This is a genomic window from Zhengella mangrovi, from assembly GCF_002727065.1.
Taxonomy (GTDB): domain Bacteria; phylum Pseudomonadota; class Alphaproteobacteria; order Rhizobiales; family Rhizobiaceae; genus Zhengella; species Zhengella mangrovi.
Map to the genome: position 1 here is coordinate 112,825 of NZ_PDVP01000008.1, position 55,815 is coordinate 168,639.

General features: G+C 64.8%; 58 protein-coding genes (2 of these 58 cut by a window edge). 48 read left to right on the top strand and 10 right to left on the bottom strand.

Annotated features, from left to right (window positions below):
* From CSC94_RS14175 to CSC94_RS14215, 9 genes are all read left to right on the top strand, one after another.
* Positions 1-499 carry the 3' end of a putative bifunctional diguanylate cyclase/phosphodiesterase gene (locus CSC94_RS14175; protein ID WP_099307008.1) on the top strand. The gene continues 1,823 nt to the left of window position 1, outside the view, so only the last 499 of its 2,322 coding nucleotides appear in the window; the start codon falls outside the window, past its left edge; it ends in the stop codon at positions 497-499.
* Positions 500-654: 155 nt separating this feature from the next.
* On the top strand, positions 655-1,431 hold the full coding sequence (locus CSC94_RS14180) for an N-acyl amino acid synthase FeeM domain-containing protein (RefSeq protein ID WP_133122902.1): 777 nt from the start codon (positions 655-657) through the stop codon (positions 1,429-1,431).
* Between the two features lie 109 nt (positions 1,432-1,540).
* Complete coding sequence (locus CSC94_RS14185) at positions 1,541-2,215, top strand: Crp/Fnr family transcriptional regulator (RefSeq protein WP_099307010.1); 675 nt, start codon at positions 1,541-1,543, stop codon at positions 2,213-2,215.
* A gap of 255 nt (positions 2,216-2,470) precedes the next feature.
* Positions 2,471-4,450 carry an AMP-binding protein gene (locus tag CSC94_RS14190; protein ID WP_099307087.1) on the top strand — a complete coding sequence of 660 codons (1,980 nt, stop codon included), beginning with the start codon at positions 2,471-2,473 and terminating at the stop codon, positions 4,448-4,450.
* 47 nt (positions 4,451-4,497) lie between these two features.
* Positions 4,498-5,298 (top strand): ABC transporter ATP-binding protein, encoded by an 801-nt coding sequence (locus tag CSC94_RS14195; protein ID WP_099307088.1) that lies wholly within the window; start codon positions 4,498-4,500, stop codon positions 5,296-5,298.
* An 18-nt stretch (positions 5,299-5,316) separates the two neighbouring features.
* Entirely contained in the window at positions 5,317-6,318 is a 1,002-nt protein-coding gene (locus tag CSC94_RS14200; RefSeq protein ID WP_099307011.1) for a branched-chain amino acid ABC transporter permease, read from the top strand.
* 6 nt (positions 6,319-6,324) lie between these two features.
* Positions 6,325-7,419 carry a branched-chain amino acid ABC transporter permease gene (locus CSC94_RS14205; RefSeq protein ID WP_099307012.1) on the top strand — a complete coding sequence of 365 codons (1,095 nt, stop codon included), beginning with the start codon at positions 6,325-6,327 and terminating at the stop codon, positions 7,417-7,419.
* A gap of 84 nt (positions 7,420-7,503) precedes the next feature.
* Positions 7,504-8,796, top strand: a complete 1,293-nt coding sequence (locus CSC94_RS14210) for an ABC transporter substrate-binding protein (protein WP_205853313.1) — start codon at positions 7,504-7,506, stop codon at positions 8,794-8,796.
* An 84-nt stretch (positions 8,797-8,880) separates the two neighbouring features.
* Positions 8,881-9,714, top strand: a complete 834-nt coding sequence (locus tag CSC94_RS14215; protein ID WP_099307013.1) for an ABC transporter ATP-binding protein — start codon at positions 8,881-8,883, stop codon at positions 9,712-9,714.
* Positions 9,715-9,772: 58 nt separating this feature from the next.
* On the opposite strand, the gene CSC94_RS14220 is transcribed toward CSC94_RS14215, so the two are convergent.
* Entirely contained in the window at positions 9,773-10,486 is a 714-nt protein-coding gene (locus CSC94_RS14220) for an HAD family hydrolase (RefSeq protein ID WP_099307014.1), read from the bottom strand.
* Between the two features lie 124 nt (positions 10,487-10,610).
* Between CSC94_RS14220 and CSC94_RS14225 the strand changes: the two genes are divergently transcribed.
* From CSC94_RS14225 to CSC94_RS14240, 4 genes are all read left to right on the top strand, one after another.
* Positions 10,611-10,838: an aa3-type cytochrome c oxidase subunit IV gene (locus CSC94_RS14225; protein ID WP_099307015.1), complete on the top strand. Its 228-nt coding sequence runs from the start codon at positions 10,611-10,613 to the stop codon at positions 10,836-10,838.
* Positions 10,839-10,938: 100 nt separating this feature from the next.
* Positions 10,939-12,132: a Re/Si-specific NAD(P)(+) transhydrogenase subunit alpha gene (locus CSC94_RS14230; RefSeq protein WP_099307016.1), complete on the top strand. Its 1,194-nt coding sequence runs from the start codon at positions 10,939-10,941 to the stop codon at positions 12,130-12,132.
* Positions 12,132-12,560, top strand: coding sequence for a proton-translocating transhydrogenase family protein (locus tag CSC94_RS14235; protein WP_099307017.1), 429 nt, complete (start codon positions 12,132-12,134; stop codon positions 12,558-12,560). Before CSC94_RS14230 ends, CSC94_RS14235 begins: the two co-directional genes overlap by 1 nt.
* Positions 12,561-12,571: 11 nt before the next feature.
* Positions 12,572-13,972 carry an NAD(P)(+) transhydrogenase (Re/Si-specific) subunit beta gene (locus tag CSC94_RS14240; RefSeq protein WP_099307018.1) on the top strand — a complete coding sequence of 467 codons (1,401 nt, stop codon included), beginning with the start codon at positions 12,572-12,574 and terminating at the stop codon, positions 13,970-13,972.
* Positions 13,973-14,071: 99 nt separating this feature from the next.
* Here CSC94_RS14240 and CSC94_RS14245 read toward each other — a convergent pair whose 3' ends face one another.
* Complete coding sequence (locus tag CSC94_RS14245) at positions 14,072-14,560, bottom strand: DUF992 domain-containing protein (RefSeq protein ID WP_099307019.1); 489 nt, start codon at positions 14,558-14,560, stop codon at positions 14,072-14,074.
* A 267-nt stretch (positions 14,561-14,827) separates the two neighbouring features.
* On the opposite strand from CSC94_RS14245, the gene CSC94_RS14250 reads away from it, so the two are divergent.
* A complete protein-coding gene (locus tag CSC94_RS14250; protein WP_133122903.1) occupies positions 14,828-15,637 on the top strand; it encodes an alpha/beta hydrolase in 810 nt (269 codons plus the stop codon).
* Here CSC94_RS14250 and CSC94_RS14255 read toward each other — a convergent pair whose 3' ends face one another.
* Positions 15,638-16,507 (bottom strand): tetratricopeptide repeat protein, encoded by an 870-nt coding sequence (locus tag CSC94_RS14255; protein ID WP_425356522.1) that lies wholly within the window; start codon positions 16,505-16,507, stop codon positions 15,638-15,640.
* Positions 16,508-16,653: 146 nt separating this feature from the next.
* Positions 16,654-16,878: a 30S ribosomal protein S21 gene (gene rpsU, locus CSC94_RS14260; protein ID WP_099307021.1), complete on the bottom strand. Its 225-nt coding sequence runs from the start codon at positions 16,876-16,878 to the stop codon at positions 16,654-16,656.
* Between the two features lie 310 nt (positions 16,879-17,188).
* Between rpsU and CSC94_RS14265 the strand changes: the two genes are divergently transcribed.
* The 7 genes from CSC94_RS14265 to CSC94_RS14295 all read left to right on the top strand — a co-directional run bounded on the left by CSC94_RS14265 (position 17,189) and on the right by CSC94_RS14295 (position 23,342).
* Positions 17,189-18,442 carry a sarcosine oxidase subunit beta family protein gene (locus tag CSC94_RS14265; protein WP_099307022.1) on the top strand — a complete coding sequence of 418 codons (1,254 nt, stop codon included), beginning with the start codon at positions 17,189-17,191 and terminating at the stop codon, positions 18,440-18,442.
* Positions 18,443-18,457: 15 nt separating this feature from the next.
* Positions 18,458-18,880, top strand: a complete 423-nt coding sequence (locus CSC94_RS14270) for a hypothetical protein (protein ID WP_099307023.1) — start codon at positions 18,458-18,460, stop codon at positions 18,878-18,880.
* A 15-nt stretch (positions 18,881-18,895) separates the two neighbouring features.
* Entirely contained in the window at positions 18,896-19,198 is a 303-nt protein-coding gene (locus tag CSC94_RS14275; protein ID WP_099307024.1) for a sarcosine oxidase subunit delta, read from the top strand.
* Complete coding sequence (locus CSC94_RS14280) at positions 19,195-22,173, top strand: sarcosine oxidase subunit alpha (protein ID WP_099307025.1); 2,979 nt, start codon at positions 19,195-19,197, stop codon at positions 22,171-22,173. The genes CSC94_RS14275 and CSC94_RS14280 overlap by 4 nt, the downstream gene beginning before the upstream one ends.
* Positions 22,166-22,729 (top strand): sarcosine oxidase subunit gamma, encoded by a 564-nt coding sequence (locus CSC94_RS14285; protein WP_099307026.1) that lies wholly within the window; start codon positions 22,166-22,168, stop codon positions 22,727-22,729. The genes CSC94_RS14280 and CSC94_RS14285 overlap by 8 nt, the downstream gene beginning before the upstream one ends.
* A gap of 63 nt (positions 22,730-22,792) precedes the next feature.
* The gene (locus CSC94_RS14290; RefSeq protein WP_245408352.1) at positions 22,793-23,056 is read left to right on the top strand and encodes a hypothetical protein; all 264 of its coding nucleotides are present in this window, start codon (positions 22,793-22,795) and stop codon (positions 23,054-23,056) included.
* Between the two features lie 103 nt (positions 23,057-23,159).
* Complete coding sequence (locus tag CSC94_RS14295) at positions 23,160-23,342, top strand: hypothetical protein (protein ID WP_099307027.1); 183 nt, start codon at positions 23,160-23,162, stop codon at positions 23,340-23,342.
* Here CSC94_RS14295 and CSC94_RS14300 read toward each other — a convergent pair whose 3' ends face one another.
* The 4 genes from CSC94_RS14300 to CSC94_RS14315 are packed head-to-tail and all read right to left on the bottom strand — an operon-like array spanning position 23,343 to position 26,496.
* Positions 23,343-24,119 (bottom strand): SDR family NAD(P)-dependent oxidoreductase, encoded by a 777-nt coding sequence (locus tag CSC94_RS14300; protein WP_099307028.1) that lies wholly within the window; start codon positions 24,117-24,119, stop codon positions 23,343-23,345.
* A 4-nt stretch (positions 24,120-24,123) separates the two neighbouring features.
* Positions 24,124-25,164 (bottom strand): phosphotransferase family protein, encoded by a 1,041-nt coding sequence (locus CSC94_RS14305; protein ID WP_099307029.1) that lies wholly within the window; start codon positions 25,162-25,164, stop codon positions 24,124-24,126.
* Positions 25,161-25,673, bottom strand: a complete 513-nt coding sequence (locus tag CSC94_RS14310) for a MaoC family dehydratase (protein WP_245408353.1) — start codon at positions 25,671-25,673, stop codon at positions 25,161-25,163. Before CSC94_RS14310 ends, CSC94_RS14305 begins: the two co-directional genes overlap by 4 nt.
* 7 nt (positions 25,674-25,680) lie before the next feature.
* Positions 25,681-26,496, bottom strand: coding sequence for an SDR family oxidoreductase (locus tag CSC94_RS14315; protein ID WP_099307030.1), 816 nt, complete (start codon positions 26,494-26,496; stop codon positions 25,681-25,683).
* A 171-nt stretch (positions 26,497-26,667) separates the two neighbouring features.
* On the opposite strand from CSC94_RS14315, the gene CSC94_RS14320 reads away from it, so the two are divergent.
* The 10 genes from CSC94_RS14320 (at position 26,668) to CSC94_RS14365 (ending at position 37,338) form a co-directional block, all read left to right on the top strand.
* Positions 26,668-27,309: a TetR/AcrR family transcriptional regulator gene (locus CSC94_RS14320; RefSeq protein ID WP_245408362.1), complete on the top strand. Its 642-nt coding sequence runs from the start codon at positions 26,668-26,670 to the stop codon at positions 27,307-27,309.
* A complete protein-coding gene (locus CSC94_RS14325; protein ID WP_099307032.1) occupies positions 27,306-28,544 on the top strand; it encodes an acyl-CoA dehydrogenase family protein in 1,239 nt (412 codons plus the stop codon). Before CSC94_RS14320 ends, CSC94_RS14325 begins: the two co-directional genes overlap by 4 nt.
* A 6-nt stretch (positions 28,545-28,550) precedes the next feature.
* Positions 28,551-29,519, top strand: coding sequence for an NADPH:quinone oxidoreductase family protein (locus tag CSC94_RS14330; RefSeq protein WP_099307033.1), 969 nt, complete (start codon positions 28,551-28,553; stop codon positions 29,517-29,519).
* Positions 29,520-29,526: 7 nt separating this feature from the next.
* Entirely contained in the window at positions 29,527-30,558 is a 1,032-nt protein-coding gene (locus CSC94_RS14335; RefSeq protein WP_205853314.1) for a zinc-binding dehydrogenase, read from the top strand.
* Positions 30,559-30,656: 98 nt separating this feature from the next.
* The gene (locus CSC94_RS14340) at positions 30,657-31,532 is read left to right on the top strand and encodes a branched-chain amino acid ABC transporter permease (RefSeq protein ID WP_099307034.1); all 876 of its coding nucleotides are present in this window, start codon (positions 30,657-30,659) and stop codon (positions 31,530-31,532) included.
* A 7-nt stretch (positions 31,533-31,539) separates the two neighbouring features.
* Positions 31,540-32,640: a branched-chain amino acid ABC transporter permease gene (locus tag CSC94_RS14345; RefSeq protein ID WP_099307035.1), complete on the top strand. Its 1,101-nt coding sequence runs from the start codon at positions 31,540-31,542 to the stop codon at positions 32,638-32,640.
* On the top strand, positions 32,637-33,422 hold the full coding sequence (locus CSC94_RS14350) for an ABC transporter ATP-binding protein (RefSeq protein WP_099307036.1): 786 nt from the start codon (positions 32,637-32,639) through the stop codon (positions 33,420-33,422). Before CSC94_RS14345 ends, CSC94_RS14350 begins: the two co-directional genes overlap by 4 nt.
* Positions 33,419-34,225, top strand: coding sequence for an ABC transporter ATP-binding protein (locus CSC94_RS14355; protein ID WP_205853315.1), 807 nt, complete (start codon positions 33,419-33,421; stop codon positions 34,223-34,225). The genes CSC94_RS14350 and CSC94_RS14355 overlap by 4 nt, the downstream gene beginning before the upstream one ends.
* A 24-nt stretch (positions 34,226-34,249) precedes the next feature.
* Entirely contained in the window at positions 34,250-36,148 is a 1,899-nt protein-coding gene (locus CSC94_RS14360; RefSeq protein ID WP_099307037.1) for an AMP-dependent synthetase/ligase, read from the top strand.
* A 29-nt stretch (positions 36,149-36,177) separates the two neighbouring features.
* Entirely contained in the window at positions 36,178-37,338 is a 1,161-nt protein-coding gene (locus tag CSC94_RS14365; RefSeq protein WP_099307038.1) for an ABC transporter substrate-binding protein, read from the top strand.
* 101 nt (positions 37,339-37,439) lie between these two features.
* Here the strand turns inward: CSC94_RS14365 and hemN are convergent, their stop codons facing one another.
* The gene (gene hemN, locus CSC94_RS14370; RefSeq protein WP_099307095.1) at positions 37,440-38,789 is read right to left on the bottom strand and encodes an oxygen-independent coproporphyrinogen III oxidase; all 1,350 of its coding nucleotides are present in this window, start codon (positions 38,787-38,789) and stop codon (positions 37,440-37,442) included.
* 197 nt (positions 38,790-38,986) lie between these two features.
* Between hemN and CSC94_RS14375 the strand changes: the two genes are divergently transcribed.
* Positions 38,987-39,721, top strand: coding sequence for a Crp/Fnr family transcriptional regulator (locus tag CSC94_RS14375; protein WP_099307039.1), 735 nt, complete (start codon positions 38,987-38,989; stop codon positions 39,719-39,721).
* Between the two features lie 18 nt (positions 39,722-39,739).
* Here the strand turns inward: CSC94_RS14375 and CSC94_RS14380 are convergent, their stop codons facing one another.
* Complete coding sequence (locus CSC94_RS14380; protein ID WP_099307040.1) at positions 39,740-40,261, bottom strand: hemerythrin domain-containing protein; 522 nt, start codon at positions 40,259-40,261, stop codon at positions 39,740-39,742.
* Positions 40,262-40,443: 182 nt separating this feature from the next.
* Here CSC94_RS14380 and ccoN point away from each other — a divergent pair, with 182 nt between their 5' ends.
* The 16 genes from ccoN to CSC94_RS14460 form a co-directional block, all read left to right on the top strand.
* Positions 40,444-42,048 carry a cytochrome-c oxidase, cbb3-type subunit I gene (ccoN, locus tag CSC94_RS14385; RefSeq protein WP_099307041.1) on the top strand — a complete coding sequence of 535 codons (1,605 nt, stop codon included), beginning with the start codon at positions 40,444-40,446 and terminating at the stop codon, positions 42,046-42,048.
* Between the two features lie 15 nt (positions 42,049-42,063).
* Positions 42,064-42,813: a cytochrome-c oxidase, cbb3-type subunit II gene (ccoO, locus tag CSC94_RS14390; protein WP_099307042.1), complete on the top strand. Its 750-nt coding sequence runs from the start codon at positions 42,064-42,066 to the stop codon at positions 42,811-42,813.
* A 19-nt stretch (positions 42,814-42,832) separates the two neighbouring features.
* A complete protein-coding gene (locus CSC94_RS14395; RefSeq protein WP_099307096.1) occupies positions 42,833-42,985 on the top strand; it encodes a cbb3-type cytochrome c oxidase subunit 3 in 153 nt (50 codons plus the stop codon).
* Between the two features lie 3 nt (positions 42,986-42,988).
* Positions 42,989-43,852 carry a cytochrome-c oxidase, cbb3-type subunit III gene (ccoP, locus tag CSC94_RS14400; protein ID WP_099307043.1) on the top strand — a complete coding sequence of 288 codons (864 nt, stop codon included), beginning with the start codon at positions 42,989-42,991 and terminating at the stop codon, positions 43,850-43,852.
* Positions 43,853-44,164: 312 nt separating this feature from the next.
* On the top strand, positions 44,165-45,742 hold the full coding sequence (gene ccoG / locus CSC94_RS14405; RefSeq protein ID WP_099307097.1) for a cytochrome c oxidase accessory protein CcoG: 1,578 nt from the start codon (positions 44,165-44,167) through the stop codon (positions 45,740-45,742).
* 14 nt (positions 45,743-45,756) lie between these two features.
* Positions 45,757-46,239, top strand: coding sequence for a FixH family protein (locus tag CSC94_RS14410; protein ID WP_245408354.1), 483 nt, complete (start codon positions 45,757-45,759; stop codon positions 46,237-46,239).
* Between the two features lies 1 nt (position 46,240).
* Positions 46,241-48,508, top strand: coding sequence for a cation-translocating P-type ATPase (locus CSC94_RS14415; protein WP_099307045.1), 2,268 nt, complete (start codon positions 46,241-46,243; stop codon positions 48,506-48,508).
* Between the two features lie 10 nt (positions 48,509-48,518).
* Positions 48,519-48,713: a cbb3-type cytochrome oxidase assembly protein CcoS gene (ccoS, locus tag CSC94_RS14420; protein WP_099307046.1), complete on the top strand. Its 195-nt coding sequence runs from the start codon at positions 48,519-48,521 to the stop codon at positions 48,711-48,713.
* 195 nt (positions 48,714-48,908) lie between these two features.
* The gene (locus CSC94_RS14425; RefSeq protein WP_165784440.1) at positions 48,909-49,574 is read left to right on the top strand and encodes a CerR family C-terminal domain-containing protein; all 666 of its coding nucleotides are present in this window, start codon (positions 48,909-48,911) and stop codon (positions 49,572-49,574) included.
* Entirely contained in the window at positions 49,574-50,527 is a 954-nt protein-coding gene (locus tag CSC94_RS14430) for an HlyD family secretion protein (RefSeq protein WP_099307098.1), read from the top strand. The genes CSC94_RS14425 and CSC94_RS14430 overlap by 1 nt, the downstream gene beginning before the upstream one ends.
* Positions 50,524-51,441 (top strand): ABC transporter ATP-binding protein, encoded by a 918-nt coding sequence (locus CSC94_RS14435; RefSeq protein ID WP_099307048.1) that lies wholly within the window; start codon positions 50,524-50,526, stop codon positions 51,439-51,441. The genes CSC94_RS14430 and CSC94_RS14435 overlap by 4 nt, the downstream gene beginning before the upstream one ends.
* On the top strand, positions 51,438-52,574 hold the full coding sequence (locus CSC94_RS14440) for an ABC transporter permease (protein WP_099307049.1): 1,137 nt from the start codon (positions 51,438-51,440) through the stop codon (positions 52,572-52,574). The genes CSC94_RS14435 and CSC94_RS14440 overlap by 4 nt, the downstream gene beginning before the upstream one ends.
* A gap of 78 nt (positions 52,575-52,652) precedes the next feature.
* Positions 52,653-53,855 (top strand): 3-oxoadipyl-CoA thiolase, encoded by a 1,203-nt coding sequence (pcaF, locus tag CSC94_RS14445; protein ID WP_099307050.1) that lies wholly within the window; start codon positions 52,653-52,655, stop codon positions 53,853-53,855.
* 181 nt (positions 53,856-54,036) lie between these two features.
* A complete protein-coding gene (locus tag CSC94_RS24260; protein ID WP_133122904.1) occupies positions 54,037-54,537 on the top strand; it encodes a hypothetical protein in 501 nt (166 codons plus the stop codon).
* Between the two features lie 264 nt (positions 54,538-54,801).
* Positions 54,802-55,548: a response regulator transcription factor gene (locus CSC94_RS14455; RefSeq protein WP_099307052.1), complete on the top strand. Its 747-nt coding sequence runs from the start codon at positions 54,802-54,804 to the stop codon at positions 55,546-55,548.
* Positions 55,548-55,815 carry the beginning of a hypothetical protein gene (locus CSC94_RS14460; RefSeq protein ID WP_099307053.1) on the top strand. Its footprint extends 392 nt past the window's final position, so only the first 268 of its 660 coding nucleotides appear in the window; the start codon lies at positions 55,548-55,550; the stop codon falls past the right edge of the window. The genes CSC94_RS14455 and CSC94_RS14460 overlap by 1 nt, the downstream gene beginning before the upstream one ends.

Sequence of the window (55,815 nt, forward strand, 5' to 3'; positions counted from 1 at the left end):
GATCGTCTCGGTTGTCGACCGGGCCCTCAAGGTGGCGGGCCTCGACCCGTCTCGCCTCGAGATCGAGGTGACCGAGACGGCACTGGTGGACGACAAGGCCAAGACCTGGGCCTATCTCCAGGATCTCAAGGGTCTGGGCGTGACGATCGCACTGGACGATTTCGGCACCGGCTACTCCAACCTCGGCTACCTCAACGCGCTGCCGCTGGACAAGCTGAAGGTGGACCGGTCGTTCCTGTCGGAAATGGAAACCAATCCGAAGTCGCTCGAACTGCTCAAGGGCGTCGTCGAACTGTCGCGGCGCCTGCGCCTCGACGTGACTATCGAGGGCGTGGAGACGGAGCAGCAGTTCCGCCTGCTCGCCGAATCGGTGAAACCGGATTATATTCAGGGCTTCCTGTTCGGCGCGCCGCTCTCCAAGCGCGGCATCGCCGCGATGATCCAGGCCATCATGCCCCTCCAGGAGGAGCGGGTTGCGAGGCGGCCGTCTTCCCGCTGATGCCGGCACATGCTGGTTAAAAATATCTCACTAAAACATTGTTAACTAATTATTAAGGTTAACCACAGGTAAACAAATCCCGACGAATTGCGGGCTTTCTCTCGCGCTGTTCCCGGCCTATCTTTCCATGGCAAGTCTTTTGCGAGGGGACGGCCATGAACTTTATGGATCGAGACGAGGCTCCGGCGGGAGTGACACGGACGGCATCGGCCCAGGGGCCCATGCTCAAGCGCTTTCTGTCGTTTCTCGACAGGGTCGAGTACCGGCGCATCGAATGCGGCGACGACCTGGAAGACATCTACCGGTTGCGGTACAAGTCCTACCTTCGCAACGGGCTGACGACCGAGAAGGCGTCGGGCATGCTCTACGACGATCTCGACGAAGCCCCGAACTGCTTCAAGTTCGGCGTCTACCTGGACGGGGACCTGGTATCGACGCTGCGCGTGCACCACGTGACCAAGGAACACCCCTATTCGCCGGCCATGGACGTCTATTCCGACCTCCTCCTGCCGCGCCTGGAAAGGGGCGAGCGGTTCATCGACCCGTCGCGCCTGGCGGTGGACACGGAGATCGCCACGGGGTCCATGATCCTGCCGACGATCACCATGCGCATCGGCTACATCGGCTGCACCTATCTCAAGGCGCCCTATTACATGACCATGGTGCGGGCCGATCACGAGGTCTTCTACAACCGCATCTTCTCCTTCAAGCGGATCGCCGAGGCCCGCGACTACAAGGGCGCGGTCAACTGCGAAGTGCCGCTCTACGAGTGCGACAATGCCATCGCCGGGCCGAAGACGGTGGCGCGGCTACCGTTCTTCCGCTTTACCGAGGCGGAAGGGCGGATGCTGTTCGAGCGGCCGGGGATCGGCGAGAACGCGCCGATTTCCATCCTGCCCTCGGCGAAGTACCTGGTGGGCGAAGCGGCCTGACGACCTCGCTGCTTGCCGTGGCGCCGGTCCGGGGCCTATAAGCGGGACCGGCCCGCCCGCGTTCCGCGGAACGGGCGGAAACGGGGCATCGCACGATGACGGCCGGGGCATGAACGGCAAGGTGGATTTTGTTCGCGGCTTCATCTGGGCCGGCGACCTGACCGAGAGCGAGTTGCAGCGCGCCGCCCTCGGCGTGACCGAACGCACCTACGAGAAGGGCGCCTACATCTGCCATCGCGGTGACCGCCTCGGTCACTGGGGCGGCATCGTCGAGGGCCTGATCAAGATGAGCACCATCGGGCGATCGGGCAAGGCGGTGACCTTTGCCGGTCTCGGCAACGGCGCCTGGTTCGGAGAGGGCTCCGTCATCAAGGACGAGGCGCGCAAGTACGACCTCGTGGCGCTGCGCGAGACCCGCCTGGCGCTGATGAACCGGGCCACCTTCATGTGGCTCTACGAGAACTCTATCGGGTTCAACCACTATCTCCTGCGCCAGATCAACGAGCGGCTGAGCCAGTTCATCGCGACCGTCGAGCACGACCGGATCCTCGATTCCAAGGCGCGCGTGGCACGCAACCTGTCCTGGCTGTTCAACCCGGTTCTCTATCCCGGCGTGGTCGAGACGATCGAGATCACGCAGGACGAACTGGCGCTTCTGACCGGCGTGTCGCGGGCTGTGACAAATCGAAGCCTTGGCGAATTGCAGGACGAAGGGCTTCTGCGGGTCGAGCACGGACGAATCACGGTGCTGGACGTGCAAGGCCTGATGTTCTACGGCGACTGACGCCGAAAAGCCCGGAATTTCAAAAGCTTCCGCAGAAATAAAAATGGCCGTCCCCGGAAGGGAGCGGCCGAACACCTCTTGCGACCCTAAAGCAGCACTACGACCTTTGTCTGTCAACCGGGAAGTTGCCAACCGGCTGCATTCGTGAAATTTTTAGGTCCATAAGGAAAAGCCTGTCCCCAGAATGGGCCGGCACCAATGGGAAGAAACACTGCCGTTCGCGACGAACGGCGGACCGGCAAGGAGGAGGCCGCCTTGACGCAGAATCACGCGTCTCTGGACACGTTTCCCAAGTACCTGCTTCTGAACGCGAAGCGGTTCGCAACGCGTCCGGCCATGCGCCACAAGGACCTGGGCATCTGGCAGAGCTGGACCTGGGCCGAACAGCTTGACGAAGTGCGGGCGCTTGCGCTCGGGCTCCAGGCGATGGGGGTCAGGGCGGGGGACAAGATTGCCATTGTCGGCTCCAACCGGCCGCGGCTCTACTGGTCCTTCGCGGCGGCGCAATCGCTGCAGGCCGTTCCTGTGCCCGTCTATGCGGACGCGGTGGCCGAGGAAATGGCCTACGTGCTCGATCATGCCGGCGTACGGTTCGCCATCGTCCAGGACCAGGAGCAGGTCGACAAGATCCTCTCGTTCCGGGAGAAGATCCCGGCTCTGGAGCAGGTCATCTACGACGAGCCGCGCGGCCTTCGCGACTACGACCACGAGCACATGCACGCCTTCGAGGCGGTCCAGGGGCTGGGCCGGGCGCGGCTGAAGGAAGACCCGGCGCTGGGCCAGGCCTGGGAGGCCGGGATCAACGGCGCCTCCGGCGACGACATCTCGATCATTCTCTACACGTCCGGCACGACCGGACGGTCGAAGGGCGTGATGCTGAAGGCGGTTTCGGCGGTCAGGGCCGCGCAGGACACGGTCGCCTTCGACCGGCTGTCGGAGCGCGACGAAGTGCTGGCCTACCTGCCTCTCGCATGGGTCGGCGATCACTACCTGAACTATGCGCAAGGCTATGTTTCCGGCTTCTGCATGTCGTGCCCGGAAAGCCCGGAGACGGTGTCGCAGGATCTCAAGGAGATCGGACCGAGCTTCTATTTCGCACCGCCGCGCGTCTTCGAGGGCCTGCTGACCTCGGTGATGATTCGCATGGAGGACGCCGGCGCGCTGAAGAAGCGGCTGTTCCACCATTTCATCGACGTGGCGAAGCAGCACGGCGAGGCCCTGCTGGAAGGCCGCAACGTACCGTTCTCGGGCCGGCTGAACTACTGGCTGGGAAACCTCTTCGTCTACGGGCCGCTGAAAAACACGCTGGGCTTTTCCAACATCCGCGTGGCTTACACGGCCGGCGAAGCGATCGGGCCTGACCTGTTTTCCTTCTTCCGGTCGCTCGGCATCAACCTGAAGCAGCTCTACGGGCAGACCGAAGCCTTCCTCTATGTCACCTGCCAGGAAGACAAGGACGTGCGGGCCGATGCCGTCGGGCCGGCGGCGCCGAACGTCGACATCCGCATCGCGGACGACGGCGAGGTGCAGTTCCGCTCGCCGGGCATGTTCTCCGGCTATTTCAAGGAAGAGGAAAAGACGACCGAGACGATGACGCCGGACGGCTACGTGAAGACCGGCGACGCCGGGTTCTTCGACAAGGACGGCCAGCTGAAGATCATCGACCGCGCCAAGGACGTCGGGCGGCTGACGACCGGCGCGCTGTTCGCGCCGAAGTTCATCGAGAACTCGCTGAAGTTCTTCCCCAACATCAAGGAAGCGGTGGCTTTCGGCGACGGGCGCGACAAGGTCGGCGTGTTCCTGAACATCGACCTGACGGCTGTGGGCAACTGGGCCGAGCGCAACAACATTTCCTACGCGTCCTACCAGGAACTCGCCGGGCATCCGAAGGTCTACGAGATGATGGCCGAGCACGTGGCCGAGACCAATCGCAAGCTTTCGGAAGTGGAGATGATGGCCGGTGCGCAGATCAGCCGCTTCCTGGTGCTGCACAAGGAACTGGACGCGGATGACGGCGAACTGACCCGGACGCAGAAGGTCCGCCGGTCGTTCATCGCCGAGCGTTACGCCGACCTGATCGAGGCACTCTACGACGGCTCGAGCGAGAAATACGTGGAGACGGAAGTCACCTACGAGGATGGCCGCAAGGGCAGTATCCGCGCGACGGTCCAGATCCGCGATGCCCGGACGTTCCCCGTGCCGGCGGGCGCCATGCACAAGGAGGCCGCGGAATGAACGCGCCGCTGAAGACCGCCGACCTGAGGGCTTCCGAACGGTTCCAGATGACCGCGCACCAGGACGGGATCGCCAAGGGCGAAACCCTTCTGGCGGTGGAGAACGTCTCGCTGTCGTTCGGAGGCGTGAAGGCGATCACCAATATCTCCTTCGATATCCGCAAGGGCGAGATCCGCGCGATCATCGGGCCGAACGGCGCCGGCAAGACGTCGATGCTCAACGTCATCAACGGCTTCTACCACCCGCAGGAAGGCACGATCACCTATCGCGGCGAGAAGCGCTCGCAGATGCGTTCCACCGACGCGGCGCGCCAGGGAATCGCACGCACCTTCCAGAACATCGCGCTGTTCAAGGGCATGTCGACGCTCGACAACATCATGACCGGTCGCATCACCCTGCAGAAGCGCAACATCTTCTGGCAGGCGCTGTGGCACGGACCGGCGATGAAGGAAGACCTGGAGCACCGGGAGGCGGTCGAGCACATCATCGACTTCCTCGAGATCCAGCACATCCGCAAGACACCGGTGGGGCGGCTGCCGTACGGCCTGCAGAAGCGCGTGGAACTCGGTCGGGCGCTTGCCGCCGAACCGGCGCTGCTGCTGCTCGACGAGCCGATGGCGGGCATGAACCTGGAGGAGAAGGAGGACATGAGCCGCTTCATCCTCGACGTGAACGACCAGTTCGGCACGACCATTGCCCTGATCGAGCACGACATGGGCGTGGTGATGGATATTTCCGACCGGGTCGTGGTGCTCGATTACGGGCGCAAGATCGGCGACGGTCCGCCGGACGAGGTCTCACAGAACCAGGATGTCATCGACGCCTATCTCGGCGTTTCGCACGACTGAGGCCGACTGGGGGGAACCATGTCACCAGAATTTCTCTACTTTATCGAAACGGTGATCAACGGCCTGATGTCGGGCGTGATGTATTCGCTCGTGGCGCTCGGCTTCGTGCTGATCTTCAAGGCCTCGGGCATCTTCAACTTCGCGCAGGGCGTCATGGCGCTGTTCGCGGCGCTGACGCTGGTCGGGCTGCAGACGGGGCAGGTACCGTTCGCGCATCTCATCAACGCCATTTTCGGAACCGAGATCCATCATTTCGGCTGGGAGCTGCCGGCGGCCGTCGCCATTGCCGGTACGCTGGTGGTCATGGTCGCCTTCGCCTGGATCTTCGAGAAACTGGTGTTGAAACACCTGGTCAACCAGGAGCCGATCATCCTGTTCATGGCCACCATCGGACTCGCCTATTTCCTGGAAGGGTTCGGCGACCTGATGTGGGGCTCCGACGTGAAGACGCTGAACGTCGGCATTCCCTCGGGCGGTTCCTTCTGGTGGGAGGACGTGACCAAGACCTGGGCGGCGGAAGGCTCGGACTACTTCGGCATGTACATCGACGTGCTCGACGTCTATGCCGCGGTCATCGCCGTCATCCTCGTCATCGCGCTGACCGCCTTCTCGCAATACACCCGCACGGGGCGGGCGTTGCGGGCGGTGGCGGACGACCACCAGGCAGCCCAGTCGGTCGGTATTTCGCTGCGCAGCATCTGGGTCATCGTCTGGTCGATCGCGGGTTTCGTGGCGCTGGTCGCCGGCATCATGTGGGGGTCGAAGTCCGGCGTGCAGTTCTCGCTGTCGCTGATCGCGCTGAAGGCGCTGCCGGTGCTGATCCTTGGCGGATTCACCTCGATCCCGGGCGCCATCATCGGCGGTCTGATCATCGGGGTCGGCGAGAAGCTGGCTGAACTCTACATCGGCCCGCTCGTCGGCGGCGCCATCGAAAACTGGTTCGCCTACGTGGTGGCGCTGGTGTTCCTGCTGTTCCGGCCGCAGGGCCTGTTCGGCGAAAAGATCATCGAGAGGGTGTGACGTACCATGCTTTACCGTGAAGCCGGCGATTTCAAGTCGACTTATGCCGCCGACCAGCAGACCTTCCCGATCCGTTCGGAACGCATGCTCTTCTGGATGGCCATGGCCGTTGCGTTCATCGCCATGCCACTGCTGCTCGGCGCCTATCCCGAAGGCTCGACCTACTGGGTCAAGGCCATCCTGCTGCCGTTCCTCGTCTGGTCCATGATCGCGCTGGGCCTGAACATCCTGACCGGCTATTGCGGCCAGGTTTCGCTGGGAACCGGCGGTTTCATGGCCGTGGGCGCCTTTGCCTGCTACAAGCTGATGACGGCCTTTCCGGATCTCAACATCGTCATCTGCATCGTGCTCTCGGGTGCGGTGACGGCCGGGGTGGGCGTCCTGTTCGGCCTTCCTTCCCTGCGGATCAAGGGCTTCTACCTGGCCGTGGCGACGCTGGCGGCGCAGTTCTTCCTGGTCTGGATGTTCAACAAGTTCGCGTGGTTCTACAACTACTCCGCCTCCGGCCAGATCACCGCGCCGGAACGCACGATCCTGGGCATCGCGGTGACGGGCCCGAACTCGGCGCCCTGGGCGACCTACCTGCTGGCGCTCACGCTGCTGTTCGCCTTCGCCTGGGTGGCGCGCAACCTGACGCGCGGCCGCATCGGCCGGTCCTGGATGGCCATGCGCGACATGGATATCGCCGCCGAGATCATGGGCGTATCGCCGCTTCAGGCCAAGCTTTCGGCCTTTGCCGTCTCGTCCTTCTACATCGGCATGGGCGGGGCCATGTTCTTTTCCATCTATCTCGGCGCTGCCGAGGTGACGGAGGCATTCGGCATCGACAAATCGTTCGACGCGCTGTTCATGGTCATCATCGGCGGGCTGGGTTCCATTCTCGGGGCCTTCCTGGGCGCCGGTTTCATCGTGCTGTTCCCGATCTTCCTGACCGTGGTGATGCGCGACGGGCTGGGCTGGCCGACGGCGACGGTCGAGCACTTCCAGATCATGATCGTCGGCGGGCTGATCATCTTCCTGCTGATCGTGGAGCCGCACGGACTGGCGCAGCTCTGGCGCTTAACCAAGGAGAAACTCCGGCTCTGGCCATTCCCCTACTAGGGGATAGACTGGACGCAGCCGGCCGCCTGACGCGGCCGGGTGCATTACATCCAAACCACCGTCTCACAAATGGGAGGAACATTCATGAGACTGAAGACACTGATCGCGACGGCCGCCCTTGCTGCCGTCATGGGGACCGCGCCGGCCATGGCCGAACTGGTCTTCCCTGCATTGTCCTACCGAACCGGCCCCTATGCGCCGAACGGCATTCCCTTTGCTGACGGCTATGCCGACTACCTGACGCTCATCAACGAGCGCGATGGCGGCGTCGAGGGCGAAAAGGTCCGCATGGTCGAGTGCGAGACCGGCTACAACACCGAAAAGGGTGTGGAGTGCTACGAGTCGACGAAGGGCGAGGGCGCCCTGGTCTACCAGCCGCTTTCGACCGGCATCACCTACCAGCTCATCCCCAAGGCCACGGCCGACAAGATCCCGGTCCACTCCATGGGCTACGGGCGCACCTCGGCCGCCAACGGCGCGATCTTCCCCTATATCTTCAACTATCCGGCCACCTACTGGGATGGCGCCTCGATCATCATCAACTACCTGCTGAACGAGAACGGCGGTGACCTGAAGGGCAAGAAGATCGCCCTCGTCTACCACAACTCCGCCTACGGCAAGGAGCCGATCCGCACGCTGGAAGAACTGGCCAAGAAGCACGGCTACACGCTGTCGCTCTACCCGGTCGACCATCCGGGCCAGGAGCAGAAGGCAACCTGGCTGCAGATCCGCCGCGACCGTCCGGACTACACGCTGATGTGGGGCTGGGGCGTCATGAACCAGGTGGCGATCCAGGAAGCGGTCAACATCCGCTACCCGATGGACCATTTCATCGGCGTGTGGTGGTCCGGTTCTGAAAACGACGTGATCCCGGCCGGTGAAGCCGCCGATGGCTACAAGGCCGTGACGTTCCACGGCGTTGGTGACAACTACCCGGTGTTCGCCGACATCAAGAAGTATGTCGTCGACGCGGGCAAGGCTGCCGGTGACGGCAACAACGTCGGTACGGCGCTCTACAACCGTGGCCTCTATGCCGCGATGCTGGCCGTCGAAGCCGCACGCACGGCGATGAAGATCCACAACACCAAGCAGATCAACGGCGAGATGATGCGGGACGGCATGGAAGGCCTGAACATCGACCAGGCACGCATGACCGAACTCGGCCTGCCCGGCTTCGGCCCGGAAATCCACGTGACCTGCGCGAACCACGGCGGACCGGGCCTCGGCGCGATCGCCCAGTGGGACGCCAAGGGCAAGCAGTGGAAGCTGGTCACCGACTTCATGGAAGCCGACCGCGAAGTGGTGGATGCGCTGATCAAGGAAGACTCCGAGGCCTATGCCAAGGAGAACAACATCGAGCCGCGCAGCTGCAACTAATCGACGTTTGACACCATTCCGGCGCGGGGTTCTCCCGCGCCGGGACCAGCTTCGGCGGCACGCCGGTGATCGGGAGGAATAGGCATGGCGGACGCGGCAAAGGCCCTGGATACGGCCGAAACGCTTTTGCAGGTCAATAATATCGAGGTGATCTACAATCACGTGATCCTCGTTCTGAAGGGCGTTTCGCTGTCGGTGCCGAAAGGCGGCATCACGGCCCTGCTCGGTGCCAACGGCGCCGGCAAGACCACGACGCTGAAGGCCATTTCCAACCTCCTGCACGGCGAGCGCGGCGAAGTGACGAAGGGGTCGATCGTCTTCAACAACGAGACGGTCCACAACCTGTCGCCCAACGACCTGGTGCGCCGCGGCTGCATCCAGGTGATGGAGGGCCGCCACTGTTTCGGTCACCTGACCATCGAGGAAAACCTGCTGACCGGCGCCTTCACCCGCCGCGACGGCAATGCCAGCGTGAAGCGCGACCTGGACATGGTCTATGACTATTTCCCGCGGCTTCGCGAACGGCGCAACAGCCAGGCCGGCTACACGTCGGGCGGCGAGCAGCAGATGTGCGCCATCGGCCGGGCGCTGATGAGCCGGCCGTCCATGATCCTGCTTGACGAGCCCTCCATGGGGCTGGCGCCGCAGCTGGTGGAGGAAATCTTCGAGATCGTGAAGAAGCTCAACGAGGAGGAGGGCGTGTCCTTCCTGCTGGCCGAGCAGAACACCAATATCGCGCTGCGCTACGCCAAGTATGGCTACATCCTGGAATCGGGCCGGATCGTGCTCGACGGCGAAGCCTCGGCGCTGCGCGAAAATGCCGACGTGAAGGAATTCTACCTCGGCGTCGGCGGCGAGGGCCGCCGGTCATTCCGCGAGGTCAAGCATTACAAGCGGCGCAAGCGCTGGCTGGCCTGAGCGGGTCCCCGGATCCGTTCGCGTGACCGTCGAAGGCCGCCCACGGGGCGGCCTTTTTTTACTGCTGGGCCTGGCCCGCGATGGCCTCGATCAGGCCGGGCAGGTCGCCGAGGTGCTCGATCTCGCGAAACCGCGGGGCGTCGACCGGCGCCGGCGCGTGCTCCAGTTCCCAGGTCAGTTCATGGGGAACGTGGACGCCCCAGCTTCCGGCCTTCAGTGCCGGCAGTACGTCGGATTTCAGCGAGTTGCCGACCATCATCGCCTGCTCCGGGCCGCTGCCATGGCGCGAGAACACCTCCTGATAGGTGTTGGCGGTCTTTTCCGAAACGATCTCGACGGCGTGGAAAAAGTCGCCCATGCCGGAGGCGGCCAGCTTGCGTTCCTGGTCGAAGAGGTCGCCCTTGGTGATCAGGACCAGCCGGAACCGGCTGGACAGGCGGGACAGGGTGTCGTGGACATGCGGCAAGGGTTCGACCGGGTGGTCGTGCATGTCGCGGGCGGCATCGAGGATCCTGCGGATCTTGGTCCCGGAAACGGCATCGCCGGTCACGTCGAGCGCCGTCTCGATCATGGACAGGGTGAAGCCCTTGATGCCGTAGCCATAGCGTCTGAGGTTGCGGCGCTCGGCTTCGAGCAGGCGTTCGGCAAGATGATCCGGCGAAGCGTCGCCGGCGAGGATGGCGGCAAAGCGCTCCTGCGTCATGCGAAAGAAGCGCTCGTTGTGCCAGAGCGTGTCGTCGGCATCGAAACCTATGAGGGCCAAAGGCGCCATTCTCACGATTTTCCCTTCGTCCTGCGGCAATCTGCTGGGGTCTTGAGCCCATGTGGCCATTGCCCTTGATAGCAGGATTCGCTAAGGGCAATGAAAACCAAATTTCCGGGAAGGGGTTGATAGCATGGCAGACAATACGCCGACGGGTCCGGTCGAGATGGGCGCGGAGATGGATTACGCGGAACACGAGAAGACCTACTCGCTGTTCCTCGGCCTAGCGAAATACGGTTCGATCGCCTGCGTGGCGCTGCTGGTGGCCATGGCGTTCGGCTTTTTCACGACCGCCGGCTTCATCTCGTCGGTGATTCTCTACGTGATCGTCTTCGCACTCGGCGTCTTCCTGCTGAAGTGACATCTGCCTGGCGGTACGACCGCCCGATCCGCGCCCGTGACCTTGGGGGACATGGCGCGGGAGCGATTGGTTTGAATTGTCCCCCGGGGAGGAGCTGAGCGTGGCTCACACAGTCTTCATTCCGGTGGAAGCCGACGGCGCGGAAACCCGCGTCGCGGCGTCTCCCGACACGGTCAAGCGGCTCAAGGGGCTTGGCCTCGAAGTGGTGGTCGAAAAGGGCGCAGGCCTGAAATCGCGCATCACGGACGGCGAATACGAGAAGGCGGGGGCGACGATCGGCTCGGCGGACGATGCCGGGAAGGCCGACGTGGTCCTCAAGGTGCGCCGTCCCCAGGCCGCGGAACAGAAGGCCTACAAGTCCGGCGCGCTCGTCATTGCGACCATGGACCCCTTCGGTCACGAGGATGACGTGAAGTCCATGGCCGAGGCCGGCCTGTCGGCCTTCGCGATGGAATTCATGCCGCGCATCACGCGGGCGCAGGTGATGGACGTGCTGTCGTCGCAGGCCAACCTCGCCGGCTACCAGGCGGTGATCGATGCGGCGGCCGAGTTCGACCGCGCCATGCCGATGATGATGACTGCTGCCGGTACGGTTCCTGCCGCCAAGGTCTTCGTGATGGGCGCCGGCGTGGCCGGCCTGCAGGCCATCGCGACGGCCAAGCGGCTGGGTGCGGCCGTGACGGCGACCGACGTGCGTCCGGCCGCCAAGGAACAGGTCGCATCGCTGGGCGGCAAGTTCATCGCCGTCGAGGACGACGAGTTCAAGGCCGCCGAAACGGCCGGCGGCTATGCCAAGGAAATGTCGAAGGAATACCAGGCCAAGCAGGCGGCGCTGGTGGCCGACCACATTGCCAAGCAGGACATCGTGATCACCACAGCGCTGATCCCGGGGCGCCCGGCGCCGCGGCTGATCTCGGCCGATATGGTGAAATCGATGAAACCGGGGTCCGTCATCGTCGATCTCGCGGTCGAGCGCGGCGGCAATGTCGAGGGTGCGAAGGCGGGTGAAGTGGTCGATGTCGACGGCGTCAGGATCGTCGGCCATCTCAACATGCCGGGGCGCATCTCCGCCTCGGCCTCGCTGCTCTACGCGAAGAACCTCTATGCCTTCCTCGAGACCATGGTGAACAAGGAAACCGGCGAAGTGTCGGTCAATCCGGAGGACGAGCTGGTCAAGGCGACGCTGCTCACCCACGGCGGAAGCGTGGTGCATCCCGCTTTCGCGCCGAAGGAAGAGCCGAAGGAAATCCTGATCGCCGAAAAGGGCTCCGATGACACGAAGGGAGACGCATGATGGCCGCCGACAAACTCAATGACAGCCTCGACGCGCTTGAGCAGGCCGTCTCGGCGGTGCGCCAGGCGGTCACCTCCTACCAGGTCGACGTGAAGAACGGCGTCGCGGACGCGGCGGCCGCCGCCCATGGCGCGGCCAGCGGCATCGATCCGTTCATCTTCCAGTTCTCGATCTTCGTGCTGGCGATCTTCGTCGGCTATTACGTGGTGTGGTCGGTGACGCCGGCGCTCCACACGCCGCTGATGGCCGTGACCAACGCCATTTCCTCGGTCATCGTGGTGGGCGCGCTGCTGGCCGTCGGCATCTCGGCTTCCGGGCTTGCCACCGGCTTCGGCTTCATCGCCCTGGTCCTGGCCTCGGTCAACATCTTCGGCGGGTTCCTCGTCACCCAGCGCATGCTGGCCATGTACAAGAAAAAAGAGAAGTGAGGACCTGATCCATGAGTGTCAATCTGGCAGCATTCCTCTATCTCGTTTCCGGGGTCCTGTTCATCCTTGCCCTGCGCGGGCTGTCGCATCCGACGACGAGCCGCAAGGGCAACATGTACGGCATGACCGGCATGGCCATCGCCATCCTGACGACCCTGGCGCTGGCAACGCCGTCGGCCGCCGGCCTCGGGCTGATCATCCTCGGCCTCGCCATCGGCGGCGGCGTGGGTGCCTACATCGCGCAGCGCATCCCGATGACGGCCATGCCGCAGCTCGTCGCGGCCTTCCACAGCCTCGTCGGCCTGGCCGCGGTCATGGTGGCCGCCGCCGCGCTCTACGCGCCGGAAAGCTTCGGCATCGGCGTGGTGGGTGACATCCACGGCCAGGCGCTGGTGGAAATGAGCCTCGGTGTCGCCATCGGTGCGATCACCTTCACCGGCTCGCTCATCGCCTTTGCCAAACTGGACGGGCGCATGTCGGGCAAGCCGATCATGCTGCCGATGCGCCATGCCATCAACCTGGCGATCTTCATCGGGCTCGTCGCGCTGATCGCGATCCTCGTCGTGAGCGAAAGCCACGCGGTGTTCTGGCTGATCGTGGTGCTGTCCCTGGCGCTGGGCATCCTGATCATCATCCCGATCGGCGGCGCGGACATGCCGGTGGTGGTGTCGATGCTCAACTCCTACTCGGGCTGGGCAGCCGCGGGCATCGGCTTCACGCTGGGCAACATGGCGCTGATCATCACCGGTGCGCTGGTCGGCTCGTCGGGTGCGATCCTGTCCTACATCATGTGCAAGGGCATGAACCGCTCCTTCATCTCGGTCATTCTCGGCGGCTTCGGCGGCGAGACGGCCGCGGCGGGTGGTGATGACGGCATCGACCGGACCGTGAAGCAGGGTTCGGCCGATGACGCGGCCTTCCTGATGATGAACGCGTCCAAGGTCATCATCGTGCCGGGCTACGGCATGGCGGTGGCCCAGGCGCAGCACGCGCTGCGCGAGATGGCCGACAAGCTCAAGGAAGCCGGGGTGGAAGTCAAATACGCCATTCACCCGGTTGCCGGCCGCATGCCCGGGCACATGAACGTGCTGCTGGCGGAAGCCAACGTGCCCTACGACGAGGTCTTCGAACTGGAGGACATCAACTCCGAGTTCGCGCAGGCCGACGTGGCCTATGTCATCGGCGCCAACGACGTGACCAACCCGTCGGCGCGCGACGACAAGTCCTCGCCGATCTATGGCATGCCGATCCTCGACGTGGACAAGGCCAAGACCTGTCTCTTCGTCAAGCGCTCGCTCGGTTCGGGCTATGCCGGCATCGACAACACGCTGTTCTACAAGGACGGCACGATGATGCTTCTCGGCGACGCCAAGAAGATGACCGAGGAAATCGTCAAGGCGATGGAAGAATAACGCCCGCGACCGCGCGCGTTTCCAGAGATGAAAAAGCCCCCGGCGCCGATGCTCCGGGGGCTTTCCTGTTTCGGGCCGGTCGTGCCGGCTTGCCCGGTATCAGCGCGCGACCGGTTCGATCTCGAGCCTGGCGATGCCGGCGGCGACGTTCACGCCTTCCTGCACCTGGATGGCGACGGGCTGCAGGTTGATCGACTTGTCGAAACCGCCGACCAGCACGGAGGCGCCGGCACCGGCTGCGGCCGAAGCCTCGGCAGACGCGCCGACATATTCACCGGCGAGCGCGCCGGGTTCCAGCGGGTCGGCAGAGGTGGGGGCGAGGACCGTCCATTTCATCAGCGTGGTGCCGGTCACGCCGATATCGACGCCGAACTTGCTGATGGTGCCCGCGTAGGTCTCGACGGGGCCTTCCAGCGGCTTGTAGTCGCAGACCAGATCCTTGGTCGAGCCGAAGACAAAACCGGCTCCGCCTGCAACCTGGCAATCGAGCGTTCCGATTTCCACGGTGTCAGCCGATGCCGGGGCGACGGCGGCCAGCGGAAGGGCCGATGCGAGGGCCATGGCGGCGATGGTAGCGCTGAAACGCATGATGCTTCTCCTTTGTCATTGGACATCGGAGAGACAAACCCGTGACCGGCTTCCATGTTCCAGACAAGGATGGTCACGTGATGTTTCAGCGGCGTGGCAGCCGATCATAGCCTGCCACGGTTCCTGCCGGACAGACCGGCGGCAAGGCCCCGGGATCGCGCGACACCGGCAGGGCCTCAATTCCCATCCCGACCGTTCGCCTTGGCATGATCCAGCTGAAAGCTGTAATTCTTGCCGAATGATGATTTCCGATTGCAAGGTGCCGGCATGCGCCTCGTGACAGTCGCCCAATCCGCCGCGGTCTGCCTCCTCGCCTGGTATGTCGGGACGGTCGGATATCTCGCCTACAACCAGGACCGGATGCTGTTTCCCGCGCCCGCGGGCCGGGTTTCCGCCATCCCGGACGGGATCGAGCCGGTCGTGTTGACGACGGCGGACGGAATTCGCACGCGAGCCTATTTCAGCGATGCGGGCGGGCAGGCGCCGGCCATCCTGTTTTTCCACGGCAACGGCGTCAATGCGGATCATGGGTTTCAACGCGCCGCGCAGTACCGCACTGCGGGCTACTCGGTGCTGCTGGCAGAATACAGGGGCTACGGCGGATCGGCCGGCAAGCCCTCTGCCAAGGCGCTGAAGGCGGACGGGCTGGCGGCCCATGACTGGCTTGCCGCACGCACAGGGGCGCCGGTGTTCGTCGCCGGTCATTCCCTGGGAACCGGAATCGCGGTCCACGTCGCGGCCAAGCGACCGGTTCGCGCCGTGTTCCTGGAAGCGCCCTATTCCTCCATCGCGGACGTGGCGCAGGCGCGCTTTCCGTTTGTTCCGGTCCGGCTGCTGCTGGCCAATTCCATCGCTCCCGTCGACGAGATCGGCGATCTCACCATGCCGATCATGATCATTCATGGCGTGGAGGACGAAACGATCCCGATCCGGTTCGGGCGCGCCCTTTTCGACGCGGCGCCACGGGATCGAACGATCGCGCGGGAGATCCGCAGAGCAGGGCACAACGATCTTGCCGCCTTCGGCGGCTACGAAATGGCGCTGGAGTTCTTTGACGGCGTCAGGGGCGGCGGCTGATCAACTGCCGCGGGTCCGCTCCAGGCCGGCGCGGGCGGGCGCATAGTTCGGATCGAGCGCCGCGGCGCGGGCATAGGACGCGCGCGCCTTCTTGTTGTCGCCGCGCTTCTCGTAGACCAGCGCCTGGTTGGCCCAGCTTTCCGCCTTCTTGTCGTCCAGCTTGATGGCGAGGTTGAAATCCGCGAAGGCATTCTCGTCGTCGCCGAGCGCCATGTAGGAAATGCCGCGGCCGTTGTAGGGCTCGGGCGCGTCGCCGGACAGGGAAATCGCCGTCGAGAAATCCTCGATGGCATAGGCGTGCTGGCCACGCGACTGGTAGATCAGGCCGCGATTGTGATAGGCGCGGGGGTCGGTCGTGTCGAGCTGGATGGCGCGTTCGAAATCCTTGAAGGCGTCGAGATCGCGTCCCATCTTGCGGTACATGTTGCCGCGACCGATGTAGGCGACGTCATAGTTCGGATTGATCTGAAGGGCGCGGGAATAATCGGACTGGGAATGGGAGAAATCCCCCATCAGGCGATAGATCAGGCCCCGGTTGGCATAGGCCTGGAAGAAGTTCGGGTTGAGCTGGATCGCGGTGTCGAAATCCTTGAGCGCTTCCTGGTACTGGCCGGCCCGGCCATAGGCCGACCCGCGGACGTTGTAGGCTTCCGGATCGCGCGAATTGCGCTGGATCACTGCGGTCAGCGAGGCGATATTCTCTTCCGAACCCTGCGCCTTGTCGAAGTTTGTCGCCTCGATCGGGGCGTTCGTCGTGGTGCACGCGGAGAGGGCAGGCATGGCGACGGCAAGGAGGACCGCCGCGACAAGGCGGGCCGGGCGCAGGACGCGCGTTTCGGTCGAGGCCGGCTTCAAGGTCATGATCACGATTGAACTATCCCCTCCGGGTTTGCCGCCCGGTCATGGCGACCCCCATCCAAAGCGGTCCGGTTCGCCCCATCAAACAAAAAAGGTGGAGGCGAAAAAATCGCCGCCACCTGCGGTACGTCCTGAAATGGACAAAAAAACGGCGGGATTCAGCGACCCGTGCGGCCGCTCAGCAGGCCTTCGCGCTGGGCGCGCTTGCGAGCCAGCTTGCGGGCGCGGCGTACGGCCTCGGCCTTTTCACGGGCGCGCTTCTCGGACGGCTTTTCATAGTGACCGCGCATCTTCATCTCGCGGAAGATGCCTTCGCGCTGCATTTTCTTCTTCAAGGCGCGCAGCGCCTGGTCAACGTTGTTGTCGCGTACGAGTACCTGCACGTGTCGATCCTGTCTCTGGCCGTTGTCTGGAAGCCGGTCTTCTGGAATGCAGAGACCTGCTCGTGGAGAGAACACTCTCCGCGATTTGCGCGCGATATATCAAACGCGGTGTCCATTGTCGAGGGGAGGGTTCAAAAAAGAGTGCGGCCGCCGGCTTTCGGGCCGTCTGCCGCGCGTTCCGGATTGCCGGAACGGTTCGCGGCACGCATCACGCCATACCCCGTCGCAAACAGAGCATCGGCTTGCGGGCGGCAACGATAGTGATACGGTCCAGAGTGTCATGACAAGCAAAAGGTGACAGGGCCGCACCATGCGCAAATATTCCGCATTCGCGATCGCGCGCGAGGCGCTGCGCAGCCACAAGGGCTGGGAAAAGCAGTGGGATTCGCCGGAACCGCGCGCCGCCTACGACGTGGTGATCGTCGGTGCCGGGGGGCACGGGCTGGCGACGGCCTATTACCTGGCCAAGGAACACGGCGTCACCAATATTGCCGTACTCGACAAGGGATGGCTGGGCGGCGGCAATACCGGCCGCAACACCACGATCATACGCTCCAACTATCTCTACGACGAATCGGCGGCGCTCTACGATCACGCGGTCAAGCTGTGGGACGGGCTGTCGCAGGACCTGAACTACAATGTCATGTATTCGGCGCGCGGCGTGATGATGCTGGCGCACAACGTGCACGACGAGCAGGTCTTCAAGCGGCATATCCATGCCAACCGTCTCAACGGCGTGGACAACGAATGGCTGAGCCCGGCCGAGGCCAAGGCCTACTGTCCGCCGCTCAACATCGCGTCGTCGGCGCGCTACCCGGTGGTGGGGGCGGCGCTGCAGCGGCGCGGCGGAACGGCCCGTCATGACGCCGTTGCCTGGGGCTATGCCCGCGCGGCGGCAGCCCGCGGCGTTCACATCATCCAGAACTGTGCCGTGACGGGGATCCGCCGTTCCGCCGACGGTGCGGTCGAAGGCGTGGAAACGACGCGCGGCTTCATCGGCGCCAAAAAGGTGGGTGTCGTCGCCGCCGGCAATACGACGCCGATCATGGAGATGGCCGGACTGCGCATGCCGCTGGAGAGTTTCCCGCTGCAGGCGCTTGTCTCCGAGCCGGTCAAGCCGGTCTTTCCCTGCGTGGTGATGTCGAACACGGTGCATGCCTACATCTCGCAGTCCGACAAGGGCGAGCTGGTGATCGGCGCGGGCACGGACCAGTACACGTCCTATTCGCAGACCGGCGGGCTGCACATTCTCAGCCACACGCTGGAAGCGATCTGCGAGATGTTCCCCATCTTCAGCCGCATGAAGATGATGCGCTCCTGGGGCGGCATCGTCGACGTGACGCCGGACCGTTCGCCGATCCTGGCGAAGACGCCGGTGCGCGGCCTGTACGTGAATTGCGGCTGGGGAACCGGCGGGTTCAAGGCGACGCCCGGGTCGGGCCACGTGTTTGCCCACACGATCGCGCGCGACGAACCGCACAAGATCAACGCGGCCTACACGCTGGAACGGTTCCGGACCGGCCGGCTGATCGACGAGGCTGCAGCGGCGGCCGTGGCGCACTGAGGGATGGGGGCGGCGATGGCCATGGCGGTGCTGGCCGCGGGAGCGGGGCCGACCCTGCTTCCCGTGGGCGAGCGCGACTGGTTCGCCATGCCGGGAGCCGGTGACTTTCGCGTGCAGTCGATCGAACGGCAGCCCGGCGAGGCCGACTGGCCGTTCGTCCATGACCGCGGGATGTTGGCCTGCGCCTTCGTTAATGGCCGGCGGCAGGGCTTTTTCGTTCCGCTGGACGAGAACGGAACGGTCCCGGAGGACGGTGAAGGCGTGCCCCTGACCGGAAGCCCGGTGGAGATGTTCTCCTTCTACATGGCCATGCGCGACGAGTTCGTGCCGATGACCGAAGTGGCGGAACTGGTGCGGCGGGTCGCCCCGCTGGCCGAGACCGCCAAACGACTTTGCGACCAGCCCCGCGGCAGTTCGGTGCCCGGCGGGGATCTTTGACGAAACGAGGCTGACATGCTGCTGATCCGCTGTCCCTATTGCGAAGAGGAGCGCCCGGAACTGGAATTCCGCGGTGCCGGCGAGGCGCATATCGCGCGCCCGACCAATATTGCCGAGATTTCCGACGAGGAATTCGAGGCCTTCTTCTTCCTTCGCGACAACCCGCGCGGGGTGACCTTCGAGCGCTGGCGTCATATTCACGGGTGCGGGCGCTTCTTCAACGCGGCGCGCGATACCGTGTCCGACAAGTTCATCACCACCTACAAGGCCGGCGAACCCAAGCCGGATCTCGATGCTGTCCGGGGAGAAAAGGCATGAGCCAGAGCTTCCGCATTCCGGGCAAGGGCAGGCTGTCGCCGTCGCGCGGGCTGCGCTTCTTCTTCGACGGGAAGGCCTTTGACGCGCTGGAAGGCGACACGGTGGCCTCGGCCCTGCTGGCCAACGGCGTGCACCTGGCCGGGCGGTCCTACAAGTATCACCGGCCGCGCGGCATCCTGACGGCGGGGTCGGAAGAACCGAACGCCCTGATCGGCGTCAGCAATACCGCCGCCACGCATGTGCCGAACGTCCGCGCCACGGTGCAGGAGGTCCACGACGGGCTCGTCACCCGGTCGCAGAACCGCTGGCCGTCGCTCGCCTTCGACCTTGGCGCGGTGAACAGCCTCGGTGCCCCGTTCTTCTCGGCCGGCTTCTACTACAAGACCTTCATGTGGCCGAAAGCGGCATGGAAAGCACTCTACGAGCCCGTCATCCGGCAGGCCGCGGGCCTTGGCGTGTCGCCGAAGGAACCGGACCCGGATCACTATGCAAGCCGCTACGAGCATTGCGACGTGCTTGTGGTCGGCGGTGGTGCCGTCGGCCTGGCGGCCGCGCTGGCGGCGGCGAATGCCGGCGCATCGGTCATCCTGTGCGACGAACAGGCGCAGTGCGGCGGCGCGATGCGCCACGAATCCGGCGCGCGCATCTCCGGCCGGTCCGGCTGGGACTGGGCGCAGGACGCCGTGGCACAGCTGAAAGCCATGGACAATGTGCGCGTCCTGACCCGGACCACCGCGTTCGGCTATCACACGCAGAACTTCGTCGCGCTGGCCGAGCGGGTGACGGATCACCTGGCAGACGGCAAGGACCTGCCGCGCGAGCGCCTCTGGCAGGTGCGGGCCAAGCGCGTGATCCTGGCCACGGGCGCCATCGAGCGGCAGCTCGTTTTCGGCGGCAACGACCTGCCGGGGGTGATGTTCGCCAATGCGGCGCGGACCTATCTCAACCACTACGGCGTCGCCGCCGGGCGCAAGGTGGCGGTCTTCACCGCCTGCGATTCGGCCTATGGGGCGGCCTTTGACCTGGCGCGTGCCGGATCGGCCGTCGCGGTGATCGTCGACTGGCGGCACGACGTGCCGGAAGACCTGTCGCGGCAGGCCCAGGAACTGGGCATCAAGATTCTCGCCGGACATCGCGTGGTGCAGGCCAAGGGGCGGCTGCGGATCGCCTCGATTTCCGTTGCGCATCGCGACGGCGGGCAGGAGCGTTCCTTCCCGGTCGATTCACTGATCATCTCGGGCGGCTGGACGCCGTCCGTCCACCTCTATTCGCAGTCGCGCGGCAAGGTGGCCTGGGACGCGGATACGCAGCGCTTCCTGCCCGGCGATCCGGTGCAGGACTGCGTGACGGTGGGTGCCTGCGACGGAACCGACGACCTGGCCCGGGGCGTGGCGCAGGGGATCGAGGCGGGCAAGGCTGCCGCGACGGCGGCCGGCCACGCAGGCGGGGACCAGCCGGACGTGGCGGTCGAGGCCTGCGAGAGCTATGCCGGCGGGCTGGCCGGCGATGCCGGCCAGATCAAGGGCAAGGCCTTCGTCGACTACCAGAACGACGTGACCGCCAAGGACATCCGCCAGGCGGTGCGCGAGGGCATGCACTCCATCGAGCATGTCAAGCGCTTCACCACCAATGGCATGGCGAGCGACCAGGGCAAGCTGTCGAACATGCACGGCCTTGCCATTGCCGCCGATTCGCTGGGGTGGCCGATTCCCGATGTCGGGCTGACGACCTTCCGCCAGCCGTACACGCCGGTCACCTTCGGCACCATCGTCAACCACGGGCGCGGCGACCTGTTCGACGTGACCCGGCGGACCACCATTGACGGCTGGGCCCAGGACAACGGCGCGGTGTTCGAGGATGTCGGGAACTGGAAGCGGGCACGCTTCTTCCCGCAGGGCGGCGAGGACATGCACGCCGCCGTCAACCGCGAGTGCCGGACGGTGCGCGAAGCGGCGGGCCTGTTCGATGCCTCGACGCTCGGAAAGATCGAGGTCGTCGGGCCCGATGCCGGCGCCTTCATGGACCTGATGTACACCAACCCGATGAGCAAGCTGGGTGTCGGCAAGCTGCGCTACGGCATCATGTGCCGGGAAGACGGCTTCGTCTACGACGACGGCGTGGTCGGCCGGGTGGCGGAAGACCGCTTCCACGTGACGACGACGACCGGTGGCGCGCCGCGGGTTCTCCATCACATGGAAGACTACCTGCAGACCGAGTTCCCGCATCTCAAGGTCTGGCTGACCTCGGTAACCGAGCAGTGGGCCGTCGTCGCGGTCCAGGGTCCGAAGGCGCGCGAGATCGTGGCGCCCTTCGTTTCCGGCGTCGACCTGTCGACGGAGGCCTTCCCGCACATGTCGATGGCCGAATGCGAGGTCTGCGGTGTTCCGGCCCGGCTGTTCCGCGTGTCGTTCACTGGCGAGACCGGCTTCGAGATCAACGTACCGGCAGCCTATGGCCGGTCGGTCTGGGAAATCCTGCAGGCGCGCGGCGCCGAGTTCGGCGCCTGCACCTACGGCACGGAAACGATGCACGTGCTGCGCGCCGAGAAGGGCTACATCATCGTCGGACAGGATACGGACGGAACGGTGACGCCTTTCGATGCCGGCTATGGCTGGGCGGTTGCGAAGAAAAAGAAGGACTTCGTCGGCATTCGCGGCCTGAAGCGGCCGGACCTCGTGGCGGACGGCCGCAAGCAGCTCGTGGGGCTGACGACGTCGGACCCGGCAATGGTCCTGGAGGAAGGCGCGCAAATCGTCGCCGATCCCAACCAGCCGGTGCCGATGACGATGATCGGACACGTCACGTCGTCCTACTGGTCGGAGAACTGCGGCCGGTCCATCGCGCTGGCCCTCGTGGCCGGCGGACGCGACCGGATGGGCCAGACCCTGCACGTGCCGATGCCGGACCGGACGATCGCCGTCACGGTCACCGAACCGGTGTTTTTCGATCCCAAGGGAGAGCGTCTCCATGGCTGATGCCGCAATGACGAAGGCCGAGCGCCGTGAGCCGATGGCAGCGGCAATATTCGCGAACGAAGCGGTGACGGTCCGCGCGGCGGCGCCGGCGTCGCGGCTGAGCCTGCGGGCCGGAAGCGAGGCCATTGCCCCGCTTTCCTCCGCGCTCGGCGTCGACCTGCCGGTCCGTCCGAAGCAGACGAGCACGACGGGCAGCCGCACCGCCATGTGGATCGGGCCGGACGAGTGGCTCGTCATCGATGCCGGCGAAGCGGACCTGATGGCCGCGGCGAGAGGCGCCGAAGGCATCTTCAGCGCGGTCGACATCTCGCACCGGAACGTGGCGTTCCTTGTGTCGGGGACCGGTGCCGCGACAACGCTTGCCAGCGCTTGTCCGCATGACCTTCGCCTGACCAGTTTCCCGGTTGGCGCGGCCGCGCGCACGCTGCTTGCCAAGGCGGAAGTCGTGCTCTGGCGGCAGTCGGAGACCGAGTGGCACGTGGAATGCTGGCGGTCCTTCGCGCCCTACGTCTTCGGGCTGCTCCGCGAAGGCGCAAAGGACGCGGCGCTGGCCTGACGCGGCAAGGAACCGAAAGCGGCATGGGCGCGTTTTCCTGTCAGAAACGGACAGGAGGCTGCGATGAACCGCGAATTGCTCGACATGATCCCCGAAACGCGCTGGCCTGTTCCGGCCGGTGTCCTTGCCGGCCTGTGTGCCAGCGGGCGGGGCAGCCAATCCGACCCTTCCGGCGACAAGGATCGCGACGATCTCGATGACGAACTGGAGGAGGGACTGGACGACACGTTCCCCGCCTCCGACCCGGTGTCGGTCTCCCAGACGACCACGACCGGAGCGCCCGGCGAGTTTTCCAAGAAGGGCAGAAATAAGGCAGATACGAAATAGCGGGTGGAGCGCCGCCGCCCAAATGGTTGGCGGCCCTCACCTTTTGTTAACCATAATTTCACCACGAACGGACGATCTCCTGACGCTAAGGAAGGAGGCGCCCATGACCCGTTTGCAGACAGGTTACATTCCACCGGATCCGCGCTGGCCGGTGCCGCAATCGCTGCTGGACAACCTCGCCGCAGCCCGGCCTTGCGCCCGCGATCTTCCGTCCAGCCCATGGCTGGAGCAGGACAATGCCTTCGTCGACAGCACGAACAGCCTGCAGTCCCTGAAATCCGCCTGATCAGACGGCCGAGACTCCGCCGTCGATGGTGAGCGTCTGCCCGGTCATGAAGCCGTTTGCCGGATCGCAGGCGAACAGCACCGCTTCCATCACCTCATCGATTTCACCAAGACGGCGCATGGGAACGCCGCGCACGATATGCGCGATGCCTTCCTCCATGGTCTGCGAGGTGTCGCGCAGGCCGCCCAGCACCATTTCCGTGCGGGCGAAGGCGGGGCAAAGGGCGTTGACGCGAATACCCTTGCGGGCGAATTCCGCCGCCGCCGACCGGGTAAGGCCGACCACGCCATGTTTCGCGGCCGAGTAGATGGCCAGTTGCGGGGCGCCGGCGACGCCGGCAAGCGACGAGGTGTTGAGGATCGCGCAGGACCGGCCGGTTGCCCTGGCGCGCGCCAGCATGGCCGGAATCTGGTGCTTCATGGCGTAGAAGACGCCCATCAGGTCGATATCGACCACCCGCTGGGCCAGGGTGCTGTCGATGTCGGGCAGGGGGGTGAAGCCCTGGGCGATGCCGGCATTGTTGAAGGCGATGTCCAGACCGCCGAAGCGCTCCTTCGCCAGCGCCACGAGGCGCGCGCTGGTCTCTTCCTTCGCGATATCGCCCGGTACGTAGACATGGCGGGAGGCATCGAACGCGGCGAAGGCAGCGCCGGGATCCGCGGCAAGATCGGAGAGAACGAGGTTTGCGCCCTCGGCGTAAAACCGTTCAGCCGCGCGGTGGCCAAAACCGCCCGTCGCCCCGGTCACGATGATTGTCATTCCGTCAAATCGAGCCATCGCCCTATCCCTTTCCTTCAAGGCCGCTGACGGCCAGCCCGGCCAGCAGGGGCACCGCCTGGCCGTAAAGCTTTGCCTTTTCCGGGTTCGACGCGTTGCCGTCGAGCGAGCGCTTGTAGACGCCCTGCAGGATGGCGCCGAGCCGGAAGAAGGAAAAGGCGATGTAGAAATGCCAGCCCGGAATCCCGGAAATGCCGCGCCGCTCGCAGTAGCGCGCGACATAGTCTTTCTCGGTCGGCAGGCCGATGGCGCGCCGGTCGACCCCGCCCAGACCCTTGAAGCCGGAATCGTGGGGCAGGCGCCATTGCATGCACTGGTAGGCGAGGTCGGCGTAGGGGTGGCCGAGCGTGGACAGTTCCCAGTCGAGCACGGCAATGACATCCGCCCGGTTCCTGGCGAAGATCATGTTGTCGAGGCGGTAATCACCATGCACCAGGCTGACCGTCCCGTCGTCCGGCGGCGAATTGGCCTCCAGCCACGCGATCAGCGCATCCATGTCGGGCAGGGTCTCGGTCTCGGAGGCGCGATACTGCTTGGTCCAGCGCGACAGTTGCCGCTCGAAATAGGAGCCGGGCTTGCCGAAATCGCCCAGGCCCACGGCCTCGACATCGACCGAATGCAGCGCTGCAAGCGTCTTGTTCATGGCGTCGTAGATGCCGGCGCGCTCCTCGCTGGAACCGATCTCGGACAGGACCGGGTCCCAGAAGATGCGGCCGTCGAGAAACTCCATGACGTAGAACATGCGTCCGATGGGGCTTTCGTCGCCGTCGCCCGACAGGGCGAAGACGCGCGGAACCGGCACGTCGGTCTTCGCCAGTGCCGCCATGACGCGATACTCGCGGTCGACCTGGTGGGCGGACTTCAGCAACTCGCCCGGCGGCTTGGCGCGCAGGACATAGGTGCCGCTGGCCGCTTCGACGCGGTAGGTGGGATTGGACTGGCCGGCGGCGAACTTGGTGACCGATTCCAGGCCCCGGAACCCCTCGACATTGGACTGCAGCCAGGGGCCGAGGACGGCAGCATCGATGGCGTTGGGATCACTCATGCGACCGCTCCTTCCTCCATGATGGCGATGGTCTTCCACTCCGCCGTCAGGGCCGGCTTGGCCACGCCCTCGATCTCGACCGTGACGCCATAGGTCATCTCGACATAGCCGGAGGGACGGATCTTCAGGTGGTCCAGGGTAAAGCGCCCGCGGATGCGCTTGCCGGAGGGAACCGGGCTGACGAAGCGGACCTTCTCGAAGCCGAAATTGACGCCCATCTTGCGCCCCTGCAGCCTGGCCAGCGACTGGTAGGCAAAGACCGACAGCATGGACAGGGTCAGGAAGCCGTGGGCGATGGTGCCGCCGAAGGGCGTCGCGGCGGCGCGCTCCGGATCGACGTGGATGAAGTTGTGGTCCTTCGTCACGTCGGCGAAAGCGTCGATCATCTGCTGCGAGATCTCGTGCCAGGGCGAAACGCCAAGCTCCTGTCCGACAGCGCCGCGAAGGTCATCCAGCGTTGCCAGCGGCTTGCCGCTCTGGTCGGTCGGGTCGTTCATGGTCGCATCCATCGGCTGTTCACTCCTTGAAGAGGCTCATTCCGTGCTGGACGGACTGGCCGCCGTCAAGGGGAAGGATGCAGCCGGTGATGTAGGAACCGGCCCTCGAGCAGAGGTAGAGGGCGGCACCGGCGACATCGGACGGGGCGCCGATCCGCCCGAGCGGCACACGCGCGCCGATGCGCTTCGCGTTCTCGTCGCCCGCGGTGGCAAAGGCGGTCATCTTCGACTGGAAAGGGCCGGGCGCAAATGCGTTGACGGTGATCCGCCGGGCGGCAAATTCGATGGCGAGCGTTTTCGTCAGGTGGTGCACCGCGGCCTTGGAAGCGGTGTAGGAATAGGCGCCATCGGCGATCGGCTGGGTGCCCATGACCGAGCCGAGATTGATGATGCGCGCCGGGTCCTCGTCGGTGGCGGCCGCATCCAGCATGCCGGTCAGTTGCCGTGTCAGGTGAAACAGCCCGGTGACATTGACATCGAACACACGGGACCAGGCCTTGTAGGGGAAGGTCTCATAGGGTTCGCCCCAGGTCAGGCCGGCGTTGTTGACCAGGATGTTCAGGCGGTCGGTGCGGCGGGCGACCTCGGCGACGAGCGCATCGACGCCGGCCTCTGTCGCGACGTCGCCGCCGAAGCCCTCGACCCTGCCGGGCAGGCCCATGGCATTGATCTCGTCGGCGGTCGCCTGGCATGCCTCGGCCTTGCGCGAGGCGATCATGACATGCGCACCGCCCATGGCCAGGCCGGTTGCGCACATGCGCCCGATGCCGGTGGCGCCACCGGTGACCAGCGCGGTCTTGCCCTTGACGGAAAACAGTTCTTCCAGACCGTTCATGACGGCACTCCTCCCTCTCGTCTGCTTCTTCACGTGACCGCCGTTGCGGATGAAGCCGATGGACCACGTTGACAACATACTCGGTAGTATGTTCATAATTTCGCCAGCCGTAAAGAGCCATGGAAAAGGACGGACGGTCGAGACGAGGCTGGGAGGAGCCGGTTGGACACAGTGCCCGACATCAAGGCGCTCAATGCGCACGAGCCGCGCTTCGAGATTCTCGAGGCTGCCGCGGCCTGTTTCGAGGAGCGCGGTTTCGCATCGACCTCGATCGATGATGTCGCGCGCCGTCTCGGATCGACCAAGGGGCGCATCTACCACCACTTCTCGTCCAAGACGGACCTCTTCGCTGCCGTCTACCGGCACGGCATGGAAATGCTGCATGTCCATCTTGCATCCGTCGTCGACCGCGAGATGGATCCGCTTCAGAAGCTGAAACTGCTGGCCACCGAGCACGTGCACATGATGCTGGCAACGCGGGCTTTCCAGCGGGTGGTCTGGGAGGGGGTGGAGTTGCACCTGCGCGGTGCAACCACTCCGGAACAGCGCGAGGCTTTCGATGCGCTGATCGCCTCGCGGGAACGTTACTCCGCCTATTTCCGCGAAGCGGAAGAGCGTGCGAAGGCGCAAGGCCTGCTGGACTACGAGAGCCTGTCGATCGCCAACCAGGTCATGTTCATGACGCTGAATTCGCCGATCTTCTGGTACAAGGCCAGACCGGGCGAAACGGATGAAGACCGCGAGGCGCTGGTGCGCCAGATCGTAATGTTTGCGCTGAGAGGACTTGGCGCGCGCAAGGAGCTGATAGAATGACCGACATGAACCTTGGCATGACCGAACGCCTCAAGCCGTTGCACGAGGCGGTGCGCAAGATGGTGCAGGAGGAGGTTCTCCCGCTGGAGGAGGAATACCTTGCGGAAGTCGGCAAGGGCAGCCGCTGGGAGTACACTGCGCGCCAGACCGAGATCCTGGAAAGCCTGAAGGCGAAGGCGAAGGAACGCGGCCTGTGGAATTTCTGGCTGACCGATTCGGAGCGCGGCTATGGTCTGACCACGGTGGAATATGCCTACCTGGCCGAAGAAATGGGCAAGGCGCATCTCGGCGGCGAGGTCTTCAACTGTTCGGCACCCGACACCGGCAACATGGAAGTGTTCGAGCGCTATGGCACCCAGGCGCAGAAGGATGAATGGCTGGCGCCGCTGCTGGAAGGCAAGATCCGCTCCGCCTTCCTGATGACGGAGCCGGATGTCGCCTCTTCCGACGCCACGAACATTTCCATGTCCTGCGTGCGCGACGGCGACGACTACGTGCTCAACGGCGAGAAGTGGTGGTCGTCGGGCGCCGGTGACCCGCGCTGCAAGATCTACATCACGATGGTCAAGACCGGTGGCGAGGACGACCCGAAGCATCGCCGGCATTCCATGGTCCTGGTGCCTGCGGGAACTCCCGGCGTGACGATCCTGCGCGCCATGGAGGTCTATGGCGAAGACGACGCACCGCATGGGCACATGCATATCCGGTTCGAGAACGTTCGCGTGCCGGTGGCCAACATCGTCAAGGAAGAGGGCGCCGGCTTCGAGATCGCCCAGGGCCGGCTCGGACCGGGCCGCATTCACCACTGCATGCGGGCCATCGGGCAAGCGGAAAAGGCGCTGGAGATGATGTGCACGCGGGCACTGCGCCGCGAAGCCTTCGGCAAGCCGATCGCGCATCTCGGCCAGAACTACGACATCATTGCGGAAGCCCGCATGGAGATCGAGCAGGCGCGCCTGCTTTGCCTGAAGGCCGCCTGGATGATGGACCAGGGCGATGCCCGTGCCGCCGCGCCGTGGATCAGCCAGATCAAGGTTGTCGCACCGCGCATGGCGCTGAAGGTGACCGACGAGGCGGTGCAGCTGTTCGGCGCCCAGGGCATCAGCCAGGACGTGCCGCTGTCGCGCATGTGGACGCACCTGCGCACGCTGCGTTTCGCCGACGGCCCGGACGCTGTGCACCGCCGCCAGATCGCGCGCCAGGAGTTGCGCAAGTACACCCAGGAAAAGGTCTGATCCGCCATGAAGGCCATCATCGCGAACGACTTCCAGCCGCTTGACAAGCTCGTGTACGGCGACTGGCCCGAACCGGAGGCGAAGAAGGGGCAGATCGTCATCGAGGCCGAGGCCATCGGCGTGAACTTCCCCGACGGCCTCCTGGTGCAGGGGCTTTACCAGTTGCGCCCCGAAACGCCCTTCGTGCCCGGCATGGAAACGGCCGGCAAGGTCGTGGCCGTCGGCGAAGGGGTGAGCGGCTTCTCGGTCGGCGACCGGGCCGCCGCGATGATGCCTTTCGGCGGCTATGCCGAAAAGGTCGCGGTGTCGGCCGCGAGCGCCATGAAGCTGCCCGCGGGAATGCCGGCTGATCATGCCTGCGCGCTGCTGGTCGGCTATTCGACGTCGCATTACGCGCTGAAGCAGCGGGCCAACCTGCAGGCCGGCGAGACGCTTTGCGTGCTCGGCGCGGCCGGGCTGACCGGCCTTGCGGCGATCCAGATCGGCAAGGCGATGGGCGCACGGGTGATCGCGGTGGCCTCCAGCGAGGAAAAGCGGGCGATCGCGCGGGAGAACGGCGCCGACGAGGTGCTGGGCTATGACAACCTGAAAGACGAGCTGAAGCGGGTGACCGGCGGCAAGGGCGTCGATGTCGCCTTCGACCCGGTCGGCGGCGAGGCCTTCGATGTCCTGTCGCGGTCGATGGGATGGGGCGGCCGCCTGCTGGTGATCGGCTTTGCGTCGGGCACGATTCCCAAGTTGCCGGTGAACCTGACGCTGGTGAAGGGCTATTCCGTGGTCGGCGTGTTCTGGGGTGATTTCACCCGCCGCGAACCGGAGGTCTATGCCGCCAACATGCGCGAACTCATCGGCATGTACAGCAAGGGCAGGATCCGCCCGGTGGTGGACGGAACCTACAAGCTGGCCGATGCCGGCTCGGTCCTGGCGCGCGTGCTTGGGCGCGGCGCGACCGGCAAGATCATCCTGACACCGTGAGGCTGACATGAGCGAAATGATGAAAGCGCTGCTCCAGACGAACGACGGTTTCGCCGACCGGCCGTCGCCGATGCAGCTTGAAGGGCTGGACCCCTATGTCGAACTGGCCGAGACGCCCGTGCCGGTGCCCGGCGAAGGCCAGGTGCTGATCAAGGTGAAGCTGGCCTCCGTGAATCCTGCCGACGTCATGTTCATCAAGGGCATGTACGGGCAGCGGCGCGAGAAGGGAAAACCGGCCGGTTTCGAGGGCGTGGGCGAGGTGGTCGCCTCGGGCGGCGGGGCGTATGCCGACAGCCTGAAGGGCAAGCGGATCGCCTTCATCGCGACCCATTCCGGGGCCTGGGCCGACTATGCGCTGGCGGATGCGGCCGTTTGCATCCCGCTGCGCGACGACATCCGCGATGCCGACGGCGCGGCGATGATCGTCAACCCGCTGACCGCCCATGCCATGTTCGACATCGTCAAGAAGGAGGGCGAGAAAGCCTTCGTGATGAGCGCTGCGGCGAGCCAGCTGTGCAAGCTGATCGCGCGCATGGCGGCCGACGAGGGCTTCCGCCCGATCGCGCTGGTGCGCCGGGACGACCAGATCGACCTGCTGAAGAGCCATGGCGCGGCGCATGTGCTGAACGTGACGGCGCCGGATTTCGCCCGGCAGCTGGCGGAGGTGCTCAAGGCGGAGAAGCCGCGCATCTTCCTCGACGCGGTGACGGGCAAGCTGGCCGGCCAGGTGTTCGCCGCCATGGGCAGGGGCGCACGCTGGATCGTCTACGGACGGCTCGACGGCTCCGACACGGTGATCCCGGAACCGGGACAGCTGATCTTCATGGGCAAGCGGATCGAGGGGTTCTGGCTGACGCAGTGGAAGCGGCAGGCCTCGATGGAAGAAAACATGGCCGCGGCCGCCGCGGTGCAGGCGCGTTTTGCGTCGGGAGAATGGAAGACCGACGTCACGGCCATCGTGCCGCTGTCGGAAGCACATGCCCGATTGGCGGGCGAACTGGAAAAACCAAACGGAAAGGTATTCCTCGTGCCCGGGTGACAGGGCGCGAAACAGCTTTGCCAAGGAGGGGCAAAGCTGCTTAACTCGCTAAAACAATACGGCTTAAGACCGTATCGCGACAAACGGGAGGAAATGTCGTGGATGTATCGCAGCTGCTGGTGAGCGGCCTTGCGAATGGCTGTATTTACGGCCTGATCGCACTTGGCTTCGTGCTCATCTACAAGGCGACCGAGGCTGTCAATTTCGCCCAGGGCGACATGATGATGCTGGGCGCCTTCGTCACGCTCTGGCTGACGAATTCCGACCAGCTTGGCCTTCCCTTCTGGATCGCCGTGCCGCTGGCCATCGCCATCATGGGCGTGATCGGCTACCTGCTCGATCTCATCATCATCCGGCAAATGTTCGGCCAGAGCCAGGTGGCGGTGGTCATCCTGACGATCGCGATCGGTTTCGTGATGCGTTTTGCCGCCGGCACGATCTGGGGCCACGAGCCGCAGTCGCTGGAAACGCCGTTCGCCGGCAAGGACGTCACCTTCGGCGGGGTGATCCTGGGTCTCGACGAGGTGACGGTGATCATCTCGACGGTGCTGCTGACGATCCTGTTCTACTTCTACTTCAACAACACGCGCCTCGGCGTGGCGATGCAGGCCTCGTCGCAGAACCAGCTTGCCGCCTACTACATGGGCATCCCGGTCAAGCGGGTGCAGTCGCTGGTCTGGGCGCTGTCGGGCATGATGGCCACGGTTGCCGGCATTCTCTACGCGGCCAAGGGATCGATCGATCCGTCGGCCGGCCTGCTCGGCATCAAGGCCTTCGCGGCGGCGGTGATCGGCGGCATGGGCTCGCTGCCCGGTGCGCTGATCGGCGGGCTGATCATCGGCATCATGGAACCGTTCGCGGCCTATTACATCGCCGCCGGCTACAGCCAGATCGCGCCCTACCTGCTCCTGTTCCTGGTGCTGGTTTTCCGCCCGCACGGGATCCTGGCGCAAGTCCACCGGAAGAAGGTGTGAGGCCCAGATGCGCATTCTGTTCAAGACTTCCTACGACCAGGACATCCGGCTGTTCAAGGACTGGCACCAGGGGCGCTGGTACCTGCTGCTGCTGCTCGCCCTTCTGGTCATGCCCTATCTCGTCAGCACCTTCGTGCTCGGCGAGGTCACCAACGTGCTGATCTGGTCGCTGGCCGGCATGGGGCTGATGGTCCTGGTGGGCCAGACCGGCCAGGCCTCGCTCGGCCATGCCGCCTTCCTGGCCATCGGCTGCTATGCCAACGCCATCCTGCAGACGCGGCTCGGCCTGCCGTTCCTGGTGACCTTTCCGCTGGCCGGGCTGATCTCGGGGCTTGCCGGCGTCCTGCTCGCCATTCCGACGACACGGCTGCACGGCATCTATCTTGCCATCGCCACGCTGGCGGTTTCCATCCTCGTGGAAGACCTGATCGTCATCGCCGAACCGCTGACGGGCGGGGTCGGCGGCATCATGGTTCCGGACATCGCCATCTTCGGCTTCAACATCAACCGCTACGGCAATCCGTTCGCCTTCTACTGGGTGGTGCTGGTCGTGGCGCTGATCGTCACGCTGTTCTACCGCAACCTGCTGCGCGCACCGACGGGACGCGCCTTCGCTGCCGTCCGCGATTCGGAAATCTCGGCCCAGGCGATGGGCGTGAACGTGGCGCGCACGAAGGCCGTGGCCTTCGGCGTCTCGACCGGCATTACCGGCCTTGCGGGCGCCCTGATGGGCCATTTCATCGGCTTCGTGAACCACGAGGCCTTCCTGATCCTGATCTCCATCCAGCTCCTTCTGATGGTGGTGATCGGCGGGCTGGGAACCATTCACGGGGCCTATTTCGGGGCGATCGTGGTGGTCTTCCTGCCGCAGGTGCTGGCCTTCCTGCGCGACTGGATCAGCCAGGTGTCGGGGGTCGGCTCGATCGTCATCCCGGGGATCGAAACGGCCGTCTTCGGCGTCATCCTGATCCTGTTCATCCTCTACGAGCCGCGCGGCATCTACGGGTCCTGGATCAAGCTCAGAACCTATTTCGAGCTGTTCCCCTTCTATCGCCGCGACATGTTCCGCCGCCAGAAAAGCTACCTGAAGACGGAGCGCATGCGATGAGCCTTCTGGAAGTCCGCAATGTCACGCTGAAATTCGGCGGTGTCGTCGCCGTCAACGATGTCTCGTTCGAGGTGGAGGAGGGCGAGGTGTTCGCGCTTGTCGGTCCGAACGGGGCCGGCAAGTCGACGCTGTTCAACCTGATCTCGCGCTTCTACGATCCGGTGGAGGGGGAAATCGTCTTCAACGGCGAGAACCTGCTGAAGCATCCGCCGCACGACATCGCCAAGCTCGGTATCGCGCGCACGTTCCAGAACATCGAACTGTTCGAGCAGGCGACCGTGCTGCAGAACCTGCTGGTCGGGCGCAACCGGTTCCGCAAGTCGAACCTGTTCTCCGAGTTGCTGTTCCTGCCCTCGGTCCGGCAGGCCGAGATCGAGAACCGGCGGGCGGTGGAAGACGTGATCGATTTCCTCGACCTGCATGCCTATCGCGAGAAGTACATCGCGGGCCTGCCCTACGGGGTGCGCAAGGTGGTGGAGATGGGCCGCGCGCTGGCGATCCAGCCGAAGCTGCTGCTGCTGGACGAACCCGCCTCGGGCCTTTCGGTGGAGGAAACCCAGGACGTGGCCTTCTGGGTGGAAGACATCAAGAAGCAGATGGGGATCACGGTGCTGATGGTCGAGCATGACATGCACCTGGTGGCTTCGGTGTCGGACCGGGTGATGGCGCTGGCCGACGGCAAGAAGCTGGCGCTCGGCACGCCGCAGGAGGTGCAGAACCATCCCGCCGTGATCGAGGCCTATATCGGAACGGACGACGAACCGGCGGAGAAGGTGGCATGAACGCGATGACCGAAACCGCGCCGCAGCAGGACGCCAAGCCGGTGCTGCGGATCGTCAACCTGGAAAGCTACTACGGGCCGATCATGGCGCTGCGCGGCGTGTCGCTCAGCGTTCGCGAGGGCCAGATCGTCACGGTGCTGGGGGCCAACGGCGCCGGCAAGACGACGCTGATGAAGACGATCTCCGGCGTGATGGACCCGGAAAAGGGCCAGGTGCTCTACGGCGGCCACGACATCGCGGGCAACGAGCCCGACACGGTGGTGCGCGAAGGCATCGTGCACGTGCCGGAGGGGCGCGAGGTGTTTCCGCTGCTGACCGTGGAGGAAAACCTCGACATGGGCGCCTTCACGCGCCACGACACGGCCAACGTGGCGGCGGACAAGGAAATGGTCTTTTCCTATTTCCCGATCCTGAAGGAACGCCGCCGGCAGGCCGCCGGCACCCTGTCGGGCGGTCAGCAGCAGATGCTGGCCATCGGCCGCGGGCTGATGGCCCGCCCCAAGGTGATGCTGCTCGACGAGCCGAGCCTCGGCCTGTCGCCGCTGCTGGTCAAGGAGATCTTCGCCATCGTGCGCCGGCTGAACCGCGAGCAGAAGGTGACGATGCTGCTGGTCGAGCAGAATGCGAAGGTCGCGCTGGACGTCGCCGACTACGGCTACGTGATGGAACTGGGCCGCATCGTGATGGAGGGCGAGGCGGCGCGGCTAAAGGAATCCAAGGATATCCAGGAGTTCTATCTCGGCGTGCAGGAAGAATCGCAGCGCGGTCAGAAGCGCTGGAAACAGAAAAAGACCTGGCGGTAGGAACGAAGGGGAGGCCCACGAGCGATGACGGTTCACCAGACACTACCACCGCAGCAGGTGGTCAACGGCATTTCGATGAACGCCGACCTGACGAAAGGTCCGTATTTCATCGACGGATGCGACACGCTGCCCAAGCTGTTCGCGCAACGCTGCAAGGAACTGGGCGAACGGACCTCGCACCGCGAGAAGGATTACGGCATCTGGCTGTCCTACTCGTGGAACGATTTCCATGAGCATGCGCGGCTGATCGGGCTCGGCCTGCACCGGCTCGGCCTGAAGCCCGGCGAGGTGGTTTCGGTCCTGTCGGAAGACAACAAGGAATGGGTCTACATCGACATGGGCGTGCAGTGCATGCGCGCCATCTGCTCGGGGATCTACACCACGGATGCCGCTGCGCAGCTGCAATACCTGATCAACGATTCCGACAGCCGGTTCCTGTTCGTCGAGAATGACGAGCAGCTCGACAAGTTCCTGGAAGTGAAGGACGCCATGCCCGGCCTGGCGAAGGTGATCGTGCTGGATTCCGACGGCCTGCACGACTTCAGCGACGACAAGGTCATCTTCCTCGACGACCTCTACCGGCTGGGCCGGGAGCAGTTGAAGGAAACGCCGGGGCTGTTCGAGGAGGAAACCGCGCGCACCGATCCGCAGGACACCGCCATCCTCGTCTACACGTCGGGCACGACCGGCATGCCGAAGGGTGCGATGATCTCGCATTCCAACATCATGTTCTCGCTGTCGTCCGGCAATGTCTCGGCGCCGATCCTGCCGAGCGACGAGCAGGTCTGCTTCCTGCCGCTGTGCCACATCCTGGAGCGGCTGTTCTCCGCCTTCGCACCGATCGCGGGCAAGTCGACGGTGAACTTCGCGGAAAGCCCGGAGACGGTGTTCGACAACGTGCAGGAGGTCAGCCCGCACACCTTCGTGGCGGTGCCGCGCGTCTGGGAGAAGATCTATTCGCGCGTCATGATCCTGATTGGCGACGCCACGCCGATGCAGCAATGGGCGTTCAAGCGGGCGATCGCGACGGGCATGAAAAAGGCGGAAGCCGAGCTGGAAGGCCGGCCGGTGCCGGCGGGAACCGCCGTCGCCTTCAAGGTGTGGGATTTCCTCGTGCTCAAGAACCTGCGGCGGATGCTGGGCATGGACCGGCTGCGCCGCGGCGGTTCGGGTGCCGCACCGATCTCGCCCGACCTGCTGAAGTGGTACCGCGCCGCCGGTGTGCCGATCCTGGAGGGGTACGGCATGACGGAAAGCTCGGGCGTCATTTCCATCAACACGTTCGAGGCCAACAAGAACGGCACGGTCGGCCAGCCGCTGCCCGGTACGCAGGTGCGGATCGCGCCCGACGGCGAGATCCAGTACAAGGCCGGCAACGTGTTCAAGGGCTACTGGAACAAGCCGGAGAAGACAGAGGAGACCATGACCGATGACGGCTGGCTGAGGACCGGCGACATCGGCATGCTCGACAACGAGAACTTCCTGACGATCACCGGGCGGCTGAAGGACATCATCATCACCGCGGGCGGCAAGAACATCACGCCGGCGGAGATCGAGAACCGGCTGAAGTTCTCGCCCTACATCTCGGACGCGGTCATCATCGGCGACAAGCGGAAGTTCCTGACCTGCCTGATCATGATCGACCAGGAGAACGTGGAAAAATTCGCGCAGTCGAAGCGCGTTCCCTTCTCCGACTACCGCTCGCTTTGCGCCGCCCCCGAAGTGCGCAACCTGATCGGCTCCATCGTGGACGATACCAACAAGGCGTTCGCCCGCGTCGAGCAGATCAAGGATTTCCGCCTGATCGACACACTGCTGACGGCGGAGGACGAGGAATTGACGGCGACGATGAAGCTGAAGCGTGGCTTCGTCGAGAAGAAGCACAAGCCGTTGATCGATTCCATGTATGGAAAAGAGGGATAAGTCAGTTCAACCGTAACGGAGGAAAACGGATGAAGAATGCAATCAGAAAGTCCATTCTCGCACTTGGTCTTGCGGCCGGCATGACGTCGGCAGCAATGGCCCAGCAGGGCGTGACGGACACGGAAGTGCTGATCGGATCGAACGGTGACCAGTCCGGCATTTTCGCTCCCTTCAACGTGCAGGCCGTCAAGGCGGCACAGATGAAGTTCGACCAGGTCAACGCGGACGGCGGCATCCATGGCCGCAAGATCCGGATGATCGTCGAGGATCACCAGTACCAGGTGCCCAAGGCGGTGGCGAACTTCAACAAGCTGATCAACTCGGACGGCGTGTTCGCGATGATCCTGAACCTCGGGACGCCGCACAATATCGCCGGCTTCCCGCTGATGCAGGCCAAGAAGGTGGCGAACATCGCGCCGCTGACCTCGGCGCGGCAGCTCTTGGAAGGCGACACGACCTACCGCTACGCGGGCTTCTCTTCCTACTACGGCCAGATCAAGGCCGGTGTCGACTACCTGGTGAAGGAGAAGAACGCCAACAAGATCTGCGCCATGTACATCCCGTCGGATTTCGGCAAGGAGATCCAGGAAGGCGCGATGGACGAGGCCAAGGCGCTGGGCAAGGAATGGGCCGCGGAAACGACCCACAAGCCGGACGAGACCGACTTCGTCGGCGCCCTGACCAAGCTGAAGGACGCGGGCTGCGACATCATCGCGACCGCACTCGGCGTTCGCCAGACCATCATCGCCGTGGCCACGGCCAAGAAGCTCAACTGGACGAGCGTGACGTTCCTCGGTTCCTCGGCTGCCTACCACGAGGCGATCGCCTCGCAGCCGGGCGGCATCACCGACGGCTACTATGCCGCCGGCGGCTGGGCCGACTACAAGCCGCGCATGGACGATCCTGAAGTCAAGAAGTGGCACGACGACTACGTCGCCAAGTACAACGAGGAGCCCGGCATGGCGGCGATCCTCGGCTATGGTGCCGCCGAGACGCTGGTGCGCGCGCTTGAGGCTGCCGGCAAGGACCTGACGCCGGAGAGCTTCCAGAAGGGCATGGAGTCGCTCGAATTCCACGACGTGATTGCCGACGCCGACATCAAGTACGGCCCCGGCGACCACCAGGGTGGCGACATCATCGTCATTTCCAAGGTGGAAGACGGCGTGTTCAAGGAACAGGCGCGCAAGTAATTCCCGACCGGATGACCTGACGAAAGGAAACGCCGCGGACATCCCGTCCGCGGCGTTTCGCGTTGCAGTGGGCGGACAGGCAGGACCTGGCCGCGGCCTCCTCAGACCGCTGCAGAATGACGCGCGACGCCCTTGTGCAGGTAGGCATCGAAGTGGGCCGCGACGACCCGGACGAAGGGACGGCCGGTCTCGGTGACGCGATAGGTGCCGCCGTCGCGGGCAAACAGGCCGTCGCGGTCGGACGCCACCAGGCTGTCGGCTTCGGCGATGATCCGGCTGGCCTGCTGACCGAAGTTGTCGCGGACCCAATCGCCGGTGAAGGCGAAATCGCACATCAGCTTCTCGATCACGGCGCGGCGCATGACATCCTCGTCGGTCAGGCGGGCGCCGCGAACCGTGGCAAAGCCGTCGTTGGCGATGCGGCGCTGGTAGTCCCCCGAGGCCGGTGAATTCTGCACGTAGCCCTGCGGCATCTGGCCGATGGCGGAAGCGCCGAGGCCGATGAGCACCGGGGCGTCATCGGTGGTGTAGCCCTGGAAATTGCGCTTCAGCGTGCCGGCGGTCGCTGCCCGCGCCATGCTGTCGGTCGGCTTGGCGAAATGGTCGAATCCGATGGCCACGAAGCCTGCGTCCCGCAGCATGGCTGCGGCATGGTCCTGCTGGCGGAAGCGCTCGACGAGGCCGGGCAGGACCGTTTCGTCGATCATCGTCTGGTGCTTCTTCATCCACGGTACGTGCGCGTAGCCGAACAGGGCGATGCGGTCGGGATCCATGTCGAGGCAGGCGCGCACCGTCCGTTCGATGCTGTCGACGGTCTGGTGCGGCAATCCGTAGAGGATGTCGAGATTGACCGAATGGACGCCGCGCCGGCGCACGCCGTCAACGACGGACCGGGTCTGCTCCACGGTCTGTTCGCGGTTGATCGCCTTCTGCACCGCCGGGTCGAAATCCTGCACGCCGAGGCTGGCCCGGGTCATGCCGATGGCCGCATAGGCATCGAAGCGATCCTCGGTCATGTCGTTGGGATCCATCTCGACGGAGATCTCGGCATCGGCGGCGAAGGAGAAGTGGGCGCGCAGGGTGTCGCCGAGAAGGTTGATGTCGCCGGCCTTCAGCATGGTCGGGGAACCGCCGCCGAAATGCAGCGCCCGGACCGGGGCCTGGCCGGTGACGGCGTCCCCGGCATGGGCGATCTCGGCACGCAGGGAATCGAGGTAGACCTCGACGGGATCGTAGCGCTGCACCTGCTTGGTGGTGCAGCCACAAAACCAACACAGTCGGTCACAAAAGGGGATATGCGCGTAGAGCGACAGGGGCGTCGCCGCCTCGATGGCCTCGAGCCACGAGCGGTATTCCCGCGCATCGATGTCCGGTGTAAAGTGCGGCGCCGTCGGGTAGCTGGTGTAGCGGGGAACGGGTTTCGCGTATCGCTCGATCAGTTCGTTGTGCATGACGCTCATTGTCCGGACATTTTTTCAAGTCGTCTGGATATGGGACCATGGACAGGGCGGCGTTGATCCGTATCAATCGGCCCGAAAAACGGCGCTGCAAGCGACCTGCCTGACGTCGCGGCACATTGTCGCGTGGAAAGCTAATATGGTGCAATTGCGATGTGGCTATTGCAAAGCAGCACTGCTAGGATTTGAGAATGGACAAGAAAGTGCGCGAAGACGTCCACACGACAGGGGTGCCTACCTTGTGCCAGGCATGCGATGCCCGGCACCGCGGCGTCTGTGGCGCGCTGAACACCAACCAGCTCGTGACGCTGTCAAAGCATTCTGTCCGGCGCAAGCTCGACCCGGGCACGGAGCTCGTCGGTGAAGAGCAGGACGTGTCGCAGTATTCCAACGTCATCGGCGGCGTCGTGAAGCTGACGAAGATGCTTTCCGACGGGCGTCAGCAGATCGTCGGCCTGCAGTTCGCACCGGATTTCCTCGGCCGGCCTTTCTCGCGCTCCAGCCGGTTTTCGGCCGAGGCGGCGACCGACGTGGAACTGTGCAGCTTCTCCAAGGGCCTGATCGACCGGATGATCGACGAATCGCCGGACCTGGAGCACAAGCTCCTGGAGCAGACGCTGAAGGAACTGGACGAAGCGCGCGACTGGATGCTGACGCTCGGGCGCAAGACGGCGGCAGAGAAGGTCGCCAGCTTCCTGCACCTGATCGCCGTCAACGTCGATCCGGAAGCCTCGGAAAGCGAAGGCCCGATCACCTTCGACCTGCCGCTGACGCGTGCCGACATCGCGGATTTTCTCGGCCTGACCATCGAGACGGTCAGCCGGCAGCTGACCAAGCTGCGCAAGGACGGGGTCATCCACATCGAAAACAACCGGCACATCACGGTGCCGGACATCGAGCGTCTCAACGACCGCGCCAGCCTCTGACGCAGACCGGATCCGTCCTCAGGCCGAACCCTGGGGGCCGTTCGTCATGCCGGCCTCGGTGGCCAGACGCATCACGTGTTCGCGCTCGAACGCAATGTGGCGGCGGACCGATTCGAAGAACCCGCGCAGCATGTAGCCGACGGTATCGAAGTTGAGACCCTTGTCGCCGGCGCCGAGCAGGAGCAGCGAATCGGTCAGCTCCTCAGCGTAGCATTCGTCCTCGGCGTGCTCGGCCTTGAGCCTGGAAATGGTCTCGGGCAGACCCGCGACATGGGACAGGCGCTCCACGAACATCGGGAAGACGACCTTTTCCTCGAAACTGTGGGCGCCGCGCAACAGCGGCCAGATCTCGCGGGCGGCATGCATGCATTTCTGCTTGTCGACGTTATCGGGAAGCGAGTCGGCGATTTCCTCCAGCATGCGGCAAAGCGCAAGCTGATCCTCGTGGGTGCGCAGGAACGCTTCCAGCGGATTTCCGCCGAAACGAGACAGTCCCTCGATATCCCACAGGCTGTCAGCCCTGGATGGTGTGCTTGCCATGCGCGCAGCCCATTCAACGATGCAGGTAACAATGACCGATGGTTTATGCCAACGAACCAATTTAGCATCCTTGATCAAGATCAATGCGGCTGCCAGCCTTGCATCGCATTGCTCAGCGCAAGATCGCGGGGGAGTGCCCCGTGATCGTTTAACCCGTACAGACTCGTGAGGGGGTCAAACTCATGACATTCGCGGCCGAAATCGTCGCGCTGGTGATTGCCACGTTCCTGGCAATCCTTGGTGCGGCTTTCGCCCATGACAGCCTCTTCCAGGCGCACATGGGCATTCTCGCCTTAACGCTTGCCATCTTCACACTCGTGTTGATGCGCCGCACCTCGTTCGCCGGCGCGCCGAAGGACACGTCCGGCTACATGGACGGTCCGGTGCGCTATGGCGCCATCGCTACCATGTTCTGGGGCGTCGTCGGCTTTCTGGTCGGCGTCATCGTCGCCGCCCAGCTGACCTGGCCGGACCTGAACATCGAACCCTGGTTCAATTTCGGCCGCATGCGTCCGCTGCATACGTCCGCCGTCATCTTCGCCTTCGGCGGCAACGCGCTAATCGCGACGTCCATGTACGTCGTCCAGCGCACCACGAAAGCACGCCTGTTCGGGGGGAACCTGGCGTGGTTCGTGTTCTGGGGCTACCAGCTCTTCATCGTCATGGCCGCCACGGGATACCTGCTGGGCATCACCGAGGGCCGTGAGTATGCCGAGCCGGAATGGTATGTCGACCTGTGGCTGACGGTCGTCTGGGTGGCCTACCTGCTGGTCTTCCTGGGCACGATCTACAAGCGCAAGGAACCGCACATCTACGTGGCGAACTGGTTCTACCTGTCGTTCATCGTGACGATCGCGATGCTGCACGTGGTGAACAACCTGAGCCTGCCGGTCTCCTTCCTGGGCACCAAGTCCTATTCCGCCTTCTCGGGCGTGCAGGACGCGCTGACCCAGTGGTGGTACGGGCACAACGCCGTGGGCTTCTTCCTCACCGCCGGCTTCCTGGGCATGATGTACTACTTCATCCCGAAGCAGGCCGGCCGGCCGGTCTATTCCTACCGGCTGTCGATCATCCACTTCTGGGCGCTGATCTTCCTCTACATCTGGGCCGGTCCGCACCACCTGCACTACACGGCGCTGCCGGACTGGGCGCAGACGCTCGGCATGGTGTTCTCCATCATGCTGTGGATGCCGTCCTGGGGCGGCATGATCAACGGCCTGATGACGCTTTCGGGCGCCTGGGACAAGATCCGCACCGATCCGATCATCCGCATGATGGTCATCGCGGTGGCCTTCTACGGCATGTCGACCTTCGAAGGTCCGATGATGTCGATCAAGGCGGTCAACTCGCTGTCGCATTACACGGACTGGACCATCGGTCACGTGCACTCCGGTGCGCTCGGCTGGGTCGGCATGATCTCGTTCGGCGCGATCTACTACCTGGTGCCGAAGCTGTGGAACCGCGAGCGGCTGTACAGCCTGCGCCTGGTCACCTGGCATTTCTGGCTCGCAACGCTAGGCATCGTGGTCTACGCCGCCGTGCTGTGGGTCGCCGGTATCCAGCAGGGCCTGATGTGGCGTGAATACGACGACCAGGGCTTCCTCGTGTACTCGTTCGCCGAGTCCGTGGCTGCCATGTACCCGTACTACGCGCTGCGCACGCTTGGTGGTCTGCTCTATCTGACGGGCGCGATCATCATGGCCTACAACATCACCATGACCATTCTCGGTCATCAGCGCGAAGAGCAGGGCTTTGCCGCCGCTCCGGCCGCTGCGCCGGCCGAATAAAGGGGGTCCGGACAAATGGCTACCCAAGAAAAGCAAGGCCTCCTCGCCAAGCACGAGAAGATCGAGCGCAATGCCACGCTTCTGCTGGTGTTCAGCTTTCTCGTCGTCACCATCGGCGGCCTGGTCGAAATCGCCCCGCTGTTCTGGCTTCAGAACACGATCGAGAAGGTGGAGGGGATGCGTCCCTATTCACCGCTCGAACTGGCGGGCCGCAACATCTACATCCGTGAAGGCTGCTATGTCTGCCACAGCCAGATGATCCGTCCGTTCCGTGACGAGGTCGAACGCTACGGCCACTACAGCCTCGCCGCGGAATCGATGTACGATCATCCGTTCCAGTGGGGATCGAAGCGCACCGGGCCGGACCTGGCCCGCGTGGGCAACCGCTACTCGAACACGTGGCATGTCGATCACCTCACCGAACCGCGTTCGGTGGTGCCGGAATCGATCATGCCGAGCTACAGCTTCCTGAAGACGACCGAGCTGAAGGCTGACGACATTGCCGATCACCTGAAGGCCAACGCCGCACTCGGCGTGCCCTATGACCAGGACAAGATCGACAATGCGCTGGCCGACCTGAAGGCGCAGGCCGACCCGAACGCGGATACGTCCGGTGTCGAAGCCCGCTACCCGAAGGCCAAGCTCGGCGATTTCGACGGTGATCCCACCAAGCTGACGGAGATGGACGCGCTGATCGCCTATCTGCAGATGCTGGGCACGCTCGTCGACTTCGAGAGCTACGACGCCGAAGCCAACTATCGCTAAGGGAGCAAGGGAGATGGAGATGGACTATCACACCATGCGCGCATTCGCCGACAGCTGGGGACTGGCCTTCATGTGCCTCGTCTTCGTCGGTGTGGTCGCGTTCGTCTACCTGCGCCCGGGCTCCAAGCGCGACGCGGAAGAGGCGGCCCGGATCCCGCTCCAAGAGGACTGAACAATGAGCGAGAAACACATTGACGAAGTCAGCGGCGTCGAGACCACCGGTCACGAGTGGGACGGCATCCGCGAACTGAACAATCCCCTGCCGCGCTGGTGGCTGTGGACGTTCTACTTCACCATCATCTGGGCCATCGGCTACACGATCGTGTATCCGGCCTGGCCGGGACTGACGACCAACACCAAGGGCCTGTTCAACTGGTCCAGCCGTGGTGCCGTCGCCACCGAGATGGCGGCCGCCGATGCGGCCAAGGCCTCGCTGGTGGAGAAGATCGCCAACACCGATCTTCCGGGCATCCTGGCCGACAACGAAATGCGGACCTTCGCCACGGCGGCGGGCGCGTCGACCTTCAAGGTCTACTGCTCGCAGTGCCACGGTTCCGGTGCGCAGGGCGGTCCGGGCTACCCGAACCTGAACGACGACGACTGGCTGTGGGGCGGCGACATCGACGCCATCCACACGACGATCGCGCACGGCATCCGCTACGAACAGGATGACGATACGCGGGTTTCGGAAATGCCGGCCTTCGGCGAGATCCTCGAACCCGAGCAGATCAAGCAGGTTGCCGCCTATGTCGCCAGCCTGTCGGGCACGCCGTCCGACGAAGCCGCCGCAAAGGCAGGCGCCACGGTGTTCGCCGAGAACTGCGCGGCGTGCCATGGCGAGGATGGCCGCGGCATGAAGGAAGTCGGCGCGCCGAACCTGGCCGATTCGCTGTGGCTCTACGGCTCGAGCGAAGACGCGATTGCCGCCCAGATCCGCAATCCCAAGCACGGCGTCATGCCGGCCTGGAACGCGCGTCTCGGCGACACCAAGGTCAAGGAACTGGCCGTTTACGTCCATTCGCTGGGCGGCGGCTCCTGATCGCCAGCCAGCGTCCCCGACGGGGACAACGCCACTCCGCGGCCCGGCAGAAATGCCGGGCCGTTTTCGTTCGCGCTTGAGTGAAAACGTCGCGCCGTGCGGATCGGATTTGACCCATGTCAACGCGTGATCCATCCTGCGCCGATAAACGTGACGGCGAAATGCATCATTAGCATCGTCTGATCAACAGGTGCGGCCGGGGCATCCTCCCAAGACACCCGGTTCGTACGGTCTGCCAGGCGGCGCTCCCCCGGCATCGGAGCACAAATATCCATGGATACGGCGACCACAGACCCCAAGGACAAGAAGGATATGGAGGCGGAAGCCCGCCACGCCGGAGAGGCACCGGACGTGGAGCCGCTGGAGGCATCGCCGGTCAATTCCGCCAAGGTGCGCCAGCCGCTCTACGCGGCGCGCAAGAAGGTGTTCCCGAAGCGGGCGAGCGGCCAGTTCCGCCAGTTCAAGTGGCTGGTCATGGCGATCACGCTGGGTATCTACTACCTGACGCCGTGGCTGCGCTGGGACCGCGGGCCGTTCGCGCCCGACCAGGCGATCCTGATCGACCTGGCCCATCGCCGGTTCTATTTCTTCTTCATCGAGATCTGGCCGCAGGAATTCTTCTTCGTGGCCGGCATGCTGGTGATGGCGGGCATCGGCCTGTTCCTGGTCACCTCGGCCGTGGGCCGCGCCTGGTGCGGCTACACCTGTCCGCAAACCGTCTGGGTCGATCTTTTCCTCGTCGTCGAGCGCGCGGTCGAAGGCGACCGCAACGCCCGCATGCGGCTCGAGAACGCACCGTGGTCCTTCGACAAGATCTCCAAGCGGGTGATCAAGCACGCCATCTGGCTGCTGATCGCGGTCGCCACCGGCGGCGCGTGGATCTTCTACTTCGCCGACGCGCCGACGCTGCTGATGGAGTTCGTCACCGGCAAGGCGGCGCCCGTCGCCTACATGACCGTCGCGGTGCTGACGGCGACGACCTACGTGTTCGGCGGTCTCATGCGCGAGCAGGTCTGCACCTACATGTGCCCGTGGCCGCGCATCCAGGCCGCCATGCTCGACGAGCATTCGCTGACGGTCACCTACAATGCCTGGCGCGGCGAGCCGCGCTCCAAGCACGCCAAGAAGATGGCGGCGCGCGGCGAGAAGGTGGGCGATTGCGTGGACTGCAACGCCTGCGTGGCGGTCTGCCCGATGGGCATCGACATTCGCGACGGCCTGCAGCTTGAATGCATCACCTGCGCGCTGTGCATCGACGCCTGCGACAACATCATGGACAAGCTCGGCAAGGAGCGCGGGCTGATCTCCTACACGACGCTTGCGACCTATTCCCACAACATGGCGCTGGCGACCGAGAACGGGGTCCATCCCGCCGACCCGCGCCGCGTCTATGGCCCGGACGGCAAGCTGGTGCCCGAGGTCCGGCATTTCCGCTGGAAGATCCTGGCGCGGCCGCGCACGCTGGTCTACCTGGCGGCATGGTCGGCCATCGGCGTGGCGCTGCTGGTGGCGCTCGGCTCGCGTGACCGGCTCGAGGTCAACGTCCTGCATGACCGCAACCCGCAATACGTCAAGCTGTCGGACGGCTCGATCCGCAACGGTTATTCGGTGAAGCTGCTCAACATGATCCCGGAACCGCGCACGATCCTGCTGAAGATCGAGGGCATTCCCGGCGCGCTGCTGGACATTCCCGAGCTCGAACAGCTCGCTGGCGGCTACAGCTACGCGGTGCCGGTCGATCCGGACAAGCTGCGCAACCTGAAGGTCTTCGTCACCGTGCCGAAGGACTATGCCCTGAAGGGCGATTCCACCTTCCGCTTCATCGCCGAGGACAAGCAATCCAACGAGCGCGATGTCTACAGCGCCAAGTTCTTCACCCCGGAGCAGTGATCATGGACGGAAAAATGGCAGAACGCGAATTCACGGGCAAACACATGCTGGCGGTGCTGGTGCTCTTCTTCGGCACGATCATCTCCGTCAACCTGACGCTCGCCTATTTCGCCAACTCGACCTGGTCCGGCCTGGTGGTTCACAATTCCTACGTGGCGAGCCAGCATTTCAACGAGGAGCAGGCGATCGCCCGCAAGCATGCGGCGCTGGGCTGGCACCCCTCGGTCGCCTACGAGGGCGGCGAGCTGCGCTTCAAGCTGCTGGACGCCAAGGGTTCACCGGTCGCTACAGATGGCGTGAAGGTGAAGCTGATGCGCCCGGCTCACGAAGGGCTCGACCAGGTGATCGCGCTGGAAGACAAGGGGGCGGGGATGCACACGGTTGCGACCGATCTCGTCGGCGGACAGTGGGTCGTCGAGGTGCTGGCCGAGGCCGGGCTGGAAACCCCTTACCGCTATGCCACCCGCATGTTCGTGAAGGGCGAGGGAGCCAAGTAGGATGAGCTGCTGCGCCCCCGGCACGGAAGGCGACGCCTGCGACCTCGACGGCCTGCCGATGGAAGAGGAGTTGCGCGAAGCGAGCCGCCCGGTCGGCGACGGCCTGCGCCAGACCGACCTGTCGGTTCCCGGCGTCCATTGCGGCGCCTGCATCGTGGCGGTGGAGAACGCGCTGAAGGAGGTGGACGGCGTCGTTTCGGCGCGTGTCAACCTGTCCACCCGGCGCGTGGCGGTGCAATGGGCCGATGGCGCCCACGTGCCGCCGTTCTGCGACAAGCTCGCCTCGATCGGCTACCCGGCCCACATCTTCGATTTCGAGACAGACGACAGCGATGCGGAACTTTCGCGGCTGATGCGGGCGGTGGCCGTTGCCGGCTTCGCGGCCAGCAACATCATGCTCCTGTCGGTGTCGGTCTGGTCGGGCGCGGAAGGGGCGACGCGCGACGTCTTTCACCTGATCTCGGCGATCATCGCCATCCCGGCGCTGGCCTACTCGGGCCGCATCTTCTTCCTGTCGGCCTGGAGCGCGCTGCGTCACGGGCGCACCAACATGGACGTGCCGATTTCCATCGGCGTGCTGCTCGCCTACGGCATGAGCCTCTACGACACGCTGAACCACGGCGAAAATGCCTATTTCGATGCCGCGGTGACGCTGCTGTTCTTCCTTCTGATCGGCCGGACGCTCGACCACGTGATGCGCGAACGCGCACGCAAGGCGGTGAAGGGGCTGGCGCGGATGGCGGCGCGTGGTGCGCTGGTCGAGGACGCCGGCGGCGAACGGCGCTGGGTGGCGACCGGCGAGATCGAGCCCGGCATGCACATCCATCTCGGCGCCGGAGACCGGGTCCCTGTCGATGCGCAGGTCGTGTCGGGACAATCGGACCTCGATTGCTCGCTGGTCTCGGGCGAGAGCGTCCCGCAGGCTGTCGTGCCGGGCATGGCGGTGCGGGCGGGAACGCTGAACCTGACCGGGCCGCTGACCATCGAGGCGACCGCGCGGGCGGAAAACTCCTTCCTGGCGGAAATGGTCCGGCTGATGGAAGCGGCCGAAGGCGGCAAGGCGCGCTACCGGCGGATTGCCGATCGGGCCGCGCAACTCTATGCGCCGGTGGTCCACCTGACGGCATTCCTGTCGTTCATCGGCTGGCTGTGGGCAGGCGGCGACTGGCACCAGGCGCTGACCATCGCCATCGCGGTTCTCATCATCACCTGTCCCTGCGCCCTCGGGCTGGCGGTGCCGATCGTCCAGGTCGTGGCCGCGCGGCGCCTGTTCGAGCGCGGGATCATGGTCAAGGACGGCAGTGCCATGGAGCGGCTGGCAGAGGCCGACATGGCCCTGTTCGACAAGACCGGCACGCTGACGATCGGCCAGCCGCGGCTAGCCGATGCCGGTGACGTGCCGCCGCACCTCTTGGCCGTCGCGGCCGATCTCGCCAGCCACTCACGCCATCCGGTGGCCCAGTCGCTGGCGGCCTACCGCGACACGGGGGGCGCTGGGTTCAGCGCGATCCGCGAGGAACCGGGCCATGGCATCGAGGGGCGCAGCGCCGACGGTGTCTGGCGGCTCGGCCGCAAGAGCTGGGCCGTCACGGAAGGTACCGCAAGCCCGACCGACGGGCTGTCGGCGACGACGCTTTCGCTCGACGGCCGGGAAATGGCCGTGTTCCGCTTTTCCGACCGGATCCGGCCGGGTGCGGCGCAGGCCTTGCAGGCTCTGGCCGGGGCCGGATTGCCGTCACGCATCCTTTCAGGCGACCACGGACAGGCCGTCGGCGACATCGCGCGCCGGCTGGGGGACATCCCCTACGAGGCAGACATGCTGCCGTCCGACAAGGTCGCCCGCGTCCAGGCGGCATCCGCCGAGGGACACCGGGTGCTCATGGTCGGAGACGGCCTCAACGACGCGCCGGCGCTCAATGCCGCACATGTCTCCATGGCGCCGGCAACCGCGGCCGATATCGGCCGCAATGCCGCGGATTTCGTATTCCTCCGGGATTCGCTCGACGCGGTGCCGGTGGCGCTCACCGTTTCGAAACGGGCCGGGCAACTGATCCGGCAGAATTTCGCCATTGCCGTCATCTACAACATCATCGCGGTGCCGCTGGCCATCACCGGCCATGTCACGCCGCTGCTCGCAGCCGTCGCCATGTCCGGATCGTCGATCCTGGTCATCTCCAATGCCATGCGGCTGATGATGATGCGGCTGGCGGCCGTGCGCGAAGACGAAGGCCTTGCCGGTGGCGTCTCCCGGCTGGAGCCCGGCGAATAGGAATGCATGCATGAACGTCCTCGTCTTTCTCATTCCCATCGCGCTCTTTCTCGGTGCGCTCGGGCTGGGCGCCTTCCTCTGGTCGCTGAAAAGCGGCCAGTACGAGGATTTGGACGGCGCCGCTGAACGCATCCTTCTCGACGACGAAGACGACGTCGACGAGGGCGAGGGGCGGGAGCAGGCAGCCATCCACGAACGCGGCTGAAGCAGCGCCATCTGGCGCCGGATGATCGCCATCGTATTTCGGCCTTGCATTTAATCAATCGATTGATTAAATTATTTGTGTCAGGGCATTCCCGCAGTTCGTTGAATCAGCCGGATGCCCGAGATGCTTTCATTTGCGCAATTCCGGGCGCGAAAGCCGTTTCCGCTTTCGCCGGACTTGCTCCAGGAGCGCGGCATGACAGACACGGACCAGGGATCCAGGGGTGGCGGCGAGGAGACCCGTGCGGCGCTGATCCGCGCCGCTCTCGTTCTCTTCGGGCGTGACGGCTACGCGGCCACGTCGACGCGGGCCATCGCCGCGCTTGCCAACACGAACATCGCGTCCATCGCCTACCATTTCGGTGGCAAGCAAGGCCTGCGCATGGCCTGCGCGGAATCGATCGCGACACGCCTCGGCCATGTCGGCGGCGCGGCGGCCGGCTTCGATGCCGAAGGGGACCCGGCCCGGGCGCAGGCGTTCCTCGAAGGCGTGATCGACCGCTTCATCGCGGAGATCATCGCCAGCCATGAAGGCCGCTCCATCAGTTCCTTCGTCCTGCGCGAGGTCGGCGAGCACAGCCCTGTCTTCGACCTGCTTCTGAAACGGATCATCGGGCCTATCCACGGCAACCTGTGCCGTATTTTTGCCGCGGCGGCGGGAACCGATCCCGACAGCGCGGACACGAAGCTCGCGGTCTTCGCGCTCGCCGGACAATTGCTCTACTTCCGGATCGGCCAGCCGATCGTGCTGGCCCGGATGGGGTGGGACGCGATGGGTGACCCCGAGATCCGCGAGCTTTCCCGGACCATGAAGATCAATCTCGCCGCCATGATCGCGGCGAGGAAAGAGAGGCCGTCATGATCGAACTTCTTTGCGCCGTGCCGCTCGTCGCCGGATGGCTGGCCGCTTGCGAGCCTGGGCCGGCCATGGTGACCGGTTACGCCGAGGCGGAGACCGTGCTGGTGGCGCCGATCGAGACGGCGCGCATCGAGGTGCTGCACGTGCGCCGCGGCGACCGCGTGGCCAAGGGCACCGTGCTTGCCGACATGGAAAAGCGCGACGCGACGATTGCCGTCGCGCAGGCGGAAGCAGCCCTTGCGCAGGCCGAAAGCCAGCTCGCCAACATCAGCCAGGGCAAGCGGCCGGAGGAAATCGCCGTCATCGAGGCGTCGCTCAATTCTGCGGAGGCCCAGCAGGAGGATGCGCAGCGCACGGTTGACCGGATGGCCGACCTGGCGCGGCGGGGCGTGGCAACACAGGCTTCGCTCGACGACGCCAAGACGGGACTCGCCGTGGCGCAGGCGAAGGTGCGGGAACTGAAGGCCAACCTGAACGTGGCCCGGCTGCCGGCCCGCGCCGACGAGATCAAGGCGGCGCGCGCGGCGCGCGACCAGGCCCGGGCTTCGCTCGACAATGCCCGGTGGCGACTCGACAACCGGGAACTGACGGCGCCGGAAGCCGGGCAGATCACCGACGTGATCCGGAACCCGGGCGAACTGGCCGGTCCGCAGGCGCCGGTGCTGGCGCTGCTGCCGCAGGGCGGGGTCAAGCTGAAGCTCTTCGTCGCGGAGCCGGACCTGTCGCAGATCAGCCGGGGTACGGTACTGCCGGTCAGTTGCGACGGCTGCGCGAAGGGGATGACGGCGACGGTGTCCTACGTGTCCGACGAACCGGAATTCACGCCGCCGGTCATCTACTCGCTGGAGAACCGCCAGAAGCTCGTCTACCTGGTCGAAGCGCGCCCCGACGACGGCGCGGCCATGCTGAAGCCGGGACAGATCGTCGACGTTCGCCTGCCGGGTACCGGGTCATGAGCGATCCTGCCATTTCGGTCCGGGATCTCGTCAAGCGCTTTGGCGACAAGACGGTGGTCGATCACGTGTCGATGGATGTCGCCCGTGGCGAGATCGCCGGATTCCTGGGGCCAAACGGGTCCGGCAAGACGACGACCATCCGCTGCATGTGCGGCCTGTTGACGGCCGACGAGGGCGAGGGAACGGTTCTCGGGCATGACATGCGGACGGAAGCGCGCGCCATCAAGCTGAAGACCGGCTACATGACGCAACGCTTTTCCTTTTACGAGGACCTGTCGATCGCGGAAAACCTGCGCTTCGTGGCGCGGCTCTACCAGTTGCCGCAGGGGGCCGTTGCCGACACGCTGGAGGATCTTGGCCTGACCAGCCGCCGCAACCAGCTTGCCGGCACGCTGTCGGGCGGCTGGAAACAGCGCCTCGCGCTGGCGGCCTGCCTGATGCACAAGCCCGACCTCCTGCTGCTGGACGAACCGACGGCCGGCGTCGATCCGAAGGCGCGGCGCGACTTCTGGGACGAGATCCATGGCCGCGCCGCCGAGGGGCTGACGGTGCTCGTTTCCACCCACTACATGGACGAGGCGGAACGCTGCCACCGGATCCACTACATCTCCTACGGCAAGCTGCTGGCCAGCGGCACGGTGGGCGAAGTGGTCGCCGATGCGCACCTGACCACATGGGTGCTGGAAGGCGGCGACCTGACGACAGCGGTCCGCGCCCTCAACGGCGCGCCCGGGGTGGAACAGGTGGCGCCTTTCGGCACCACGATCCATGTCGTCGGCGGCGACGCGGACGCGCTTGAGAAGACGGTTCGCCAGACGGCGGAACAGACCGGCGCCGAGGCGCACAAGGGCGAGACGAGCCTGGAGGACGTGTTCATCCGCTTCATGGCGGAATCGAAGGACAACATGGCATGAACCGCTGGTTCTCGCTGGCACGCCTGAGAGCGATGCTGACCAAGGAATTCATCCAGATGCGGCGCGACCGCATCACCTTCGCCATGATGCTGGGGGTGCCGCTGATGCAGCTGGTGCTGTTCGGCTATGCCATCAACAACGATCCGAAGGGGTTGCCGGCTGCGCTCGTCGCCTTCAGCCAGGACCGCTACACCCATGCCATGGTCACGGCGCTGGAGAATACCGGCTACTACCGGTTCGTGCTGCACGGATCAGACGCGCGCAAGGCCGAGGACATGCTGGCGTCTGGCGAGGTCTCCTTCGTCATCACCATCCCCTCGGATTTCGGCACGCGGGTGCTCAGGAACGATCACCCGCGGTTGCTGATCGAGGCCGATGCGACCGATCCGTCGGTGGCGTCGGGGGCCATCTCGACATTGTCGACGGTCGCAAGCCAGGCGCTGCAACGGGAACGCGGCGATGCCGGCCAGGTGTCCGGAACAGTTCCCCAGCCGCCGGACATCATCGTGCACCGGCGCTACAACCCGGAAGGCATCACGCAATACAACATCGTGCCCGGCCTGCTCGGCGTCATCCTGCAGATGACGATGGTGATGATGACATCGATGGCGCTGACGCGCGAAAGCGAGCGCGGGACGATGGAAAACCTGCTGGCGATGCCGGCCACGGCGATGGAAATCATGCTTGGCAAGGTGCTGCCTTACCTCGCGGTGGGCGCGGTGCAGGTTGCCGTGGTGCTGAGCGCGGCCTGGCTGCTGTTCTCGGTGCCGTTCTTCGGCTCGATGAGCCTGCTTCTCACAGGCATCTTCATCTTCGTGCTGGCGCTGGTGCTGCTCGGCTATACCATCTCCACGGCTGCCAAGAGCCAGATGCAGGCGATGCAGCTGACGTTCTTCTTCTTCCTGCCCTCGCTGCTGCTGTCGGGCTTCATGTTTCCGTTCCGGGGGATGCCTGTCTGGGCGCAGTACCTGGGCGAAACCTTCCCGCTGACGCATTTCCTGCGGCTGATCCGCGGCGTGATGCTGAAAGGCGCCGACCTGCATGCCGTTTCCTCCAGCATGCTGGCGCTATGCCTGTTCGTTTTCATCTACGCCCTGCTGGCACTGATGCGGTTCCGGCGAACGCTGGACTGAGCGGGCTCAAGGCTCTTGCATTAGCGGTTCCAAACCGCGACAAAGGCGCCAGATTTTCTGGATGGAGACCACGATCCCATGGCTGAAGCCTTTCTCTGCGACTATGTTCGCACCCCCATCGGCCGTTTCGGCGGCGCGCTTTCCCCGGTGCGGGCAGACGACCTTGGCGCCATTCCGATCCGCGCGCTGACGGAGCGCAATCCGGGCGTGGACTGGAGCGCGGTCGATGACGTGATCTACGGGTCCGCCAACCAGGCCGGCGAGGACAACCGCAACGTGGCCCGCATGGCGCTGCTGCTGGCGGGCCTGCCGGTCGACGTATCGGGTACGACGGTCAACCGGCTCTGCGGGTCGGGCATGGACGCGGTGATCATGGCGGCGCGGGCCATCAAGGCGGGCGAGGCCGAACTTGTCGTCGCCGGCGGCGTGGAGAGCATGAGCCGGGCGCCCTTCGTCATGCCGAAGGCGGATGCGGCCTTCTCGCGCAACGCGGAGATCTACGACACGACGATCGGCTGGCGTTTCGTCAATCCGCTGATGAAGAAGCAGTATGGCGTCGATTCCATGCCGGAGACGGCGGAAAACGTGGCCGAGGATTTCAAGATCTCGCGCGAGGACCAGGACGCCTTCGCCCTTCGCTCGCAGCAGAAGGCCGCGGCAGCGCAGGAGAACGGACGGCTGGCGAAGGAAATCGTCCCGGTGACCATTCCGACCCGCAAGGGCGACCCGGTGGTCGTTGACAAGGACGAGCATCCGCGCGCCACGACGCTCGAAAAGCTCGCGGCGCTGAAGGCGCCGTTCCGCGCCGGCGGTTCGGTCACGGCCGGCAACGCGTCGGGCGTCAACGACGGCGCGGCGGCGATGATCGTCGCCTCGGAAGCGGCCGTGAAGAAATACGGCCTCAAGCCGATCGCGCGCATCCTCGGCGGTGCGACGGCCGGCGTGGCGCCGCGGATCATGGGCTTCGGCCCGGCGCCGGCCTCCAAGAAGCTGTGTGCCCGGCTGAAGCTGACGCCGCAGGACTTCGACGTGATCGAACTGAACGAGGCTTTCGCCAGCCAGGGCCTGGCGACACTGCGCGACCTCGGCATTGCCGACGATGCGGCCCACGTGAACCCCAACGGCGGCGCCATCGCGCTGGGCCACCCGCTCGGCATGTCCGGCGCGCGGATCACGGGTTCGGCGGCCCTCGACCTGCACCATCGCGGCGGCAAGCTGGCGCTTGCCACCATGTGCATCGGCGTCGGCCAGGGCATTGCCATCGCGCTTGAAAAGGCCTGATCCCGGGGGCGGGCGTGACCAGGCCCGGTTCGGTCCGGGCCTGCCGGTCGGCGCGCGCGGCCCGTTCCGCCTGCCACCTACGTAGTTACCGACAGTTCACGCCTGCGTCCCGTCCGTCTAGATTGCATCCCCAGGAACGCCCTCCAGGGGCGAGAGACCTGCATCGGACGGACGTGGAACAATGACCAAGATTTCAGGTGGCGCAGGCGCGCCCCACACCCGCCTTGCGACAGCGACGGCTGCCGGGACGGCTTCAGAAAAGCAATTCAAAACAGCAGTCGGTTCGAGCCGCGTTGGCACGCCAGCGGCAGCCGGCCGGGCAGGGGCGGTGGTCCCGCTCGATGCCGCACGGGCGGCGAGACGGGCGACGGCGATGCCGCCAGCGGCCTACGGCACGGCCCAGCGGCCGCCGTTCGCCACGGTCGGCAGCATGGTCGGCCTGTCCGACGAGGCCAGGATCGCGCTGATGGCGAACGGCGGCCGCGAGGAGCGTCTGCCCGACGTGGCGGTCATCGACGTCAACGGACAACAGCCGGGACCGGACCGTCCGGTCCTGATCGGATCGACGCTGTGTCTTTCCAGCGAGCAGTACGATGCCTGCAAGGCCGGTGCGGCCAGCGACCAGTTTGCCCGGACCTTCAACGACCTGGTGATCCGTCACCTGCTGTCCTCGGGCAACTGACTGCTGTCCCGTATTCGCACACTGTCCCGGAATGGGCGCGGGGCAGGTGTGCCGGTTTGTCGCTGGAATCGGCATCGCTAAAAACCATTTCAGGTTGTATTTAAGGGTAGGCGAATACGATCTGAAAAACTCAATGAAATCAAAATTATTTAAGCATATTTGGATGGCCTGAAGCACTCCGTAATCTCGCCAAATTGCTGGCACAGGCATTGCACTCTGGGTTGTGACCTGCTCTTGAGGGCAGAGAACCGCGAGGACGCTGAATTGCCTGACCATCATGAAGCCCAGCCGATTAAAGTCATCATCATCGATTCGAACCCGCTCGTGCGGGAGGGATTGCGCAACAGCCTGCTCAAGGATCCCCAGATCGACCTCGCGGCCGAAGCCGCCGATGGCATGGCCGGTCTCTATGCCGCCGACCGGAACCGCGGGGCCATCCTCATGGTCAATGCCGTCTTGAGCGACATGAGCTTCCTGTCGGTGATCTCGAAGTACCGGGCGATGGCGCGCGGCGAGGGCGCGGTGGTCGTCTACCAGGTGCCGGAGGATCCGGCGCTGCTCATGCACATCGTCGAGAACCAGGGATCGGCGCTGGTCGGCATGAACGCGGCGGCGGAAGAATACGCGGTTGCGGTACGGGCCGCTTCGGCCAGCGGGATCTACCTTTCGCCCAACCTGTTCTCCTGCCTGATGGCCGAGCGCAAGGCGGCACGCGGCCTGTCGGCGGCCTATGACCTGACCACCCGCGAGGGCGAAGTGCTGCAACTCCTGGCCAACGGCCTTTCCAACAAGGAAGTTGCCTGCAAGCTCGACCTTTCCGTCCGGACGGTGGAAGCGCACCGCTTCTCGATCCGCCAGAAGACGGGCGCCAACACGCTGTCCGACCTGGTGCGCATTGCCCGGGGCGTGACGCTCTCGCAGCAGCAGAACGGCAGCGCGATCAGCTTCAGCTCCGAGCGGACCGACGCGGTCTTTGCCATCGGCGGCAACGCCCGTCAGGGAGACTACTGATGCGCAGGTTCCGCACCAAGGCCGCGGCGGGCCTGATCGCCGTCATCGCCACGCTCGGCACAAGCGTTCCGGCCCGGGCCGAGCAGAACCAGGTCGACGCGAGCTTTCCGTCCGTCGTCTTCCTTGCCACGGCGGACCGCCACGAGACCGTGTCCTCGATCGGCCCGGCCCGTCAGCGGGAGACGGCGCCGGTGGCACGCGCCGCGCCCGGTCCGGTCTACGTCGTCCAGCAGCCGCTGCGCGACGTGCTGGAAAAGGCCGCGCGCA

What these genes read in the sequence shown, in the direction of transcription:
- CSC94_RS14295 (WP_099307027.1), top strand. Translation starts at nt 23,160, where the DNA reads ATGACCCGTTTGCAGACAGGTTACATTCCACCGGATCCGCGCTGGCCG.
- CSC94_RS14305 (WP_099307029.1), bottom strand. Translation starts at nt 25,164, where the DNA reads ATGAGTGATCCCAACGCCATCGATGCTGCCGTCCTCGGCCCCTGGCTG.
- CSC94_RS14325 (WP_099307032.1), top strand. Translation starts at nt 27,306, where the DNA reads ATGACCGACATGAACCTTGGCATGACCGAACGCCTCAAGCCGTTGCAC.
- CSC94_RS14425 (WP_165784440.1), top strand. Translation starts at nt 48,909, where the DNA reads ATGACAGACACGGACCAGGGATCCAGGGGTGGCGGCGAGGAGACCCGT.
- CSC94_RS14415 (WP_099307045.1), top strand. Translation starts at nt 46,241, where the DNA reads ATGAGCTGCTGCGCCCCCGGCACGGAAGGCGACGCCTGCGACCTCGAC.
- CSC94_RS14395 (WP_099307096.1), top strand. Translation starts at nt 42,833, where the DNA reads ATGGACTATCACACCATGCGCGCATTCGCCGACAGCTGGGGACTGGCC.
- CSC94_RS14240 (WP_099307018.1), top strand. Translation starts at nt 12,572, where the DNA reads ATGAGTGTCAATCTGGCAGCATTCCTCTATCTCGTTTCCGGGGTCCTG.
- CSC94_RS14265 (WP_099307022.1), top strand. Translation starts at nt 17,189, where the DNA reads ATGCGCAAATATTCCGCATTCGCGATCGCGCGCGAGGCGCTGCGCAGC.
- CSC94_RS14360 (WP_099307037.1), top strand. Translation starts at nt 34,250, where the DNA reads ATGACGGTTCACCAGACACTACCACCGCAGCAGGTGGTCAACGGCATT.
- CSC94_RS14355 (WP_205853315.1), top strand. Translation starts at nt 33,419, where the DNA reads ATGAACGCGATGACCGAAACCGCGCCGCAGCAGGACGCCAAGCCGGTG.
- CSC94_RS14285 (WP_099307026.1), top strand. Translation starts at nt 22,166, where the DNA reads ATGGCTGATGCCGCAATGACGAAGGCCGAGCGCCGTGAGCCGATGGCA.
- CSC94_RS14235 (WP_099307017.1), top strand. Translation starts at nt 12,132, where the DNA reads ATGGCCGCCGACAAACTCAATGACAGCCTCGACGCGCTTGAGCAGGCC.
- CSC94_RS14250 (WP_133122903.1), top strand. Translation starts at nt 14,828, where the DNA reads ATGCGCCTCGTGACAGTCGCCCAATCCGCCGCGGTCTGCCTCCTCGCC.
- CSC94_RS14335 (WP_205853314.1), top strand. Translation starts at nt 29,527, where the DNA reads ATGAGCGAAATGATGAAAGCGCTGCTCCAGACGAACGACGGTTTCGCC.
- ccoP (WP_099307043.1), top strand. Translation starts at nt 42,989, where the DNA reads ATGAGCGAGAAACACATTGACGAAGTCAGCGGCGTCGAGACCACCGGT.
- ccoS (WP_099307046.1), top strand. Translation starts at nt 48,519, where the DNA reads ATGAACGTCCTCGTCTTTCTCATTCCCATCGCGCTCTTTCTCGGTGCG.
- CSC94_RS14180 (WP_133122902.1), top strand. Translation starts at nt 655, where the DNA reads ATGAACTTTATGGATCGAGACGAGGCTCCGGCGGGAGTGACACGGACG.
- CSC94_RS14365 (WP_099307038.1), top strand. Translation starts at nt 36,178, where the DNA reads ATGAAGAATGCAATCAGAAAGTCCATTCTCGCACTTGGTCTTGCGGCC.
- ccoO (WP_099307042.1), top strand. Translation starts at nt 42,064, where the DNA reads ATGGCTACCCAAGAAAAGCAAGGCCTCCTCGCCAAGCACGAGAAGATC.
- ccoG (WP_099307097.1), top strand. Translation starts at nt 44,165, where the DNA reads ATGGAGGCGGAAGCCCGCCACGCCGGAGAGGCACCGGACGTGGAGCCG.
- CSC94_RS14200 (WP_099307011.1), top strand. Translation starts at nt 5,317, where the DNA reads ATGTCACCAGAATTTCTCTACTTTATCGAAACGGTGATCAACGGCCTG.
- CSC94_RS14275 (WP_099307024.1), top strand. Translation starts at nt 18,896, where the DNA reads ATGCTGCTGATCCGCTGTCCCTATTGCGAAGAGGAGCGCCCGGAACTG.
- CSC94_RS14310 (WP_245408353.1), bottom strand. Translation starts at nt 25,673, where the DNA reads ATGGATGCGACCATGAACGACCCGACCGACCAGAGCGGCAAGCCGCTG.
- CSC94_RS14210 (WP_205853313.1), top strand. Translation starts at nt 7,504, where the DNA reads ATGAGACTGAAGACACTGATCGCGACGGCCGCCCTTGCTGCCGTCATG.
- CSC94_RS14330 (WP_099307033.1), top strand. Translation starts at nt 28,551, where the DNA reads ATGAAGGCCATCATCGCGAACGACTTCCAGCCGCTTGACAAGCTCGTG.
- CSC94_RS14195 (WP_099307088.1), top strand. Translation starts at nt 4,498, where the DNA reads ATGACCGCGCACCAGGACGGGATCGCCAAGGGCGAAACCCTTCTGGCG.
- CSC94_RS14220 (WP_099307014.1), bottom strand. Translation starts at nt 10,486, where the DNA reads ATGGCGCCTTTGGCCCTCATAGGTTTCGATGCCGACGACACGCTCTGG.
- CSC94_RS14380 (WP_099307040.1), bottom strand. Translation starts at nt 40,261, where the DNA reads ATGGCAAGCACACCATCCAGGGCTGACAGCCTGTGGGATATCGAGGGA.
- CSC94_RS14300 (WP_099307028.1), bottom strand. Translation starts at nt 24,119, where the DNA reads ATGGCTCGATTTGACGGAATGACAATCATCGTGACCGGGGCGACGGGC.
- CSC94_RS14410 (WP_245408354.1), top strand. Translation starts at nt 45,757, where the DNA reads ATGGCAGAACGCGAATTCACGGGCAAACACATGCTGGCGGTGCTGGTG.
- CSC94_RS14205 (WP_099307012.1), top strand. Translation starts at nt 6,325, where the DNA reads ATGCTTTACCGTGAAGCCGGCGATTTCAAGTCGACTTATGCCGCCGAC.
- CSC94_RS14375 (WP_099307039.1), top strand. Translation starts at nt 38,987, where the DNA reads ATGGACAAGAAAGTGCGCGAAGACGTCCACACGACAGGGGTGCCTACC.
- CSC94_RS14215 (WP_099307013.1), top strand. Translation starts at nt 8,881, where the DNA reads ATGGCGGACGCGGCAAAGGCCCTGGATACGGCCGAAACGCTTTTGCAG.
- CSC94_RS14280 (WP_099307025.1), top strand. Translation starts at nt 19,195, where the DNA reads ATGAGCCAGAGCTTCCGCATTCCGGGCAAGGGCAGGCTGTCGCCGTCG.
- CSC94_RS14245 (WP_099307019.1), bottom strand. Translation starts at nt 14,560, where the DNA reads ATGCGTTTCAGCGCTACCATCGCCGCCATGGCCCTCGCATCGGCCCTT.
- CSC94_RS14315 (WP_099307030.1), bottom strand. Translation starts at nt 26,496, where the DNA reads ATGAACGGTCTGGAAGAACTGTTTTCCGTCAAGGGCAAGACCGCGCTG.
- CSC94_RS14290 (WP_245408352.1), top strand. Translation starts at nt 22,793, where the DNA reads ATGAACCGCGAATTGCTCGACATGATCCCCGAAACGCGCTGGCCTGTT.
- hemN (WP_099307095.1), bottom strand. Translation starts at nt 38,789, where the DNA reads ATGCACAACGAACTGATCGAGCGATACGCGAAACCCGTTCCCCGCTAC.
- pcaF (WP_099307050.1), top strand. Translation starts at nt 52,653, where the DNA reads ATGGCTGAAGCCTTTCTCTGCGACTATGTTCGCACCCCCATCGGCCGT.
- CSC94_RS14440 (WP_099307049.1), top strand. Translation starts at nt 51,438, where the DNA reads ATGAACCGCTGGTTCTCGCTGGCACGCCTGAGAGCGATGCTGACCAAG.
- CSC94_RS14185 (WP_099307010.1), top strand. Translation starts at nt 1,541, where the DNA reads ATGAACGGCAAGGTGGATTTTGTTCGCGGCTTCATCTGGGCCGGCGAC.
- ccoN (WP_099307041.1), top strand. Translation starts at nt 40,444, where the DNA reads ATGACATTCGCGGCCGAAATCGTCGCGCTGGTGATTGCCACGTTCCTG.
- CSC94_RS14435 (WP_099307048.1), top strand. Translation starts at nt 50,524, where the DNA reads ATGAGCGATCCTGCCATTTCGGTCCGGGATCTCGTCAAGCGCTTTGGC.
- CSC94_RS24260 (WP_133122904.1), top strand. Translation starts at nt 54,037, where the DNA reads ATGACCAAGATTTCAGGTGGCGCAGGCGCGCCCCACACCCGCCTTGCG.
- CSC94_RS14350 (WP_099307036.1), top strand. Translation starts at nt 32,637, where the DNA reads ATGAGCCTTCTGGAAGTCCGCAATGTCACGCTGAAATTCGGCGGTGTC.
- CSC94_RS14225 (WP_099307015.1), top strand. Translation starts at nt 10,611, where the DNA reads ATGGCAGACAATACGCCGACGGGTCCGGTCGAGATGGGCGCGGAGATG.
- CSC94_RS14270 (WP_099307023.1), top strand. Translation starts at nt 18,458, where the DNA reads ATGGCCATGGCGGTGCTGGCCGCGGGAGCGGGGCCGACCCTGCTTCCC.
- CSC94_RS14345 (WP_099307035.1), top strand. Translation starts at nt 31,540, where the DNA reads ATGCGCATTCTGTTCAAGACTTCCTACGACCAGGACATCCGGCTGTTC.